This is a genomic window from Candidatus Izemoplasmatales bacterium (assembly GCA_041649275.1).
GTDB lineage: Bacteria > Bacillota_I > Bacilli_A > Izemoplasmatales > Hujiaoplasmataceae > UBA12489.
Genome location: JBAZNL010000009.1, coordinates 1 through 56,103, shown reverse-complemented (window position 1 = coordinate 56,103; position 56,103 = coordinate 1). Strand labels below are relative to the sequence as shown.

The following is a 56,103-nucleotide window of genomic DNA, read 5'->3' as shown; positions in this document are numbered from 1 at the left end:
TTTCCGTCGCCGGATCGCTCCGGTTTTAGCGGGAACATGGTTGTCTTTTCGAATCCGTGAAAATGAAAAACAGCCGATCGCACATTCTCATGGCAACTGGCTGTCTTCTGGGAGACCCTATAGCTTTCCGTCGCCGGATCGCTCCGGGTTAGGCTCATTTCACGATGGATTTTTCATTTCTGCAATCATTTTATCATACCCTTTTTCGGCTGTCAACGATTTTACACGGGGAAACGCAAAAAAAAATAACTGAACGATTGTTCGCCCTTCAAAAACGACCCGGCCGGAACGGGACGACGCTTTTCGAGGCCGGGCGGTTGTCAATTCGCGCGAATGATGATATGATGGTTTTGTGCCCCAGGGGACACGACGGAGGCATCCCATGCGTTATCAGGTCTGTTCTTGGAATGCGCTGCTCGAACGGAAGAAAGTGCGTTTCCAGGCGGGAACGCGTTTCGTTCTGGTCGCCGTCGCCGACGGCCGGCCTTGCGCGATCGCCGACAAGTGCCCCCACATGGGGTTCCCGCTCTCGGGCGGTCGATACGAGGACGGCGTGATCCGCTGCAAGGAGCACGGTCTTGAGATCGACGTCCGCACCGGTCTCGTCGCAAACGGCGTCAAGGCCGATTTTCTCAAGCTCGGACCGCTCGACCGGAGCGTCCGCACATACCCCGCCGTCGTCGAGGACGGCAACGTCTTCATCGAAGTCTGATTCGAAATCAAGCAGCGAAGCATAATGGAAGGAGATCCGGACCCCGGTCCGGAAACATGACATGGACCAGAAGAGAAAGATCCTCGCGGAACGCCTCAAGCCCCAGCATCCCGAACGTCTGAAGATGGTTCTCGGCTTCGACGGTTTCGTCGACGAGATCATCCACCCCGTCGACAAGCGCCTCTCGCCCGATTCGTTCACGCGGATCGAGACGATCGAGCGCTTCGCCGCCCGCATCGCCAAGGCGAGCGGCCTTTCCACCAACATCGAACTCGTGCCCGTCGCCCGCAAAATCGGCGGGAACGGACCGATCATGTGCAACGCGCTCGCGCGCCACGGATCGTCGATCGCGTACGTCGGCGCCCTCGGCGAACCGGTCCCGCACGACGTCTTCCGCATGCCGGAGAACGTCAGGCTCACGACGATCGCGGACGCCGGCCACACCGACGCGCTCGAATTCCTCGACGGCAAGCTCCTCCTCGGGAAGATGAACTCGATGAAGGACGTCACCTACGAGCGCCTCCTCGACGTCGTCGGCGAGGCCGAACTGGTGCGTCTTCTCTCCGAAGTCGACCTCTTCGCCTCGGTCAACTGGTCGATGCTTCCGGCGATGACCGACCTGTGGCGGAAACTCCTTGCGAACATCCTCCCGAAGACCCCCAAGAAGGCGGCGCGGCCGCTCTTCTTCGTCGACATCGCCGATCCCGAGAAGCGCGAGCACGGGGAGATCGTCGAAGCCCTCGACCTCCTGAAGGAATTCCGGATCCGCTTCCGCGTCGCCCTCGGTCTCAACAAGAAGGAAGCCTACGACGTCGCAGGCGTCCTCGGGCTCTTCCCGAAAGACGATCTCGCGAAGATGGGTCCCTCGCTCAGGGACGTCACCGAGGCGCTCTACCGCCGGCTCGGCGTCGACGCCGTCGTCGTCCATCCGGTCGATCGCTCCGCCACCGTCGTCGACGGCGTCTACGCCGAGGCGATGGGGCCGTTCTGCGCCAAGCCGAAACTCACGACCGGCGCCGGCGACAACTTCAACGCCGGCTACGTCCTCGGCCTCCTGCTCGGCCTCGAGCCGGAACAGGCGCTCCTCACCGGCATGGCGACGAGCGGCTTCTACGTCCGCAACGCCAAGAGTCCCGATTTCGCCGAACTCGTCGGTTTCGTCGAGGCCTGGGCGGCGGACGCGGTCTGAACCTTGAAGGTCGCACCGTCCGGGTCTTCTCGTCTCGGATCCGACCTGCCGTACGTCACAATCAGCTTCGCGATGTCCCTCGACGGCAAGATCGCGACCCGGACCGGCGATTCGAAATACATTTCCGGGCCGGAGTCGCTCGCCTTCGTCCATCGCCTGCGCGACGCCCATGACGCCATCCTCGTCGGCATCAACACGATCCTCGCCGACCATCCGCGGCTGACGGCGAGGCTGCCCGAGGGCGGCGGTCGCGATCCGCACCGCGTCATCCTCGACTCCACCCTCCGGATTCCGCTCGACGAGCCCGTCCTGCACGCGGCTTCGCCGGCGAAGACGATCCTCGTCTGCCGCGAAGACGCCGATCCCGTACGCCGCGCCGCGCTCGAACGTCTCGGCGCCGTCGTGGTCGCGGTCCCCGACCCGCACGATCCTGAAGGATTGCGCCGGGCGATCCGCCTTCTGAAGGCGGCGGGCATCGGATCGATCCTCGTCGAGGGCGGCGCCTCGATCCATTTCGCGTTCCTCGGAAACCGGCTGTTCGACCGCGTCTTCGTCACCGTCGCACCCCTCATCATCGGTGGCGCGACCGCCAGGACGGCGGTCGCCGGAAACGGATTCGCGACCCTCGCCGAATCCGTCCGGCTCCGGTTCGTCGACCGCATGGACGCCGGAAACGACATCATCATCGAAGCCCTTCCCGCGGATGCGGGCGAGCGCGCTTGAAAAGGAGACATGACCATGATCCAGCGCATCCAAGTTGAAGAAGCCCTCGCGCTCCTCGAACGGGGCGAGCGCATCGTCCTTACGGACGAGCATGCGCCCGAAGACACCTGCCATTTCGCGGCCATCGCCGCGGCGTCCGACGCGCACGGCTGCGTCGGCGCGTTCTGCCCGTTCAGGACGATGCCGTCGGTCGTGATTGGCTATGACACCTATGGCACCCTCACCGGCGTCCGCAAGAACGCCGCGCTCGAATACGACCAGGACGTCGTGAACCTCTCCGCCCGCGATACCGGCGGACCTTCCGCCGCCGATCGCTTCGGCGCGCTGATCGGATCCCTGCTCGCATCCGGAGCCGGACCCGACCGCTTCTTGACGGGCGGCGAGTTCCAGGTCGTCGCCGCGCGCAACGGCGGCGTCCTCCGCCGGGCAGCGCCCGCCGAGGCGATCGTCGACCTTTGCGTCCTCGCCGGCAAGCCGGCCGTCGGCCTGCTCTACGACATGGTCGATTCCGACGGTCGCCCGCTCACGCTCGCGGAACTCGAGGCGACGCCCGAATCCCACGCGGTCCTCGCGATCGCCGACCTGATCCGCCACCGCCGCCTCTCGACGGTGCTCGTCGAGCGCGTCGCTTCCGCGAAGATGCCGACGAAGTACGGCGAGTTCGAGATGGTCGGATTCGTCAACCGGTTGACCGGCGAGCATCACGTCGCGCTCGTCAAGGGCGATGTCGCCCTTGAAGGCGCCACGCTCGTGCGCGTCCATTCGGAATGCCTCACCGGCGATTCCTTCGGATCGAAGCGCTGCGACTGCGGCGAACAGCTGCACACGGCGATGCGCCGGATCGAGAAGGCCGGTCGCGGCGTCATCCTCTACCTGCGTCAGGAAGGCCGCGGCATCGGGCTCGTGAACAAGATCCGCGCCTACGCCCTGCAGGACGGCGGAATGGACACGGTCGAAGCCAACCTCGCCCTCGGGTTTCCCGACGATCTGCGCGACTACGGCATCGGCGCCGAGATGCTTTCCGCCCTCGGCGTGAAGAAGATCAGGCTGATGACGAACAATCCGCTCAAGATCCGCGGACTCTCCGGGTATGGGATCGAGATCGTCAACCGCGTTCCGATCCAACTCAACCACAACGAGAAGAACGAGTTCTACATGCGCACGAAGCAGGAGAAGATGGGCCACATCCTGCATTTCAAGAACAAGGATCAATGATTCCGCGGAACGGGGATGTCGACCGACATCCCCTTTTCATATCCCGCGGTTGAGATTCCCCTTGGGAATGCTATAATGAAGTCATCGATGCGTCGGAGGTGAACGGTGATGGAGACGAAGCAGCAATCGAAGGAACTCCAAAACGACCTTGTGGCGTTGTTCCAACACCGCCGGTCGATCCGGCTTCCCGTCGCCGCCGGGGAGGGGTCCGCATGAGCATGAAGTGGATCAAGTGGATCGCGATCGTGACGATGACGATCGACCACGTCGGCGCCTTCCTCGTCGTCGATCCCACCGCCTATCTCGTCTGCCGGGCGATCGGCCGGATCGCCTATCCGCTCTTCGCCCTGATGGTCGCCGAAGGATTCCGCCACACGCGGTCGATCAGGAACTACCTGATCCGCTTCCTCCTGTTCACGGCCGTCTCCGAAGCCGCGATGGCCGTCGTCTGGTTCGCCTACGGCGTCGACTTCTTCCTCCAGGCGAACGTCTTCCTGCCGCTCGCGGCCGGGCTTGTGGGACTGATCCTAGCATCGAAAAGGAAATGGTACCTGTGGATTCCGATCCTCGCGATGCTCGTCGCCGCCGAGTGGATTCACACGTCGTACGGCGCCTACGGCATCCTCCTGATCATGCTGTTCGGCCTCGTCGACCGGCTGCCGCTCCGGATCGTCGGCTTCGTCCTGCTTTCGGCGATCTTCATCGACTGGCCGATCCCGGAACTCCTCGGCTTCGCCAACGGCGGCACGATCCACGTCTTCGAACGCTGGTACCAGTGGATCGCCCTCGTCGCCCTCGTGCCGATCGCGTTCTACGACGGCACCCGCGGCCGCTTCAACAAATGGTTCTTCTATCTCTACTATCCGCTTCATCTCGCCGCGATCCTGATCATCTACCTCTTCTAGGACGGGCGAAGGAAGGAGTCTTCCATGGACTGGCTCAAACACAACCGCGACGCGTGGAACCACGAAGTCGAAACCGGAAACAAGTGGACCATCCCGGTCTCGCACGACGAGATCGAGGCGGCGAAGAAAGGGGAGGCGACGCTTCTGCTCACGCCGACGAAGCCGACGCCGCGCGCCTGGCTCGGCGACGTCCGTGGCAAGGACGTCCTCTGTCTCGCCTCCGGCGGCGGCCAGCAGGGACCGCTCTTCGCCGCCCTCGGCGCTCACGTCACCGTCTTCGACAACTCGCCGGCGCAGCTCGCCCGCGACCGCGAGGTCGCCGACCGCGAAGGACTTGCGATCCGCACCGTCCAGGGCGACATGCGCGACCTTTCCGCAATCGCCGACGAGTCGTTCGACCTCGTCTTCCATCCGATCTCGAACGTCTTCTGCGAGAGCATTCGTCCGGTGTGGAAGGAAGCGTTCCGCGTCCTCCGTCCCGGCGGAAGGATGGCCGCAGGCTTCATGAATCCCGCCGCCTACGTCTTCGACTTCGACCTCCTCGACCGGACCGGCCGCTTCGAGGTCCGATACAAGGTCCCCTATTCCGACATCGACCAGCTGCCTCCCGAAGAACTCGCCGCGCGCATCGCGGCGCGGGAGCCGCTCGAATTCGGCCATTCGCTCACCGACCAGATCGGCGGCCAGACTGACGCCGGCTTCCACATCGTCGGGTTCTACGAGGACTTCTCGGGATGGGACGATCCGCTCGACAGGCATCTGTCCGTCTACGACGCCACGCTCGCGAAGAAGCCGATGCATCGGCATCACGGGAACGACTGACATGGACTACGGATCTGTGAAGGATCTCCGTCCGCGGATCGATCCGTCGGCCGTCGCGATGCCGACCGCGGTCGTGACCGGCGACGTGACGATCGGCGCCGACGTAAGCGTCTGGCATCACGCCGTCGTCCGCGGGGACATGGCACCCGTTTCGATCGGTTCCATGACGAACGTCCAGGACGGCGCCGTGATCCACACCAACACCGGCCTTCCGACGACGATCGGGGCGCGCGTCACGATCGGTCATCTCGCGATCGTCCACGCCGCCACCGTCGAGGACGACGCCCTCGTCGGGATGGGTGCGATCCTGCTCGACGGCGCCATCGTCGGCGCCGGCGCGATGGTCGCCGCCGGGACGGTCGTCCCGCCGCGCAAGGTCGTGCCTCCGGGAACGCTCGCGATCGGAAATCCGATGCGGATCGCACGCGACCTGACCGAGGCCGAACGCGCCGCGAACCGGCTGAACGTCGAACACTACGTGGCCCTCGCGAAGGCGAGCGCGCCGGGAGGGACGAGATGATCCACGAACCGAAGAAGGTCCTCATCGCCGGCGGCACCGGGTTCCTCGGCTATCACGCGGCGCGGTTGCTTCTCAGCGAAGGCGTCGCCGTCGACGCCGTCGCCCTGCCGCGCGAGATCGACCTCGGAACCTGGTATCCGGACGCCATCGGAATCCGCTACGGCGACCTCTTCGCGATGACCGAGGACGAGGTCTTCGCCCTCGTCGAAGGGCGCGGCTACGATGCCTTCGTCTATGCCCTCGGTCCCGACGACCGCTTCGTCCCGCCCGCACCCGCGGCCGTGTTCTTCCACGACCGGCTCGTGGTCCAGGCCGCGAAGGTCCTGTCCGCCGTGCGACGCGCGGGCGTTTCGCGCGCCGTCGTCCTCAATTCCTATTTCTCCCATTTCGACCGGATCATGGACGGCGTCCTGTCCGACCACCATCCCTATGTGCGCGCCCGCGTCGAGCAGGAGCGCGACCTTGCGCGGATCGGCGTCGCCGGGAGCTTCGACGTCATGTTCCTCGAACTGCCGTTCATCTTCGGCACGATGCCGGGAAGGCTGCCGCTCTGGAAGGAGTCGTTCCTCGACCATTTCGCCAAGGGGCGGGTCGCGTTCTTCCCGGCCGGCGGAACGACCGCATGCATCGCCGTCGAAGGCGTCGCCGAGGCCGTCTCGGCCGCGATCAGAAACGGCGCCCACGGCCGGGGCTATGCCGTCGGGAAGGAGAATCTGACCTACCGCGAGATCCTCCAGATCATGCTTGCGGAAAGCGGGATGAAGAAACCGGTCGTTTCGGTTTCGCCCTTTATCGCGGCGCTCGGGGCGCGCGGCATCGATCGCCGCCACCGGCGCGCCGGCCGCGAATCGGGTCTCGACCATGCGAAGCTGATGGGCGACATCCTCGCGCGGGACTTCTCGATCGACTTCGAGACGCTTGCGCGCGAGCTCGGCTATGCCGAACTCGGCTATCGCGGCGGACCCGACGTCCGCGAAAGCCTTCGCGCCACGATGGCCCGCTACAAGGAACCCAGATGAAACAAGACGGCACCCGCAACGGGTGCCGTCTTCGCTATTCGGTAACGATGTCGTACGGCCAGTCGATGATGCCGCCCATGTCGTAGATGCGGGCATAGCCGAGTCCGTCGAGGAGGTCGGCCGCCTGGGCGCTGCGGTTGCCGCTGCGGCAGTAGACGATGATCTCCGCGTCCTTGTCCGGAAGCATCGCCGCGGCGTCGTCTTCGAGGTCGGAAAGCGGGATCAGGAGCGCGCCGGGGATGTGGCCCGCGGCGTATTCCTCAGGCGTGCGGACGTCGACCAGGACGACCGCGGCGTCCGCCGCCATCATGTCCCTTCCGGTCTTCGCGGAGATCGTCTTCGGCGATGCGTCCGCGGTGCAGGCGGCGAGGGTCAGGCCGACCGCCAGGAACAACAGCGTGAGGATCTTCTTCATCGGATCATTCCTTTCGCGAGGATTATACCATCCTGCGCGCCGGCGGGCAAGCCATCCGCTCCGTCAGTCGGAATCGATCAGCGGGACGAACCGACAGTCGCAGAGGAAGCGCGTCCCGATCGTGCCGGACAACGTCTTCGTGAAGAGCGTGAGCGCCTGAGCGAACGGACCGCCGACGGGGATCACGAGCCGGCCGCCGGCTTTCAGCTGGGTGAGGAGCGCTTCCGGGACGGTACGCGATGCAGCGCTCACGACGATCGCGTCGTAAGGAGCCTCCTCGGGCCAGCCGCGGGTGCCGTTGCCGAGGCGCAGGCGGACGTTTCCGCATCCGAGCGCGGAAAGCGTCGAGCGCGCCCGGTCGAACAGCGGTTTGAGCCGTTCGACGGAGAAGACCTCCCCCGCGAGCGCGGCCATGAGGGCGGTCTGGTAACCCGATCCGGTCCCGATCTCGAGAACCCGGGCGGCGCCGGCGACGCCCGCGGCGGACAGCGAGAGAGCGACGACGTACGGCTGCGAGATCGTCTGTCCGCAGCCGATCGGCAGCGGATGGTCGCCGTACGCCCAGTCGACGTCGTCGGCTTCGACGAAGACGTGACGCGGGACCCTGGCGAAGGCCGAAAGGACGCGTTCGTCGTCGATTCCGCGGGCGGCCAGTTGCGTATCGACCATCGTTTCGATCTGGTTTCCGATGCGGTCTTCCATGCGGATCGCCTCCTTCCCCTCCATTCTACCAATTCATGCGACAAAACGCGACCGGCCGTGCGGAAAATGATGGAAAACGCTTCCGAATCGTCATATAATGGGAAAGGATGCCGCTCAGGCGACGAGGAGGATACGATCCATGGACAAGCAACGACCCACCCTGCAGGAACGACTCGAATCGCGGCGCATCCGCAAGCCGCCGGCCTTCCTCTACCTGGCGCTCGCGCAGATCTGGAAGTGGTTCATGCTGCCGAAATACCACGTCCATTACGAGTACAGGATCGATCCGCGCAAGTTCAAGGGGCCGTACATCGTCGTGTCGAACCACGCGTCCCGCGTCGACTACCTCTATACCGGCATCGCCTTCCTGCCGCACCGGCTCAACTACGTCGCCGGCTACAACGAGTTTTTCCGGTCGCACCTTCGCGGCGTCTTCCATCTCCTCCAGGTGATCCCGAAGAAGAACTTCACCCCGGAAATCTACGCGATCCGGGAGATCGCGCGCGTTCTCCGCGGCGGCGGCCGGATCATCCTCTTCCCCGAGGGGATGAGTTCGATCAGCGGATCCAACCAGCCGGCCGCGATCGGGACGGGAAAACTCCTCAAGCACTTCAAGGTCCCGGTCCTGATGACCCACATCGAGGGCGGCTACCTGACCAACACGAAGTACTGCCTCGACGACCGTCCCGGACGCGTCGACGTGACCGTGTCGCAGCTGTTCACTCCCGAGGACCTCGAGCGCATGGACGCCGACGAGATCCAGCGCGCCGTCGACCGCGCGATCCATCACGACGACTATGCCTGGAACAAGACCGCCCGGGTCGCCTATGCCGGCAAGGGGTCCTTCGCGAAGAACCTCCACGACCTGCTCTACTGGTGTCCCCGCTGCGGCGCCGAACTCACGATGAAGGGCGAAGGTGACGCGATCCGATGCGAGCGCTGCGGGAACGGCGCGACCTTGAACGAGCACTACGACCTGATCCCGTTCGACGCCTCCTGCGTCATCCCCGAATCGCCCGTCCGCTGGGCCGACCTCGAACGGAAGAACGCCTATCGGGCGATCGCCGCCGATCCCGCCTACGCCCTCGCGGAGAAGGTGAAACTCGGCGTCATGCCCGATTACGAGGTCCTGAAGGATCTGAAGACGTCGCGGATCGCCGGCGAGGGGACCCTCTCGATCAGTCGCGCCGGGCTCCGCTTCGAAGGCACGAAGGACGGCGAACCGTTTTCGCTCTCGATGTCCACGGACATGCTGCCGACCTGGGGGATGTGCACCGACATGAGTTTCTTCACGACCTACGTCGACGGCCGATACTACGAGTTCTATCCCGAGCGCCGCTCGGTGGGGAAATGGCTCCATGTCGCCGAGGAACTGCACCGCATCAACGGCGGGAAGTGGAAGAACTTCCCCGACGCCGACACCTACGCAGAATGAAAAAAGTCCGATGTCGGACTTTTTTCTTTTTCGGAACCGTCACTCGGCCTCGAGATAGAAGGCGTAGAGCCTGAACGACACGTAGGCGCCGTCCGAGAGCATGTCGACGCTTGCGGATTCGACGTGGAAGATGCGGTCGAGGCCTTCGACGGCCTCGAGGTAGGCGAGGATCCGATCGGCGTCGTCGACGGTCATCGAGACCGTGATCCGGACGGCGCGGAGGTCGTCCGACAGGTCGTCCTCGAAGGGCATGACGGCGTCGTCCTCGAACGTCTCGACATAATCCGGCGCGACGATTCCGGCGATGCCGCGCGCAGCGGCGAGGTCGGCGGCAATGCCGAGCTGGTCGTAGGCGTCGGGGAGTTCGTCGACGATGTCGGCGATCTCGTGGTAGGCGATCGATTCGGAGGCGGCGACGACGGCTTCGATCCGGCGCTCCAGGTCCTCCCGTTCGGCCTCCAGGGCGGAGAGACGAGTCTGCAGGATCGCAAGCATCCCGTAACGCGCGCCGATGAGGACAAGGAACAGGACGACGAGGATGATCACGAAGCTGACGCGGTTGAGCTTCTTCCCGAAGACGTTGCGCTCACGCATGGTGGAAGGTCACCTCGATCGTATGGATTCCGATGCTCTCGTAGATCGGGAACCCGTCGATCCAGCGGGCGGGATCCTCGGTTTCGGTCACGCCGTAAGTCTCGTATGCAAGCAGGAGGTATTCCGTCAGCGCGACGTCGGACGGTCCCGTCAGGGTGAGGACGATCGCCTTGTCGGCGGCACGGTAGGCAACCTGCAGGACGTCGACGTCGATCGCGAGCGCAAGCAAGTCGGAGAGCGATCCGGCGGGTGCGGACTTCGCGCCGATCAGTTCGTCGTAGGCGTCGCTGTAGGCGCGCTCGGCTTGGGTAAACGACGGCAGGCGCGAGAACCCGTCCTCGAGGTCGGAGAGTTCCGCGGCGAGCGTGCGGTTCTCGTTCTCGACGAGGAAGATGCGTTCGTACATGGTATGGTAGGGGATGTAGAGGAGACTGACCGCGGAGAAGAGCAAAAAGGCCGTCGCGAGCATCGCCTTGACGAGACGGACGGAGCGGTCGGGGCGGTCGAGTCGAAAGTCGAACCACGGGATCTTCGCGAGGTTGCCGGCCTTCTCGATGCCGGCGGCGTAGGCGACGAGACTCGTGCGGTTCCAGCCTCCGCCCGCGGTCGGCGTCTCCGGAATGCGGAAGACCTCGCACGCAAGGCCGAACGGCCTGGAGGTGAATGCGGCCTCGAAGCGGCTCTCGTTCTCCGACTCGCCCTGCGAGACGAAGACGGCCTTCTCGAGCGTACGGTCACCCCGGGAGATGTTGTACTTGTAGTAGTTCGCCACGCGTTCCACGTAGTCGTCGATCTGCTCGTAGCGGGTGTCGGCCTCGTTCTCGAACTCCTCGACGAGGTTGAAGATCGGAATGTCGTCCTCGAAGATCTTGATCGTGAAGTAGGAGTCGTAGACGGTCACCAGCATCAGGTTCCTGGCGGCGGAGCCGGTGGTCCGCATGTAGAGCGAGTACAGCGCGAACGAAGGCATGTCGAACCGTACGTCGCGCACGCCGAGACGGTCGAAGACGTCGAGGTAGTCGTTCAGGAGTCGGTCGTCGGAGGCGACCGCGAGCACCTTCGCGTTCTGTTCGTCCTGGCTGATCAGATGGGCGGACACGCGCGGCTTCGCAAACGGGAAATGGAGCGTCTTCCCGAGTTCGCCGTCGAGGTGGGCGGCGATGCCCTTCTCGGCGACGTCGCTCCGTTTCACGTCGACGACGCGCATGACGACGTTCTGGCTGTTCAGAACCAGCCGGATCCGCCGGGGGCGGAGGCCGGAAGCCTTGAAGAGCGCCTTGAGGCGCGCGAGGAGCAGCACGGGATCGACGATGAAGCCGTTCTCGAGGATGCCCTTGTCGAGGGGGACGTTGCCGTGGATGTCGGTCCGTCCCCGCCCGTTCCGATGCTCGAAGAATCCGATCGAGGAATCGGAGAAGTAGAGGATCGTTTCGGGGCGTTTCTTGTCGTTCATGGCTTCACCTGCCCAACAGACCTAGATACCATGCGATGAGATCGGCGCCGACCGCCTGGGCGACCAGGACGCCGGCGAAGAGAAACGGGACGAACGGGAGTTCGGCGCCCCTGCGTTTCCGCAGAAGCCCGAAGGTGACGCCGGCGAGGGCGGCGAGGAAGAGCGCGAGGATTCCCTCGTCCCAAGTGAGGACGAAGCCGATGAAGACGAACAGTTTCACGTCTCCGCCGCCGAGCGCTTCCTTCTTCAGAACCTTCGTGCCGATCAAGGCGAAAAGGTAGAGGAGCGTAAACAGGACCGCGGCGGAAAGCAAATGGGCGAGGAAGGATCCGTCGGCGATCCGGACGGCGAGTAGCGGGATCAGGCCGATGAGCCAGACGCGGTCGTGGACCGACTTCGTCGCGAGGTCGGAGAGCGTCGCCGAAAGCAGGACGACGATCGCGATCGCCGCGGCGGCGAGTTCCCAGGTGAAGCCGTAGAAGAGGTAGGCACCGACGAAGAGCGCCCCGCCGATCGTTTCGACGATGGGATGGCGGATCGGGATCGGCGCATGGCAATGCCGGCAGCGTCCTCCCCGGAGCGCGAAGCCGAACAGCGGGAAGACGTCGAACAGCGAAAGGGTCGTCCCGCACGCGGGGCAGCGGCTGCGGCCACCGATCGAGGCGCCGCGATCGAGACGGGCGGCGACGAGTTCCGCGAACGAGGCGAAGAGGGCTCCGGACAGGAAAGCGAAGCACGCGTAGAGGACCGTCATCGCCATCTCCCCTTTCCGCGGACATGTCCGGCATCAATGTCCATTATACCTTGTTTCCGGCCATGTGACAAGACGAACCGCGGAATAGGAAAGAGGATGTCCGGGGGACATCCTCTTTGCCTGGATGGGGTCGGTACCGCGTCAGTCGGCCATGCTGGCGACGCCGGCGGCGGTTACTTCGACGGCACCGTCGAGGGTCGTGAAGACGGTGGCGGGCAAGTCGATGACAAAGGTCACGGTCGTGCCGCTGATGGTGAGCGTGGCGTCCTCGTTGAACGGATTCGACTCGAGGTACTCGGCGGTGACGAGTTCGGAGATCTTGACGGTATTGTCCGACTCCGCCTGGGCGTAGTTGACGGCGACTTCGGCGATGAGGTCGTAGGAGGCTTCGGCGGCGTTCATCTTCTGGCGGTTGATCAGACCGCTGATGGCCGGGACGGCGATGGCGGCGATGATCCCCATGATGACGATGACGGCAAGCAGTTCGACGAGGGTGACACCCTTCTTGTTCTTCAGAATGGCGGTCATTTCACAATTCTCCTTTATCATATGGGATTTCTATTACAATCATATCACTTTTCGCCCCGTTTTCAAGACGAAGATGGGAAATCCATCGGAAATCGGGTCAGATCTGCGATCCGAGCGAGATCATCGGAAGCATGAGCGCGAGGATCATGACGCCGACGAGGGCGTAGACGAAGAGCAGGAGAATCGGCTGGATCGCATTCTTGATCTGCTCCACGCGCAGTTCCGAGACGCCGTTGTAATAGACGGAAAGGTTCTTCATCAGTCCGGGGACGTCGCCGGTCCGTTCGCCGGTGGCGATCATCCGCGACATGATCGGGTCGATGAACTCCGATTCCTCGAAGGCGCGTGAGAACGGGAAACCGTCGTCGACATAGGCGAGCGTCTTCGTCAACAGGTCGCGGTAGACGACGTTTCCGACGACGCTCCGCACGGTCTGCAGAGCGGTCACGGAATTGATCCCGTTCTCCATCATCTGCGAAAGCGAGCCGGCGATCAGGACCTGGTTCGCCATCCGCAGGAGCGGTCCGGCGATCGGCGCCCGGAGAGCGAGGACGACCAGCGCATGGTGAAACGAGGGAATCCGCCTGTCGAGAAGGACGAGGATCGCCGCAGCGAGCGCAAGCCCGCCGAAGATCGGGAGGGCGTTCTGCGCCGCGAAATCGCCGGCGGCGAGGAAGAAGCGGGTGATGCCCGGGAGTTCGGCGTCGCCGAACGAGGCGAACAGGCCGGTGATGTTGGGGAAGACGAACAAAAGCATTCCGGCGGCGATCAACAGCGCCGCGACGAGATAGATGACCGGCATGCGCAGGGCACCCCTGATCTGACCGTTGATCTTCGACTGGCGGTCGTAGTAGGCGGCCATCGCCGCGATCGTGTCGGGAAGCGTTCCCGACATCTCCCCGACCTCGACCATCAGGACGAGCAGCCGCGGGAATTCCTTCGGACGCATCGACAGCGCCTTCGAGAGCGACAGGCCGTTGTACACGTGCTGGTAGAGTTCGAACAGGATCATGCGGATGCGGTGCTTCTCCTGCTGGAGAGAGAGCAGTTCGAGCGCCGCCAGGATGTTCACGCCGGCCTTCAGAAGACTGCCGAGCTGACGGAGGAAGAAGATCAGGTCGTTCGTCCGGAGCGTCTTTCCGATCGTGATCTGGTTCAGGCGGGCGAGCAGGCTCTTGTATTCGACGAGACGCAGCTCGTCGTAGTTGCGGGACTTGAGGAACTTGACGGCGACCTGGCGGTCGATCGCCTCGATGCGGCCGCGGACGATGCGGCCGTCGGCGTTCTTCGCGACGTACTTGAAGTTGCGCAGCAGCACGCTACTCGCCCCCCGTCATTCGTCGGCGACCTTGAGGACTTCCTCGAGCGTGGTCACGCCGAGGGCTACCTTCTCAAGGCCAGCCTCGAGGAGCGATCGCGTCCCGAGGGTCTTCGCCTCGCGTTCGAGTTCGTCGATGTGGGCGCTGCGGGCGATCAGGTTCTGCAGTTCCTTCGAGACCGGCAGGATCTCGAAGACCCCGACGCGGCCGGCGTAGCCCTTGAAGTTGCAGGAGGGGCATCCCTTCGGCCGGCGGATGCGGTCGACCGTAACGCCGTGGCGGGCGAAGAGCGCGCGTTCGCTCTCGTTCGGGGCATCCTCGTACGAGCAGTCGGGACAGAGCTTGCGGACGAGTCGTTGCGAGATCACGCCGGAAAGCGAGGAGGCGATCAGGAACGGTTCGATCTCCATGTCGAGCAGGCGGGTGATCGTGCGGACGGCGTCGTTGGTATGAATCGTCGAGAGCACGAGATGACCGGTGAGCGAGGCGCGGATCGCGATTTCGGCGGTCTCGACGTCGCGGATCTCGCCGACCATGACGATGTTCGGGTCCTGGCGCAGGATCGCGCGGAGCGCCTTGGCGAAGGTGAGGTCGACGTCGGGATGGACCTGGACCTGGTTGACTCCCGCCATCTTGATCTCGACCGGATCCTCGACGGTGACGATGTTGACGCCGGGGTGGTTCAGTTCGGCGAGGCAGGAGTAGAGCGTCGTCGTCTTTCCCGACCCGGTCGGGCCGCTGACGAGGACGATGCCGTTTTGCTTCGCGATCATCGCGCGCACCAGCTGCTCATCGCGCGCGTTCATGTTGAGCGCCTTGATGTTGTTCAGGACCGAGGCGGGATTGAGGATGCGGATCACGACCTTCTCGCCGCGCACCGTCGGCAGCGTCGAGATACGCAGGTCGATGATGCGGCTCTGGATCGGCGTCTGAATCCGCCCGTCCTGCGGGACGCGGGTCTCGGTGATGTCCATGCCGGACATGACCTTGATGCGCGAGACCATCTGCTTGTGGATGTTCAGGGGGAATTCGCGGACGGGATCGAGGATGCCGTCGACGCGGTAGCGGACGACGATCTTGTCGTCCATCGGGTCGATGTGGATGTCGGAGGCGCGCTGGAAGACGGCCGAGGCGAGGATCTGGTTGACGAGCGCGACCATCGGGGTCTCGGTCGGCTCGGCGACCGCATCCGTCTCCTCGCGGGCGACGTTCTGCTTGATACCCATCGCCTCGAGGGTGCGCGTGAAGCCGTAGTACTTCTCGATCTGGGCGACGATCTCGTTCTTCGTCGAGGAATAGGCCTTGGGAGCGTAGCCGGTGAGGACGCGCAGTTCCTCGAAGACGCCGAAGTCGAGCGGGTCGTCGGTCGCGAACCAGAACTTGCGTCCCTCGATCCGAAGCGGGATGATCGTATGGCGGCGGCAGAAGTCCTCGTCGACCATCGACAGGACCTCCTCGTCGATCTTGAAGTTGGCGAGCGAGACGCGGCGGATGCCCGTCGAGGTCTCGAGCGCCTTCAGGATCTGCGCCTCCGAGGTATAGCCGAGGCGGATCAGCGCCTCGCCGAGGCGTTCGTCCTTGGTCTTCTTGAGCAGCGCCGTCTGGAGTTGTTCCTTCGTGACGATCTTTTCCTGCACGAGGATGTCGCCGATGCGTTTCAAGGCCATCTCATTCGCCGCCTTTCGGTACGACGCGCTCGCGGTAGATCGCCGCGACGGCGGGGCGTTCGTCGATCGCGACGCGTTCGACGTACGGGTCTCCCCCGGGGGCGGTCACGGTGCGGTTCAGGAACCAGATCGCGCCGTCGGTGCCGGCGCGGACGAGTACGCGATAGGTCGTCGCCTCGTCGGAATCGAGGATGATCACGCCGGGGGTCGAACCGTCGATCGCATCGTCCTCGACGATCTCTGTCGCGAAGGGTACGACGGCCGTCAGGTCCCACTCCGAGTCAATCGTTTCGACGGAGGGATAGCCGACGAGCGCAACGCTCAGCGAAGTGCCGGTGGGAGCCGAGACGACGAACCGGTACCCGAAGTCCATCGGGTTGTAGAAGGAGAAGTCCAGTCCGACGACCCTTAGGATCCGGACGTTTCGGCCGATCTCCGCCCAGGCGGGCGGCGTCGGCCAAGAACGGTAGAGGAAGGAAGTGAAGCGGACGTCCTCGACGGAGCGCTGCATCGCCGACGCGAGGATCGAAAGCGGTTCGTTGGCGAGTCCGGATTCCTCGGTCGCATCGAGAAGGGAGAAGCGGGCGGAGGGATCGATCGCGTACGTCCCGCCGGCGGCGACGATCGACGCGACGTCGGCTTCGTCGAGGCCGTCGACGACGACGGTCGTCAGGACCGTTTCGGCGGACGCGGCGGAAAGATAATCGTCGAGCCGGTAATTGCGGATGCGGTACAGCCTGGCGACGTCGGAAAGCAGGTCGGAGAAGAACGAGTCCGCGTCGAAGTGGTCAAGGACGCCGTCCGAGAAGACCGCCGCGAGTTCGTCCGTGAGGGCGTCGCGGGACGACACGTCGATCGTGAAGACGGCAGGATTGTCGACCCCGCGGACGATTCCGGAGACGGTCTCCTCGACGTCGAAGGTCAGATCGCCGAGGTCGATGTCGTAGACGTAACCCTGGAATGACAGTCCGTAGGACGCATCCGCCCGCCATTCCGAGATGCGGCGTTCGAGATAGGTCGGGTAGTCGGATGCGGGGCGGTTTCCGAGGTAGACGGATCCGACGCTGGTCTCGTCGATCGCGAGCGCGACCGTCAGCGTGAAGACGGTCCCGGCGGTAAACAGCACCGCGAAGGACAGCGCCGCCAGCGCGACGATGAAATAGACGTTCCGTCTGATGCGTTTGTCGAGTCTGTCCAACGGAATCACCCCTTCGTGTCAATTATAGCAAAAGCAGCCGTAAAAAACCATATGGAACCCAAGATGCGGTCGAATCCGCGCGCATTCCGCGTTTCACGGTGGAAAACCGGACGATCCATAATATAATAGAATCGGAAGAAGAGCCGGAAGACGACGGGATCGAAGGGAGGTCGGATCGATGAAACGATTGAATCATCGCGGGTTCACCCTGATGGAAGCGATCGCGTCGTTCGTCATCGTCGCGATCGTCCTCACGACCGCCACGATCCTGATCGCGAACGGCCATGAACGCTCGGTCGCGACCTCGCGTCAGGTCGACGCCGTCATGATCGGATCGCTCGTCCGCGACGACATCGTCGAGGCGGCCGTCTACGCGGACGTCGACGCATGGCTCGACGGCGCCGGAAAGACGATCTCCGCCGATTCCTGCGACGATCCTGGATCCCCGTTCTCCTGCGGGTTCTTCACCCATGCGGCCGACGGCATCGTCTACGATACCGAAGTCATCGTCGCCTTCGACACCCCCACCGCTTCGTCGATCCTGTACGGCGTGATCCGGTTTTCCGTCGTCGTCACCTACTACGGCGACCGGACCGTCGTCGTCGAGGGAGTGATCTGCGATGATTGAGAACCGCCGCGGGGTCACCCTTCCCGAACTGCTCGGCGCGATCGTGATCCTCGCCATCGTCACGTCCCTCCTGGGCGCGGTCGCCTTCGCGATGGTCCGCGCGATCGATCGGATCGCCGTCAACCAGAGCGCCGAAGCGACCGGACTCTACCTCGTCGATTACCTCGAGGATGCGATGGCGGACCGCGCTCCGAACGCCTATGACGACTCCTGCGCCGGCACCGGCGGCTGCGTCGTCCTGATCCAGGAGTACGCGTATGCCTACGACCCGGTGGACGGATCGATCGACGCGGTCGTGCACGTCCCGCCGCTTGAAACCGAATTCTCGATCCACGACGATGCCGTCTGGATCAACGGGGCATCGGTCGACGCGGGCGACTTCACGATCGGATCCGACGCGTCGCTCTCCGTGAACGACGTCCTCGGATCGGTGACGGTGACGATCGCGTTCTCGCTTGTCGCCGCCGACGGACGGACGTTTCCGTTCTTCGCCGAATATCGTTTCACCGTTTCCGAAATCCCCGCCTAGGGCGGATCGGAGGTGCGGCATGCGCATCCTGAAAAGCAAAAGGGGCATGAGCTTCGCGGCCGTCCTCGGCATCGCGATGTTCGTCGTCGCGACCGTGACGACGGTCTTTGTCGTCGCCCTCAAGCAGGCTCGGCTCGTCGACGTGACGATCGAGAACACCGCCGAATACGAAAACGCCGTGACCGCCGTCCAAACCACCCTCCGGATCATCGCCCGGGACCAGAACCTGGATCCCGGTTATCTGGACGGGCTGTCCGTCTACATGGGCGTTCAGATCGTCGACCTCGGCAACGGCGCCTTTTCGATCACCGGAGCCGTCGATGCGGACCAGTCGGTCACGAGCTACATCATGTACGAGGATGCGGTCGAGACGACCTACGAGACCTTCCTGCAGTACACCGGCTCGGAACCCGGATTCACGCTCGATCCGACGGTCCGCGCCAACACCCTGCTCGGCGCCTACATGACCCAGTTCGTCGATGCGGAGTACGGCCTGACGGCACCGACCTTCACGACCTTCACTTCGGTCCTGACTTATTACGAGGGAACCGTGCGCACGTCGCAGGGATACGCCAGCATGACCGCGACGACGCTCCAGAACATGCCCAGCCCGACGATCTCGGCCGACACCTACGTCACCGGTTCGGTGTCGCTTGCGAACAACAAGGATCTGAGTGTGAACGGCGCCAACCTCTACGTGAACGGCAACCTGACGCTCGGTACCTCCGGCGACATCACGATCTCCGACGGTTCCGTCCTGCTCGTCGAGGGCACCCTCACGATCAAGAACAACGCCCGGATCACCGGCGGCACGGTGATCGTGAACGGCAGCCTCACGATCAACTCCAACGTCAACAACACCTACGAATACATCCGCTCGACGGTGTACGTCAACGTCAATTTCACGTCCGACCGCCACGTCGTCTTCGGCGACGACACCTACGGTCCGACGTTTCTCTTCTGCGGCGGCATCTGCAACCTCGACAGCAACGGCAACAACACCGCGACCGGAACCGTCTACGTCGTCGCGGACAGCTTCCGGGGAAACAACGCCGGCGTCGTCCTGTCGGGGGGCGTCTACACCGTGTCGACGACGAGACAGCTGTCGTCGTCGGGGATCGCCGCGAACCCCGACCTCGACGCCGCGGTCGACCTCTTCGCGATGGGGGTCGCCGACACCCTCGGCGTCTCCACGGGAGGGATCCCCGGCTTCCGCTATACCTTTCCGGCGCTCAGCTGACGAAAAGAAAAAACGCCAATCCTGGCGTTTTTCTATGCCTTCATTCCGCGGAAGACGGGCTTGCTTTATGAGGATTGCGTGATATAATGGTCTCGTCGCACGCCCGAGGAGGCTTTCCCATGACGCAATGGTTCGATACCACCCACATCGTGTACATCGTCGTCTCGCTCGGTCTCACGGGGCTCCTGTTGTTCCTCGCGAAGAAGGCGTTCACGACGGAACGGGCGAAGAACCGTTTCCTGAAGACGTTCGGACTCCTGACGTTCTTCCTGCACACGAGCATCCTCTGGTACGACTTCCTCGCCGACGGCAGCGCCGCCGTACCGGACAACGTCCTCTTTCCGATCTACTTCTGCAACCTCTCGATGTACATGCTCCTTCTGACGGCGTTCGTCGAGAAAAGGGACACGAGGTTCTACCGTTTCGTCTCGATCATGACCGCCTACGGCGGGTTCTTCGGGGCGATGATCTCGCTCATCTATCCCGAATACTACTTCAACCAGTCCTCGATCTTCGTCTGGAGCGTCTTCAAGAGCATGGCCTCGCACAGCACGATGCTCGTCGGCGCGCTCTGGCTGTTCGTCGGCGGTTACGTCCCGATCCGGAGGCGAAACGTCCTCTCCTACGGTTTCGGCCTGCTCGTCTACGGCGCGATCGGCCTCGCCGTGAACGGGATCTTCGACTATTTCGACCTCGGTGATCCGAACGCGATGTATCTTTCCCGTCCGCCGCTTGCGGAAGCGCCGTTCCTTTCCTGCTATACGATCGCCGCCCTCATGGTCGCGGTCGTCTACGGCGTCGGCCTGCTTGCCGAGCGTTCGCGTCGAATGCGCGTCGTTCCACCGTCCGCATCATGAAAACGAGGAGATCCCGACACGGGGTCTCCTCTTGTTTCATTCGACCGGATCGCTCCGGAACGCGTAGGTGCAGCCGAACTGGCCCTGGATGAAGTCGCCGATCTCGCGCCACGCCTTCTTCGCTTCCGGAATCAGGTCGAAGGCGAGCTGGAAGACGTGGAACATCCCGCGGTAGATCGAGACCGAGACGTCGACCCCGGCGGCGGCCGCCTTGCGGGCGACGCCGAGGGTGTCGCTTTCGAGCATCTCGAAGCCGCCGACGTGCATCATCAGCGGCGGAAACCCGGTGAAGTCGCCGTAGGCGGGGCTGACGAGCGGATCCTTGAGGGACCGTCCGGCGGCGTAGGCGTCGACATCGAGCGGCTTCGTTCCCGCCCCGAGGAGCGGATCGAGGGTGAAGTTGCGCAGATAGGATTCCCCTTCCGCGGCGAGGTCGGTCCAGGCAGACATCGTCACCACCGCCTTCGGCAGCGGCCTGCCCCCGTCGCGGAGGCGCATGCAGAGGGAAAGCGAGAGGCCGCCGCCGGCGGAATCGCCGACGACGATGATGCGTTCGGGCGCGTATCCGTCCGCCAGCAGCCGGTCGTACGCCTCGACGGCGTCGTCGAGGGCCGCGGGGAACGGATGCGTCGGAGCGAGCCGGTAGTCGAGCGAAACTACGTCCGTCCCGCACGAGATCCGGTGGTAGCGGATCGCCGAGCGCCGGTACATGTCGCTGTAGCCGGAGACGAAGGCACCGCCGTGAAGCTGCAGGATCGCGTTCGGGCTCAGTCCCCGTTTCGAGGACACGCGTTCCATGCGGGCGTGCGAAAGTCCGATCCACTCCGCCTTCAGGTCCTTCGGCCAGCGGAAGTCCTCCGACACTTCGGTCGTGAAGAGTTTCCCGAGGTTCAGGGGACCGTGGTCGGCGAAGTTCGGAAGCAGTCTACCGAGCTTGAGGAGCTGCTTGGCGAGGCTCCCGCGGATCGTCTTCTTGTTCACGTTCAGATAGAGCATCGTGATCCCCTCCAGGCAACAGTATACCATGAAGCGGAGGATTGCGTCGACGGCCTCGAAGAAATTGTGAAAAATGCGTGCAGCGCCCGCGAATCGTTATATAATATTCATGATATGCCTTCCCCCGCAGCCCAGTCTCCGCCCTGAAAGGATGATCCGGTCTTGAACAAGAAAATGATCCTCCCGCTCCTCTTCATGTTCCTGCCGATGCTGTTCGCGGCCATCGGCGGCGCCGACATCTCGTTCTCCCGGATCGTTGTCGATTCCTACGACGCCGTCGTCACGATCGACGAGAACGGCGACATGTCCGTCGTCGAGACCTGGAACATCGACTATCCGTCCGCCGACTACTGGGTCCGCTTCCGCGACATCGCCTACGACAAGTACGCGGACGGATACCCCCTCTACGAATCGGCCCATAACGTCGCCGACTTCGACGAGACCGCGGCGTCGGTGCGCGTTCTCAAGGACGGCGTCGACATCACCGATTCGGTCCGCGCCGGCTACTCCTGGGAGTACGACATGGACGAGCAGGGATTCTTCGTGGACTGCTACCCGACGCGTACCTACTGCGAGTCGATCTTTACCGAGATGGACGACCACTCGCAGTCTCTCGGGAACGTGACCTTCGTCTACGAATACAAGATCCTCGGCGCGATCACCGAGTATTCCGACATCTCCGAACTCAACTGGCGGCTTTTCGAGTACGCCGAGGGCAAGGTCAAGGACGTCACGATCGAGGTCAACCTGCCTGCCAACCTCCACTCCGCCGACGACATCTACGTCTGGGGCCACAGCCCCGCCTCCGGCACGATCTCGATCGAATCGTCGTCGCGCATCGCGATGACGCTCCAGAACGTCGGGAAGGACGAGTTCGTCGAGTTCCGCATCCTCGCCCCGACCGACCTGTTCCCGAACGTCGACGGAGCCAACATCGTGATCAACCCGACGATGAACCTCGCGTCCCTCACGGCCTACGAGCAGGATCTCGCCGCGGAATACAACCTCCGCGTCACGGTCGCCCAGATCGTCCTCTACGCCGCGATCGCATCCGCGATGGCGATGGTCCTGATCACGATCTACGTCTACCGCAAGTACGACAAGGAATATGAGCCGAGATTCCAGCACGAGTTCTACCGCGAGCTTCCGGGAGACGAGTCGCCGGCGGAGGTCAGCTATCTCTACTACATGCGGAAGATCAACGACGAGGACGTCACCGCGACGCTCCTCGACCTGATCCGCCGCAAGTTCGTCACGATCGACTATGCCGGTCAGGACATGACCGACGACGACGCGGACTTCCGTCTCTCGCGCGTCGACAGCGCGAACCGTTCGAGCCTCCTGCCGCACGAGCAGCAGGTGCTCCACTGGTTCTTCGACGTGATCGGCGGCGGCAGTTCCGTCACCACCAAGCAGATCGAGAACTTCGGCAAGCAGATCAAGAACGCCGAGCGCTTCCAGACCGAGGCGAAGACGTTCATGCGGCTCGCCAAGCAGGCGGGTGAGAAGCGCGACTACTTCGAGAAGAGCCTCGCCGCCGACAAAGGCAAGGCCTACGCCTTCGCCCTCATCCCCGGCGTCGTCCTCGTCGGCGCCTTCCTCACCGGCGCGGCGCTCACGCTCGACAACACGATCGCCATGGTCGTCTCCGGCCTCGCCGCCGTCGCCTATCTCGTCTACGTCGCGACGATCAAGAAACGCTCCGTGAACGGCAACGAATCCTTCGCGATGTGGAAGGCGTTCCGCAACTTCCTCGTCGGTTTCGGGAACATGAAGGACTATCCGATCCCGGGCGTCACCGTCTGGGAGCACTACCTCGTCTACGCGACCTCGCTCAAATGCGCCGACAAGGTCATGGATCAGCTCCGCGTCAAGCTCCCGCTCGACGAGGCGACGGCATCGCAGTCGACCTACATGGGTCTCGGCTACGGGCGCCGCGGGTTCTATTACGGCTACGCGTTCGGGCGCTTCCAGCGCTCCTACCAGACCGCCCGCACCAATGTCCAGCAGACCATCGTCGCCTACAACGCGCAGAAGGCCGGCGGCTCCGGCCACGGCGGCGGCTTCGGCGGCGGCAGTTCGTTCGGCGGCGGCGGAGGCGGCGGCAGAAGCCGCTAGTCCCCGCTTTCCATCCAGGGTTTTCCGCATTAAAAAAATAGAGATTCCACAGGAGGTCAACAACCATGTTATTCGCATCCATCGAAGGCACGATCACGCTCATCGTCATCCTGGCCGTCGTCGCCCTCATCGTCTTCTGGGTCATCGGCGTCTACAACACGCTCGTCTCCCTCCGCAACAAGGTCAGAAACGGCTGGAGCCAGATCGACGTCCAGCTGAAGCGCCGCTTCGACCTGATCCCCAACCTGGTCGAGACCGTCAAGGGCTACGCCACCCACGAGAAGGACATCTGGGAGCAGTTCGGGAAGGCCCGCGGGCTCTACCAGCAGGCCGCCCAGACGGGCGACGTCGCCAAGGCGGCGGAGGCCGAGAAGGGCCTCGCCGGCGCGCTGTCGCGCCTGATGGTCGTCTCCGAGGCGTACCCGGAACTGAAGGCCAACGAGAACTTCAAGGAAATGATGGTCCAGCTGAAGGACACCGAGGACAAGATCATGTTCAACCGCCAGTTCTACAACGACACGGCGATGGGCTACAACAACAAGATCGAAATGTTCCCCGGCAACATCGTCGCGAAGCTGTTCAAGTTCGAAATCGCGAAATTCTTCGAGATCACCGCGGAAGCGGAACGCGAGGCCGTCAAGGTCAAGTTCTGAAGAATCCGGAATCCGGCGGCGAAGGCATGGACGGAGCCGCCTTGCGGTTCCCGCCCATGCCTTTTCGCTATCCGCGTCCAGAGAGAAGGGAGACCCGATGTTTCTGTTCGACGAACGCTACGCCACCTTCGAGATGTTCTCGCTCTCGCACCTTGTCCCCGTCGTGATGACGATCGCGGCGGTCGTCCTGATCGCCGTCTTCCGGCGCCGTCTTTCGGCGATGCCCCGCTTCGACCGGAACTTCCGGATCGTCCTCGCGGTCACGACGGTCACTCTCGAACTCGTCTTCAACTTCTGGGCGATCGTCCGCGGCGGCGGGTGGAGCGTCTTCCTGCCGTTCGGCCTCTGCACCCTGTCGATGTACCTGACCGCGATCGCACTCCTTTCGCGTTCCGACCGGCTCGCGAAGGTGATTTATCCCTGGGCCGTCAGCGGCGCGTTGCTGTCGCTGCTCGTCGCCGACGTCGCCTACGACTTCCCGCACTTCCGGTATTTCCATTATTTCGGGAATCATGCGATGTTTCTCGTCGCCAACGTCTACATGCAGGCGACGGCGAAGACGCGCTTCTCCTACCGCGACCTTCTGCGTTCGTCGGGGATCCTGCTGATGATCGCCGTGCCGATGTATTTCCTGAACCGGGCGTGGGGCACGAACCACATGTTCCTCGCCGAACTGCCGCACGAGGTCGACTTCCTGTTTTACTGGATCGGTTCGCCCGGATGGGTGTTTCTCTTCGGCTTTGCGATCTTCATCCTCTTCCATCTCGTCAGCCTTCCCTTCCTGATCCGTGGGAAGGGTCGCGTTCCGGCATAGGAAGGCCCATGAAAAATCCCGTCAAGCCCCGATTCGGGGGTTGACGGGATTTTCACATGATCCGGCGCTATTCGATCCGGTCGCCCGCGACGAGGGCGTCTCTGATCGCGAGCAGGATGACCTTCGAGGAGTAGGTGGCGCCGGCGATCGCGTCCACGGCGAGCGAGTTTTCGGCGATGACGGCGTCGACGACGGCTTCTCCGTCGGCGCCCTGACCGTTCACGTGTTCGACGATCTCGACGGTCGCGATCGCATGGTCGACGACCGTCACCCGCACGGTGGCGGAGACGGGAAGACGCGTGTAGGAACCTTCGTAGACGCCGTCCTCGACGGCGGCGAGGTCGACATCCTCGATTTCCGTGGCCACGAGGTCGGAGAGTCCCCGTTCCATCCATCGGAAGACGAGCGCGCCGGCGATGAAGAGGACGGCGAGGGTTCCAAGCGAGATGAGAATCCGCTTCAGGAGACGATGCATGTCAGCGGGTCGCCTCCTCGATCTTGGTGAGCGCACGCATCGCCGCATTGACCTGTTCGTCCCGGCGGCGGCTCCGGACATGGACGATCGCGGTGCCGAAGACGTCCGGATGGAAGCGCGACAGCGCGGCGACGGCCTGGTTCACGGTCCGGGTCCCGCCGAGCCAGTCCGCCTTGAAGAACTGGGTCGCGAGGACGCCGAGACGGACGCCTTCCTTGAACTGCGCGCGCGCAAGGTACTGTTGGACGGGAATGGGGAGGGAGAATCCGTGGACGGGCGTGCCGAGGATCACGAGGTCGTAATCCTGCGCCGGCGGAAGGCCGCGGAGCGATCTGGCATTTCCGACGACGTCGGCCTTCAGGCGGATGAAAGCGACGTCGAGACCGTCGCCGGCGAGGATGTCGCGGGCGCGTTCGCAGACGCCGAGGGTGTTGCCCGTTTCGGAATAGAAAATGATGCCGATCTTCATGGGAACCTCCGGAAGGCATGACGCCGACCAACTTCATTATACCACCTGGCATCGCCGCGGGATCCCCTGCAAATGCAATAAGAACCGACCGTTCACGGATGCGGGCGACCGCCGTCGGCAGCTCGCCGCAACGCCCGTTCAAAGAGCGAAAAAACAGTATTGTGTTTTACACAGTACTATGATATGATGGAAGACAGGACGCCCGTCGCATGCGAACGGGCGACGGAAGCGGAAGAAGGACGGAGTCCCCCATGAAGGAACTGTTGCTGTCGCGGAAAGCAAGATTCGTCAAATACGTCGTCGCGTGCCTGATGTTCATCGTCGGGGACGTCCTTCAGGCGCTCATCATGGCGATGATCTTCCAGACGATCGAAGTCGGAACGATGGAATACTTCTGGATCACCGTCGCCGCCGCGATCGGGTACGTCGTCGTTTCCGCCGGCTTCTTCCTCGGCTCGAGGATGATGCGGATCGCCTTCATGAGGGACACCCTGATCGACATCCGCGTCCGCGCCTTCGACCGGATCCTGAACATGAACTACAAGGGCTTCAACAGGCAGTCGCGCGAAGTCTACGTCTCGAACCTCTCGAACGACATCAACACGATCGAGAACAGCTTCTTCCTGTCGCTCCTGAACTTCATCCTCACGTGCGGATCGTACGTCGTCATGCTGACGATCCTGTTCTTCGTCGACTGGCGCATCGGTCTCATGGTCTTCGCCGTCTCGCTCGTCGTGCTTGGCATCGCGAAGGCGTTCGAACGGCGGACGATCGCGCTGGAAAAAGAGAAGTCCACCGAGAACGAGCGCTTCACGGTCGCCGTCGCGAACACCTTCAGCGGTCTCGAGATCCTGAAGTTGAACAACATCGAGAGGAAGTTCCTCTCCCGCGCCAAGGAACAGGTGGCGCGGCTTGAGGGGAGCAAGCGGAAATACAGCCTCTACACCGCGGTCCAGCGCCATCTGAACGAGGCGATCGGGTCGATCGTCATGTTCGGCCTGCTCATCTACCTGATGTACAGCCCCGGCGAACCGATCGGATTCGGGAAGGTGGTGCTCGTCATCCAGCTTGCGAGTTCGTGCGTCTTCCCGCTGATGCGGATGCTTCCGCTCCTGAACGTCATCAAGGGGTCCGACGCGATCTATCGGAAGATCACGACCGCATCGCCGGACGATGCGGAATCGGACGCCAGAGTCGTCCCCTATCGCTTCGAAAGGGACATCGCCGTCCGGGCACTGCAGTTCGAGTACGAGCAGAAACCGGTCTTCCGATACCTCGACTTCCGGATCGAGAAGGGGAAGAAGTATCTGATCAAGGGACCGAGTGGGTCCGGCAAAACCACCCTTCTGAAACTGCTGTCGATGGCCTACGACGACTATCGGGGCACCATCGCGATCGACGGCGTCGACTTGAGGACGATCCGGACGAAGGCGTACAGCGAGAACGTGTCGTTCATCTACCAGGACGTCTTCCTCTTCGAGGCGTCCGTCAGAGACAACATCGCGCTCTTCAAGGATACCCCCGCAGAGCATGTCCTCGAAGTCGCTGAAAAGGCCGGACTCGGGGATTTCATCCGATCGCAACCGCATGGGATCGACGAGCCGATCGCGGAAAACGGCAAGAACCTTTCGGGCGGCGAGCGCCAGCGCATCTCGATCGCGCGCGCCCTGTGCAAGAATGCCGAGATCCTCTTTTCCGACGAGGCGACGGCATCGCTGAACGACGAACTCGGACGCGCCGTCGAGGAGACGATCCTCTCGCTCTCGGCGACCGTGATCGCGATCAGCCACAAGTACTTCCCCGGCGTCAGCGAACGCTACGACCGCGTTCTGGAACTGAAGGACGGCTATGTGAACGAGTATTCCGCCGTCGACTATTTCGCGGAGGTGACCGTCGATGAAACGGCGAATTAGGTATTTCGACCGGTTTCCGCTGGTCATGATTCCGATCGTCGCGAACGCCGTCCTGGCGTTCTGCATGTCGTTTGCGATGAAGGCGACGATCGACGCCGCGCTGATCCAGGACTGGACGCTCTTCTGGGACGAAGCCGTCCGGATGATCGTCTTCGTGGCGCTCCTGCTGCCGGTGAACCTTCTGACCGCCTACGCCAAGGCGTCGTTCTACCGTTACGTCGCGTTGAGGATGAAGACCGACTATGTCGAAGCCGTCTTCGGGAAGAGCATCGACGAGTTCCAGAAGGAGAACAACGCCGCGTACGTGTCGGCGCTCACGAACGACTTCGCGATCATCGAGACCGATTTCGTCGAGCAGATCGTCGCGATCGCGGAAGGTGTCGTCAACTTCGCCACCGCGATCGTCATCTTTTCGCTCATCAGCCCGCTCGTCCTCCTCGTCGGCGCCGCCATGATGGTCATGAACGCGCTCATCTCGTCGCTCATCGAGCGCCCCGTGAAGAAGCACAACGACGAGCGGAGCAAGCTCTTCGCCGGCTACAACGGCTTCGTGAAGGAAGTCCTCTCCGCCTTCGGCATCGTCAAGAACAACGGCCTCGAGGAACGCGTCCGGACCCAGTTCCGCGACAAAAGCCGTTCCGTCCAGGAGAAACGCTTCGTCATCGACCGCCTCATGAGCTACGTCTACGTCGGCCAGACCGCGACCACCAATCTCGTCATCATCGGTCTGCTTCTGATGATGGCGCGGCTGTCGATGGCGGGATCGCTCGCCTTTTCCGGCGTCGTGGTCGTCGTGAACAACATCGGCCTCCTGATCGGACCGATCTTCACCGTGTCCGAGGCGTTCCCCCGCATCCGCTCCGTGAAGGCGATCTTCCAGAGGATCGACGAATCGCTCCGTTCGCGGGACCGGCATCCGGAAACGCTTCGGCTCACCCACTTCGAACGCTCGATCCGATTCCGGGACGTCGCGATCGCATACGACGACAACCTCGTCCTCAAGGACATCGACCTGACCTTCGAGAAAGGCCGCAAGTATCTCGTGGTCGGTCCGTCGGGCGGAGGCAAGTCGACCTTCCTGCGCCTGCTCCGGAAGTACTTCGATCCGACCGAGGGGACGATCGAGATCGACGGCCTGCCGCTCAGCGACGTGCGCAAGGAGGATTATTACGCGCGCATCGCCAACATCGAGCAGACGGTCTTTCTCTTTGAGGACACGCTCAAAAACAACCTCACCCTCTTCAAGGAACATACGGAAGCCGAGATCGCCGAAGCGGTCGCGAAGGCCGGTCTCACGGAGTTCGTCGGAAGCAATCCCGAGGGACTCGACTACATGATCTACGACAACGGCAAGAACGTCTCCGGCGGCGAGAAGAGCCGGATCGCGATCGCGCGCGGCCTTCTGAACCATGCCGACGTGATCATGCTCGACGAGGCCTTCGCATCGCTCGACCGCGATCGCGCCAGGGAGATCGAATCCACGCTCCTCGCCCTCGACGGGGTCACCGTGATCAACGTCAGCCATGTCGTCATCGAAGAGAACAGGAAACGCTACGACGGCGTCGTGGTGGTCAAGAATCATGGCGCCCGCTTCGCCGCATGACGGGACCCGACCCCGACCCGACGGCATCGTGAAAGGAGCCATTCCCATGGATCATCCGTCCCCCGCATGGACTCAGCGGCTTCTCGCCTGGTACCGTGAGGCGAAGCGTCCGCTCCCCTGGCGCGACGCCCCTGATCCCTATCGCGTCTGGATCTCCGAAATCATGGGCCAGCAGACCCGCATGGAGGTCCTGATCCCGTACTTCGAACGGTTCGTCGACCGCCTGCCGACGCTATCCGATCTGGCTGCCGTCCCGGACGACGAACTCCTCAAACTCTGGGAGGGACTCGGGTACTATCGCCGCGCTGCGCTTCTAAAGAAAGCGGCGATCGCGGTGATGGAACACCATGGCGGCGTCATCCCCAACAACCGGGAGGACCTGCTCGCCCTGCCGGGAGTCGGCGCCTACACCGCCGGCGCGATCCTCTCGATCGCGTTCGGCGTCTTCGAGCCGGCCGTCGACGGCAACGTCCGCCGCGTCCTGTCGCGCGCCTTCGGAATCGATGCGGACCCCGGTTCCGCGGACGGGAAGGCGAGCTTCGACCGTCTCGTCCGCGAACTCGCCCCCGCCGGACATCCCGGCGACTACGTCCAGGCGCTGATGGAACTGGGTGCGCTCGTGTGCCTGCCGAACGGCGCGCCGAAATGCGAAACCTGTCCGGTGAAGGACGAATGCGTCGCCCGCCGCGAAAACCTCATCGACGCGCTGCCGCGACGCGCGGCGAAGAAGGAACGCCGGATCGAGGAGTGGACCGTCGTCGTCCTCCGCACCGGGGACGGATCCGTCGTCCTCCGCAGGCGTCCCGCCGGCGGACTGCTCGGCGGGATGTGGGGATTGCCGAGCTACCCCGGCACGCTCACCCCCGCGGCGACGACCGCGATCCTTCTTTCGGAGGGCGTCCGGGTCGACGACGTCGAACCGCTGGCAGCGCGCACCCACGTCTTCACCCATGTCGAATGGCGGATGACGGGGTATCGCGCGACAGCGTCGCAGCCCGTTCCGGAAACGTTCGGAAACGCACGATCGACCGCCGTGATCGCCGCCGAGGATGCGATCCCGTCGGCCTACAGGGGATGGATCGAGGAACTCGACGGCGCTTCGTCGAAATCGAACATCATGTCAAAACGGAAGAGGAACTGACATGGAAAGACTGAAATCGACGCTTTCGCGTTTTCCGAAGGCGCGCATCCTCGACGTCGGTACCGGCGTCGGAAACTTCATCCCGCTTCTGGCAGAGACCGCTGGCGACTTTACGTCCATTCTCGGCATCGATCAGAGCGAGAACGCCGTCGCCGCCGCCCGCAGGAATTTTCCGGACGATCCGCGGATCCGCTTCGAGCGGATGGAAGCCGCGGCGATGACGTTTCCGGACGCCGCCTTCGACGTCGTCGCCCTGTCCAATACGCTCCACCACCTCCAAGATCCGGTCCCCGTCTTCCGCGCGATGGAGCGTGTCCTCGCGCCGCAAGGAATCCTCCTGATCAACGAGATGGTCTCCGACGGCCTCGACGACCGGCAGGTCAGCCATCGCGAACTGCATCACTTCGCCGCCGCCGTCGACACCGTCCTCGGGATCCATCATGAGGAAACTTACACGCGCGTGCGAATCGCCGAGGTTCTCGCGCGGATATCCACCCTCGCCGTCGTCGACGCCTGGGACGGCGTCTTTCCCGAGGGGCCGGAACCATCCGCGGAGGAGGTCGAGCAGACGGCCGCCACCGTCGACCGCCTGCTCGCCAGGATCAAGGACGAAAACGTCCGGGAATCGCTCAGGGAACGGGGCGAAACCGTCAAGGCCTACGTGCGGGCGCATGGGTTCGCCGGGGTGACGCAGCGCTTCACGGTCCTGTCAAGACGCCCCTGACCCATCCGCATACGAAAAAAGGACGTTCCGTGAGGAGCGTCCTTGTCGCATTCCGGAGATTCAGGCTTTCTTCCGCGCGATCCTGGTGATCAGTTCGGCGATACCGAGGGTGACCGCGGAGCCGCCGACGGCGACCGCCGACAGGATCAGCAAATACAGCCAGTAGCGGTCGGCGATGAGGTAGTTGAAGGGGTTTCCCCAGCCGTGTTCCAGGGTCATGAAGTCGGTCGCGCCCTGTAGCAGCTTGTTCATCGCGACGGCGAACGCCGCGGTCGCGAACAGCACCGCGGCCGCCTTTCCGATATCGCGGAGGCGCGGACGGTAGAAGCCCGACAGGACCATGTAGAGCGGCACGAAGAGCAGCGTTCCGTGATAGCAGAAGGATTGGAAGGGCATGATGTTGTCGGGAACGAAACGCCAGTCCGGCAGATTCCCGAGAATCCCGGCGAAGTCCGGGACGACGAGGAGGATCGAGGTCACGAGAAGCGTGACCGCGAACGCGAACGGCTTGACGAATTCGGCGAGCTTCTTGTGTCGCGAGACGATCGCCGGATAGGCGTAGAGCGCCATCGAACAGATGTGAAACGGCAGCATGTAGGCCGAGTAGGCGCCGAAGGCGGTATAGTCGGGGCTGTTGAAGATGTAGATCGTCTTCACCGCTTCCCAGACCCAGATGAAGATCGAGGCCGCGAGGATGACCTTGCGGTCGAACGACTCGCCGTAGCCCTTCTTCTTGCGGAGGACGAGCAGGATGACGAGCAGGACGGCGATCGACGGCAACAGCCAGGCGAGCCCGAGAAGGTGTTTCGAACCGAAGTTTCCCATGATGGATCCCCTTTCGCTTGCATGAATCCATCATACCACCATCACGAAAAATGTCAAGCCCAAGCTTGTGCGGGACTTAGTCCCGAAGCCTTGAAGGCGGTCTTCGTCTCTGCTATAATAAGGCTGGCGGGAAAGACGTCCCGTCTTCCCTCCGGAAAGGATCGCCATGAAACAGCCGCTCCGTCGCGTCCTGCTCTCGGTCGTCCTGCTCGCCGTCCTGCTGGCGAGCGCCATCGTCCCGGTCTACATCCTGCTCGGCATCTCCAACCGCTGGTTTCTGTTCATACCCTACGCGCTTGGCGCCGTCGCGCTCGTGATCCTGCTTGCGCGTACGGACCGTTCCATCGTCCCGACGACGGACACCCGTTCCGCGGCGGGATTCGTCACGTCCCATCTCGTGCTGTTCGGCTGCGGTACGCTCCATGTCTTCCTGCTCGCGGCGAAATGGCTCGGAACCGCGGGCGGCGACGCACGGCCGGAAGCGGCCGCCCTCGGCTTTGCCGCGATCGCCCTCGGCAAGTACTTCTCGATGCGCCATCCGGTCCTCGCGCGCCGGCCGCTCTGGTTCGAGGCGACCGTGGACGCGATAGCGATCGCGACGCTGTTCCTCGCGGCGTTCTTCGTCCTGATCGCCTGAATCGCGGGTTCGGGGTTTCCATTCCCCCGCCGCAGTGATATAATGATTCTGAAATTCGTCCGCCGACTCCGGCGGGCAGCCTTCTTTGCACGGAGGGATCCGCATGAACAGCTACTTCCGCATCGACGTGAACCTGCTTTCGGCAGTGATGCTGATCGCCATCCTCTTCATCGCCTACGGCCGGCTCGATCGCAAGGACCGCCTCAACCGCGCGTTCCTCTACACGTCCCTGATCGTCATCATGCAGCTCGTGACCGAGGCGATGACCTGCGTCCTGAACGGCATGGCCGGCGACTGGGTGCGCCCCGCCGCGCTCTTTCTGCATGCGGTCCTCTTCCTCGCCGCCCCACTTCTGACGGCCTCGTGGTTCCGTCTGTCCCGACTTGTGAGCGGGATACCCGTGCATGCCGGGAAGGCGGTCATCGTCCTCTTCCTGATGCCGCTTCTCATCTCCGTCACGCTGTCCGTCGCCTCCGTCTTCACCGGCGTCTACTTCGACATCGGCGAGGGCAACGTCTATGTCCGCGGTCCGCTGTTCTTCCTGTCGGCGATGATGACCTATTTCTACCTCATCGCCACTCTCGTCCGGATCCTTGCCGAACGCCGCCACTACATCCGCGAGGATTTTTCGCTCATGATCGCGGCGACGGTCATTCCGATGCTCGGCGGCGTCCTCCAGTCCGTCTTCTACGGCGTCCTGCTCATGTGGAGCAGCGTCGCCTTTTCCCTGATCGTCGTCTTCATCTTCCTCGAACAGCGCTTCATCCGCGTCGACCGGCTGACCGGCGCGCGGACGCGCGATTCGTTCGACTACCACATCCGCCGCCGCGTGATCCGTCCCGAACCGTTCGGTCTCGTCTACCTCGACCTCGACGGCCTCAAGACGATCAACGACAACTTCGGACATGCGGAGGGCGATGCCGCCCTCCGGACGGTCGCGAACACGATTCAGGATGCGATCGGAAAGGACGACTACCTCGTCCGCCTGGGGGGCGACGAATTCCTCGGTTTCGTCGACAACGTCGACATGGCGGGCCTGATCACCCTCGTCGAACAGGGAAAGAAGGCGCTCGAACGGTACAACGCCACCTCCGGCAAGCCGTATCGGATCGACGTGAGCGTCGGCTGCGCCCTCTATGACGATCCCCGCGTCAACATCGAGGACTTCATCCGCCGCGTCGACCACCTCATGTATCTTGACAAGCAGAAGAAACAGGCGGCGGAACCGGCTCCGCGCCGGAACGGAGACTAGCCATGGCGATCACGATCCGCCCCCTGACCCCCGCCGACGGAGAAATGTTCTGCGCCCTCTTCGACGACATGGATTTCGCGCATGCCCGCGAATGGAAGACTTGTTACTGCCGCTTCTATCAGACGTCCTGCGACATGGGCGCCTGGATCGCGCGTTCGGGCGAAACGAATCGCGCCGACGCCCTCGCGGCGATCGCCGCGGGAACGATGCACGGTTATCTCGCCGTCGAGGACGGGCGCTGCGTCGGCTGGGTGAATGCCGGCGATGCGCTCTCCTACCCCCGTCTTTCCGGCTATCTTTCGCCTTACGTCGGCACGCGGCGGATCGGACTGACGATCTGCTTCGTGATCGCGCCGACGCACCGCAACCGGGGACTCGCCCGCGCCCTTCTGCAGGCGGCGCTCGCGGGATTCGCGGATGCCGGCTGCGACGCCGCGATCGCGCTTCCCGTCGACGTCCCGATGGCGGACGAACGCCGCTATCGCGGGACCATGAACATGTATCGCGAAGCCGGATACGTCGAGGACGAGCGCCACGACAACGTCGTCGTGATGCGGAAGGACCTGCGATGAGCATCGGATCGAACCACCGCGGCGGTTCCGCGCGGAAGGCTTCGTTTGCGATCCTCACCGTCCTTTACGTCGCGTCCTTCGGCACCGGAGCCGCCGTCTTCTTCCTCGTTCCCGGCGATCCGATCGTCCGCGCGCTATGGGCCGACGTCGCGATGACGGTGCTCGTCTATCTCGCCTCGATCCCGCTCGCGAACGCCTCCGTCTACGATCCCTACTGGAGCGTCGTGCCTCCCTATCTGCTCATCCTCGCCGCGATCGACGCCGGCTCGGTCGGGCCGGAAATCGCGATGCTGTTCTTCGCGCTTGCGGCGTGGTCGATCCGGCTCACCTGGAACTGGGCGTCGCTCTGGACCGACTTCTCCGAACAGGACTGGCGCTACGACATGCTCAGGCGACGGACGAAGAAGTTCTGGCCGCTCGTCAGTTTCCTCGGCGTCATGCTCTTCCCGACCCTGATCGTCTTCGCGCAGCTCGTCGGCGCGATCCGTCTCGCCTATGCGGACGGAAGCCCGGCCCTCGCGTACGGAGGCGCCTCGATCGTGCTCCTCGGCGCGTTCCTGCAATGGCTCGCCGACCGCCAGATGGCGTCCTTCAGAAAGAAGAATGCCGGGCGGAGGGAATGCATCGAGGAGGGCCTCTGGCGCTATTCCCGCCATCCGAACTATTTCGGCGAGGTACTCGTCTGGTGGGGCGTCTTCCTCGCCTCCTCCGGAACCGTCGTCCCCTATTCCCTGCATCTGGCGGCTCCCGTCGCGATGACCTGCATGTTCCTGTTCCTGAGCATTCCGATGATGGAGCGGAAGATCCTGGCGACGCGTCCGGCATACGCCGTGTACAAGCGCCGCGTGTCGACCCTCGTTCCGTTCTTCCGAAGACCGGAACCGGAGCCCGAGGCGGAACGAACCGAATGATCCATGCCGGCCGTGCGCGGCCGGCTTTTTTCCGCTTGCGTTTCCTCCCAGCCGGTGATATGATGGGGGAGACGATTTGAACATCAAACCAACACCCCGGAGGCTCCCATGAGAAGATTCAGCGGCGTCGTCGTCCTCGCCGTCACCGTCCTGTCGTTCATCCTGTCCACCTTCGTCCTGTTCACGCCGGCCCCGTCGGCCGACGCCGCGGGCTTCTCCGCCGTCCAGGCCGCCGCCCACATCGCCGAAATCTCGCGCGAACCGCATTCGGTCTTCGATCCCGAGGCGCACGAGACCGTCCGGCAGTATCTCAAGGACGCGTTCTCCGAATATGTCGGCGCCGCGAACGTGACGGAGATGGACTACGCCGCTGCCGTCGTCGATCCCGACATCGACTACGACATCCGGAACCTGCTCGCGGTGATCCCGGGCGCCTCGCCCAAGGGGATCCTGATCGTCGCCCACTACGACTCCCGCGGCCACATCGGCCGGACAGGCGAACTCGGCCGTTCCTACGGGGCAGCCGACGACGGCTACGGACTCGCCGTCCTGCTCGAGATCGCGCGCCTCTACGGCGAGCGTTCGCTTGAGAACACGATCTATCTGCTCGCCACCGACGGCGAGGAGACCGGCCTCTACGGCGCCCACATGGCGGCGCAGGAGGCCTTCATGGACGACGTCAACTTCGTCGTCAACGTCGAAGCCCGCGGTGTCGACGGCGCCGCCTACATGTTCGAGACGAGCGGCGACAACGCCGCCCTGATCGACTTCTACCGAGCCGCCGAACTGCCGGTGACCTATTCGATCGCGACCGCGGTCTACTCGGTGATGCCGAACTACACCGACTTCACCGAATTCCTCGCGATCGACAAGACCGGGATCAACTTCGCCGTTCTCAAGGGACTGACCTATTACCATACCCCGCACGACGAGTACATCAACATCGACCTGTCATCGATCCAGCACTACGGCAGCCAGATCGTGCCCGTCGTCGAAGCCTTCGTGACCGATGCCCGCTACGCCGACCCCGACGCGCTCGCCTCCGACCAGAACGCCGTCTTCTTCACGATCCTGCCGGGCTGGCTCGTCAGCTATACGGAGACCGCCGGCCTCGTGATGACGATCGTCGGCTTCCTTCTCTTCGCGCTGCTCGTCTTCGTCTTCGCGCGCAAGCAGGCCGCAAGGCCGATCGTCGTCCTCAGGCATGCCGGATACACGCTCGCGCTGGTCGTGATCGCCGGCATCGTCGGACTCCTCCTCGGCAAGGTCATCGCCTTCTTCGGGAAGGTCCCGTACTCGCTCACCTATACGCGCATGGAGGGAACCGAACTCCCGACCGCGATCATCATGGCCGGATGCCTCGCCGACCTCTACCTCCTGCTCCGTCGCTTCGTGAAGAACGAAGATCACGTCGCCGCGATGCTCGGCGGGATCCTCGTGAACCTGGTGCTCGCGCTCGCCACCGGCCTGACCCTCTCCGGCGCGTCCTTCCTGTTCTTCGTCCCCGCTGCGATCGGCCTCCTTTCGCTGTTGGTCCACGCGTTCGTGAAGAACCCGATCGTCCGTCACGTCGCCCTCGGGCAGAACATCCTCTGGAACATGCTTCTGATCGTTCCGCTGCTCTATTCGCTGTTCCTCGCCCTGACCGTCGGGGGACTGCCCGCCCTACTCGTCATCCTCGTCATCGACGCATCCGTCTGGCTGCCGTCGACGCGGATCCTCGTCACCGCGTAATCATTCTGAATCAATGGAAAAGGAGCCCGCTTCCGATCTCTCGGAAACGGGCTCCTTTGTTTTCATCGATGTTTTTCGATGAACCGGGCGACGGCGCCGTCCAGCCGTTTCTGGGTGGTGGCGATCGCCGCCGTGAGGGAAACCTCGGAACCGGACAAAGCGATCGCCTCGACGAGTCCCGGGGGATACTCGCAGGGCAGCAGTCCGGTGATCCGCCCGGCGAACGCGATGCACGGTACGCCGCAAGCGAGGGCACGCCGCGCGACCCCCTCCACCGCCTTGCCGGCAAGACTCTGGCGGTCGAGTCGGCCTTCACCGGTAAAGACGAAGGCCGCCCCCCGGACCGCCTCGTCGAAGTCGAGCATGTCGAGGACGGTGTCGATCCCGCGTTCGATCTCGGCGTCGAGGAACAGTCGGAGCGCGACCGTCGCGCCGCCCGCGGCACCCGCCCCGGGGAATCCGCAATCGAAGTCGAAACGTTCCGCGAGGAACGTCGAATAGGCGGACAGTTCGGAATCAAGAAGGGCGATCATGGCGTCGTCCGCGCCCTTCTGCCGGGCGTAGACGCAAGCTGCGCCGGCGGGACCCGAGAGCGGGTTCGTGACGTCGCAGGCGATCCGGACGGGGATCCCCCTGAGCTTTTCGGGGATGCCGGAGCGGTCGATCTCCGCGATCGCGGAAAGCGTCCGTCCGACGGGGACGAAGGCGTTACCCTCGCGATCGAGGAAACGGACGCCGAGGGCCGAGGCGAGGCCGCAGCCGGCGTCGTTGGTGGAACTTCCGCCGAGTCCGACGACGATCTGGCGCACGCCGCGTTCGACGGCGGCACGGATCAGCGTGCCGACGCCTTGCGTGGTCGCGGTCGAGGGATCGGGACGTTCTCCCGCCAGATGCAGGCCGGCGGCCGCGGCGAGTTCGACCACGGCGGTGCCGTCAGGCAGAAGCGCGTAATACGAGGGGAAGGAAACGCCATGCGGATTCTCGGCTTCGACGACGACCTTGACGCCGCCGTAGCGCGACAGAAAGCAGTCCGCGAAGCCTTCGCCGCCGTCGGAGACCGGCATCGTCACGACGTCGGCGGCAGGGGCGGCGGAAAGGATCGAGCGCATCATCATCGTCGCGACCTCGGCCGCGGGATAGCTGCCCTTGAAGGAGGCGGGAGCGACGACGATTTTCATCGTCCCTGCATCCGTTCGCGGAGCGTCGGCGCGGAAGCGTTGTGGCCGAGCATGATCGTCTTCCGGACCCAGAGCGGGGGAAGGCCGACGGGATTCTCGGCGATCGTCTCGATCGCCTCGCGATGGCGTTCGACGAACGCCGCCTCGCGTTCCGAACAGGCCTTCTGGAAGGCCCTGAGTTCGGCCGCGGACGCCTTCTTGGCGCACAGCCGTTCGTCGCCTTCGATGAAGGACGCCTGGATCCCGCGGAGTTCGTCGAGATACTCGGCGACGTCGATCCTGCCGGCGTAGATCGCCCGCACGAGGTATTCGCGGTCGAGCCAGTAGCCGAGCGATTCCTCGGGGGATGCGAAGACCGGCGGGATCGCGTTCATCCCGTAGGTCGGCTTGAAGAGCGAAAGGCAGGGTGTCGAGCAGCCGGTGATCCAGGTCGTCGCGAAGGATCCGCGGACGGCGTGGACGAAGCTGCCGGTGGTATGGTCGCCGAGCGGACTCTTGTGCATGCAGAGGCTCCCGACGCTGCCGCGCTCATAGAGCGTCCCGGAATCGGCGGGCAGGTGGGTGCGGAGCGCCTCCATCATGTCGGATGCCGTGAAGGGTGTCTTCCCAAGGTGCGAAGACGCCTGGCAGGCGCGTTTTCGCGCCTTTGCGAAGAAGGTGTAGACCGGTTCGCGCCGCCGCTTCGCGAATGCGCCGAGGTCCGGACGCGAAGAAGCGACGAAGGGACCGTCGTGCGCAAGCATGTTGGAGATGTTCCCCTTCTCGCCGAGTTCCGTGAGCGCCCAGTCGGAGCCGCAGGTCTCGAGGACGAAGGCGCCGTCGGATCCCGCGATCAAAAAGGAGTTGTCGTAGTAGAAGGGCTTGTCGAAACCGCAGTTTCCGCCCTGGCCGTAGCCGGTGAGAAGGCCGGCGATCGCGTCCGCCGCATCGCGCGCGGTCGCGGAACGCTCGAGCGCGAGCCGAAGGAGGTCCATGCCCGTGAGACGTTCGACCTTCTTGCCCTTCGAGTGCGTGAAGACGGCCTCGTTCCCGATCGTCACGCCGGCGTCGTTTGTGCCCATCTCGGCGCCCCACATCCAGGCGGGACGGACGATCTTGACGGCGCGGCGGGAGGTGGCGGGGATCGTGAGGTAGGTGACCTTCAGTTCCTTCGCGGCCGCGGGGGCGGCCGGATGGATCTCGGTCAGGTTCGGCTCGTTCGGGCTGCGGTCGCTGTTCTTGCCGAACACGTAGCCGTCCGCGGTCTTCCGGTAGAGGGTATCGCACACGGGTATCATCTCCTCGTTGACTTTTAGTATACCACGGAATCCCCGGCGGCGCGACGGTACCGCCGGAAATTCGATGAAAAAAAACGCCGCCAGGAGGCGGCGTCGGGAGCTTCAGGCGTTCTTGAGGATGGCCGTGATCGGGATCAGGAGGAAGGCGATCCAGGCATAGGCGAAGGCGCCAGGGACGAAGAAGCCGAGAAGGAAGAAGGCGATCGTGGCGAGGAAGGGCGAGAGCGCGACCAGCCGGTTCTTCCTTCCCGCCTTCATGACGATCGCGTACATCGGGATCGCGAGGAAGGTGAGCCAGGCGACGTGCCAGAGCGAGTACAGGACGCCGAGGAGGACGAACGCGGCGATCGCGAGGATCACGACCAGGAGCATCGAAAGCGCGAAGCGGCGTTCCGAGACGGGGAGCTTCTTCCAGCCGCGGACGTCGCAGACGAAGTCGATCGCGCCCGTGGCCGCGCCGAAGAGGATCGGCAGGCCGAAGCAGAAGGCGCCGTACCCCCAGGCGTCGAGGGCGTAGCCGCAGTAGAGGTATCCGCCGGCCGCGAGCGCGAGGGTGAGGGCGAACACCTTGCCCTTCCACGAGCGGTCGGAAAGCGCTCCGACCATCGGGATCAGGAGGAACACGAGCCATGCCGGATGCCAGAAGCCGAATTCGCCGAGGACGATGAAGGCGACGACGGCGATGAACGGCGAGAGCGCGGTGAGTTTCCGGAGGATGCCGCGTTCGGAACCGTCGAGCAGGATCGCGACGACCGGGATGGCGAGGAAGACGAGCCAGCCGGGATGCCAGGCGCCACCGACGAAGCCGATCAGGAAGTACGCGATCACGGCCAGGAAGGGGGTGATGGCGATCAGCTTGCCGTTCTTCGAACCCTTGCCGGGCTTCCGCTCGTACGAGTCGCCGAGTTCGCGGACGACCTTTTCGGGCTTGCCGAGGAACGCGACGACCTGTTCGTCGTTCATGCCGCGGGCAAGACCGTCCTCGTACATGCGGTCGTAGTCGCCGATGATGTCTTCCATCTCGGCGGCGGTGATCACGTACCGGCCGAGCAGCGTGCGGATTTCGTCCAGATACTGCTGTTTCATGCTTCGTTTCCTCCCAATAGTCTGAATACACCCGTCAGGAACTTCGACCATTCGTCCGCGTATTCGCGGGTCTTGTTCCTGCCGAGATCGGTGATGCGGTAGTACTTGCGCGGCGCGCCGATGCCCGTGGGTTCCATGTAGGTGTCGAAGACGCCCTGCGCCGTCAGGCGGCGAAGGATCGGATAGATCGTGTTCTCGTTCACGTCGATCTCCTTCGCGATCTCCTCGATGACGGCGAAACCGTACATGTCCTTGCGGGAGACGACCGCCATGACGCACATTTCGATGATGCCTTTCTTGAACTGCGAGTTCACGGGTCCACCTCCATGGTGTGCGTCGCACGGTTTTGGTTCTGTGCATCGCACACTAATAGGATAACATCTTACTGTGCGAAACACAATACCTTTTTTCGGATTTTTCGAAAAAAAATGACGACCGCAATGCGGTCGCCGTGGATCATTCGGTACGGAGCGCCTCGACCGGATCCTTGCGGGCGGCGATGCCGGCCGGGACGAGTCCGGAGATGAGGGTGAGCACGATCGAGACGAGGATCAGCGAGACGATCGCCGCGATCGAGAAGCTGGCGATGTTCGACATCTCCTCGAGGAGGTTGCCGAGGATGGCGTTGATCGGGAAGGTGAGCACCCAGGTGATCGCGGTGCCCATCAGACCGGCGGTGAGGCCGATCAGGAAGGTCTCGGCGTTGAAGACGCGCGCGATGTCCACCTTGCGGGCGCCGAGGGCGCGCAGGATGCCGATCTCCTTGGTGCGTTCGAGGACCGAGACGTAGGTGATGATCCCGATCATGATCGAGGAGACCACGAGGCTGATCGCCGAGAAGGCGACGAGGACGTAGGTGATCGTGTCGACGAACGTGCCGACGGTGTCGGTGATCGTCTCGGCGAGGTCGGTGTAGATGATCTGGTCCGCTTCCTCCTTGCCGTCGTTATAGCCGTCGAGATAGTCCTTGACGGCGTTCTTGGCGTCGAAGTCGACGGGATAGATCTGGATCGAGACAGGGGTCGCGTCGGCGCCGAGCAGCTTGAGCATCGCGTCCTTCGTGTCCGCCGTGAGCGGCTGACCCGTGAGCACGTTCGTGTCGCGGTCGACCTGCGCGAGCGCGACCGCCGAGGTCGAAGCCGAAGCGAGGACGATGTCGGTGAGTCCCTTGGTGTAGAGGATGCCTTCGCCGAGGACGGTCGAGGCGGCGTCTTCCGCGGCGCGGGCGATGCCGACGATCGTGAGCGGGACCGAGTCGGAATCGGCATAGAGGGAATCGAAGTCGAGCGACGGGAAGTAGAGGGTGGTGAAGTCGGAGTAGGTGTAGAAGTCGTCGTTCATCACCAGCCTGAATTCCTTCCCGACGATGTCTTCGAAGGAAAGCAGTTTCGTCTCGTTCTCCTCCGGGAGCGCGTCGACGTCGTAGCCGATCGCGATGAGGAGATCGAGCGGGATGTTGTTGTAGGTGTCGACGACGAGCAAAAGCTCGTTCACGGACGTCGGATAGGCGCCGGCGAGGATGTCGTAGTTGTCCTCGATGAAGATCGAATTGCCCGGAATCTCGGACCAGCCGACGTCGCCGGTGTCGACCGGCATGACGGCGCCGCCGTCTTCGGCGGTGGTGAACAGGTTCATCGCCACGGCGCGGCCGTAGGTGATTTCGTTATACAGCGCCGGGTCGAGACCGTCGAGGAAGTCGAGGTAGTTCTGGTCGATGGTGTTCTGGTGGAACACCGTGCTCGCCTGCTCGTCGAGCACGTAGAGGAGGCTTCCGGTCGGGAACTCGCCCTCCTGATCCTGGTTGAACTGCCCCATCCGTTCGGCGGGCGTACGCATGATGAAGGCGTTCGGGCTGATGAAGAGCGGAAAGTCGGAGAGGGTGCCGGTCTCGAGGTCGGCGATCTCCTTGTTGAGACCGTTGGAAAGCGAAAGGACGAGGCCGACGCCGATGATGCCGATCGAGCCGGCGAAGGCGGTGATCAGGGCGCGGCCGAGTTTGGTCTTGAGGTTGTTGAAGGAGAGCGAGAGCGCCTGGCGGAAGGACATCGCCGTCTTCTTCAGGGTGAACCGATCCTTGTCCTCGCCTTCCGGCTCGTACGGGTCGGAGTCGTCGACGATCTTGCCGTCGCGCATGTGGATGACGCGGGTGGCGTAGCGTTTCGCGATCTCGGTGTTGTGGGTGACGAGGATCACGAGCTTGTCCTTGGCGATCTCGCGGATCAGTTCCATGATCTGGATCGAGGTCGTCGAGTCGAGCGCTCCTGTCGGCTCGTCCGCCATGATGATGTCGGGGTCGTTGGCGAGGGCGCGGGCGATCGCGACGCGCTGCATCTGGCCGCCGGACAGTTGGTTCGGGCGCTTGTGCATGTGCTCCGACAGCCCGACGCGGTCGAGGACCTCGGCCGCCCGGGCGCGGCGCGCCTTCACCGGGAGACCGGAAAGCGTCATTCCCATCTCGACGTTGTCGAGGACGGAGATGTGGCCGATCAGGTTGTAGTTCTGGAAGACGAAGCCGATCGAGCCGTTGCGGTAGGAGTCCCATTCGGAGTCCTTGAAATCCTTCGTGGACTTGCCGTTGATGATGATGTCGCCCGAATCGTAACGGTCGAGGCCGCCGATGATGTTGAGCGTGGTCGTCTTGCCGGATCCCGAGGGGCCGACGATGGCGACGAATTCGTTTTTGCGGAAAGACACCGAGACGCCGTCGAGGGCGTGCTGTTCGAAGTCGCCGACGACATAGGTCTTGCGGATGTCGATGAGTCTGAGCATGGTTCCACTTCCTTCATGTCTGGATAATTCATTATAACAAAAAGCGTGTGAGAAGGTGTTGAAAGCGCACCTTTTTCACATGCTTTCCCGTTCTTTTCACGAGTTTTCCGGAAAAGGAGCTTCCTCTTCCATCGGTGCGGAAACGACCTCGACGAGCCGGTCCTTCGCGAAGACGCAATGGTAACGGAGACGGATGCCGCCGAGTAGCGTCGGCAGGAAGTGGCGGATGTTGGTCGCGACACCCTGGTTGCGGCGGTCGACGGTCCATCGGATCGGTTTCCAGTCGAGAATACCCTCGGGGGTGTCTGTGGGGGTCGGATAGGAGAACGCCGGGTCGACCTCGGCGAAATAAAGGTAGAGTCCGTTCGACGCTGCCTTGAAATCGTCGTTCCAAGTGAGCGTGCCGCCGAAGCGGATCGACGCCGGATCGAGGTCGATCCCGGTCTCCTCGCGGATCTCGCGGCGGATGCATGCGTCCGGGCTTTCGCCGCGTTCGCGCTTGCCGCCGACGCCATTCCACATCCCGAACCAAGGAGCCTTGATGCGATTGATGAGCAGAACCTCGTCGCCGCGCCGAATGAAGGCGAGCGTATACAGGAATCCTTGATCCATGTCGATCCTCCGCGGCTCGATCCGAAACCGCACACGAACCATCATATCACATCAGCCCGCGACCTGCAAGCGGCGACGGATGATCGTGCCGTTTTCGAGGAAGCGCGTGACAAAGGACGGTCTCTGCGCTTATAATGAATATATAGGACGCATGCGCGCCTCGTGCGAACGGAAGGAACGTGTCGAGATGGCGAAAGAAGACAATCGACGGATCGAAGACAATCGCGATCGGATCCTGAACCCGACCGTGTCCAGCCTTAAGATCGTCGGCATCTACGCGGCAATCGGCGCCATCTGGATCATCGCGTCCGACTGGGCGGCGGAGGCGATCTTCGGCGACTCCGCCTTTTACGACCACGTCCAGACGGTCAAGGGTTGGTTCTATGTTGCCGTCACCGCCGTCATCTTCTACTTCATCATCCGTCGCGCGATGGGGCTCTACGCGGAGTCAATCGGCCGGCTCGAGCAGGTGAACGCCGAACTCGATCGCGCCGCCTTCACGGACGCCCTGACCGGCCTGCCCAACCGCAACAGCCTCGAGTACCGGTTCCGGGAAGCCTGCGGTGGCCGGCCGGCGGCGTTCATCCTGATCGACATCGACGACTTCAAGAATGTCAACGACATGAAGGGTCACGCCGCCGGCGACGACCTTCTCAAGGGGATCGCGGCCATCCTGACGGACGGATTCGGCTTTCCGGCGTCCGTCGCCAGACTCGGCGGCGACGAATTCGCGATCGTCGTCCCCGGCATCGCCGAGGTCCACGGCCCCGACTGCGACGTCGCCGGAGCTCTGTCCCGGATCCGGCGTCCATGGATCCTCGGCGGCTCCGAATTCTTCGTCACCTACAGCGCGGGCGTCGCCTTCTGCCCGCGCGACGGCGGCGATTTCGCGACCCTGCTCCGTTGCGCGGATACCGCCCTCGCGGCGGCCAAGGAACGCGGGAAGAACCGCTGCGTGCCCTACGATCCGGCGATGGCCGAGAAACGTCTGGACGCGATCCGCCTGACCGGCGAACTGCGTCACGCCGTCGAACGCCGCGACTTCACCGTCCATTACCAGCCGGCCGTCGACCTTTCCGACGGCAGGATGCATGGCGCCGAAGCACTGATCCGCTGGCGCCATGCCGAACGCGGATTCATCCCGCCGATGGACTTCATCCCACTCGCCGAGAAGACCGGACTGATCCGCGACATCGACCTGTACGTCTTCGAAGAGGTGCTTGCGCGATCCATCGCCTGGAACGACGGCATGAGTGGTGCGATCGCCCTCTCCGTGAACCTCTCGGCCAAGTCGCTCGTCGATCCGGCGTTCTTCGACGGTCTCCGCGCCCTGGTCGGGCGCTTCCGGGCCGACTGCACGCGCATCTACGTCGAGATCACCGAGACCGCGTTCGTCGAAAACTTCGACGTCGCGGTCCGACGTCTGAATGAGATCCGCGCCATGGGATTCGTGGTCTCCCTCGATGACTTCGGAATCGGCTATTCGTCGCTCACGTATCTCTCGAAACTGCCGATCGACGCCCTCAAGATCGACCGCGAGTTCGTCCGTAAGGCGTCCGAAGGCGACGCCGAGGGGGCGATCCTCAAGTTCATCGTCGAGATGGCGCATCATCTCGGGATGAAGGTCATCGTCGAAGGCATCGAGACGGCACGGCAGGAAGCCATCATCCGCGCGTTCGGCGGCGATTACGCGCAAGGGTATCTGTTCGCCCGGCCGATGCCGGCGGACGATGCCCTGGAATTGATCCGTTCCTACGGCAGGGAAGGGGGGGAGAAATCGTGATCGAACGCATCCTCGAATTCGACATCAACATCTTCGCGTGCGTGATGCTGTTCACGCTCCTCATCATCATCCGCATCAAGGGCGACCGCCACAGCTATTCCTCGATGCTGTTTAGGACGATCATCTACCTCACGATTCTGGCGATGGTGGTCGAATCTGTCTCCTGGATCGCCGATTCCTATGTCGGCGGATTCGCATTCTTCATGAACTATGTCTCGAACTTCCTCCTCGTCCTGGTCACGCCGCTGCTCGCGGGCTTCTGGATTTCCTACGTGGATTACAAGATCCTCCAGGACCGCCGCCGCATCCGCAAGCGAATCCATTATCAATACGGCAGCATCCTCCTCCTCGCCTCGCTCGTCGTGAACGCCTTCGTCCCGGTCCACTTCGCGATCACGGGCGACAACGACTATGTCGTCGGACCGCTCTCATGGGTCACGAACGTGGTGATGTACGTCCACCTCGTCTACGCCGCCTGGCTCACCTTCAGGTACCGCGGGAAGACCAACATCGGCGTGATCCGGGGCGTGATGGCGTTCTTCCTGCTTCCGATCCTCGGCACGATCGCGCAGACGTTCTACCTCAGGGCGTTCTTCACCTGGCCGATGCTCGCGCTCGCGGTGGTCGTCACCTACATGTTCCTCGAGACCACCTCGGGGACCCTCGACCGCCTCACCAACCTCTATTCGCGCGCCAAGTTCGACGAGTACCTCCGCTTCATCAAGGAACGGGGCGAACTCTTCGGGCTCCTGATGATCGACCTCGACGACTTCAAGGCGGTGAACGACACCTACGGCCATCAGGCCGGAGACGTCGTCCTTTCGGAGTTCGCGACGGTCCTGAAGCGGGTGTTCCGCGCCGAGCGGATGGTCGCCCGCATCGGTGGCGACGAGTTCATGGTGGTCACCTCGCATGACGCGGCCGCGGCCGGAAGAAGCATCGCGTCCGTTCGCGAGGAGATTCTTCGTGCGAAGAAGGTCGTCGCGCTCCGCGGTCTCCGCTTCAGCTTCGGCTTCATCCAGAACGAACCCGAGCTGTCGACCGACGCCCTGCTCTCGAAGGTCGATCACCGGATGTACGACGACAAGGCTAAAAACAAAGAGAAGGCGGCCTGAGCCGCCTTCCGTCGAAACCAGTCAGGCGCGCGCCTCGCGGAGGCGTGCGCCTGTATTTTTATTCGTCGGGCTTGCCCTGATGCACGACGACCTGCGGGAACGGGATCCCGATCTTGTGTTCGTCGAACAGAAGCTTCATCGCGCGATTCAGATCGCGCGTGACCTGATATTTTTTCGTCTCTGCCGTCTTGGCGTAGATGCGGAGGACGACGCTCGAGTCCGCCAGCGACTGGACGCCCCTGTAGAACGGGCCTTCGACGATGTCGGGAATCCTCTCGCGGATCTTCGGAAGCGACTCGCGGATGACCTTTTCGACCTTCTCGAGGTCTTCGCCGTAGTTGATCGAGATGTCGCAGATCGAGGGCGAGAGGTTGGCCGAGGTATTAAGAGCGCCGCGGATGTCGGAGTTGTTCATGATCTTGACGTCGCCGTTGTAGTCCTCGATCTGGGTGGTGCGGATCCCGATCGAGTTGACGGTGCCGCGGAAACCGTCGACCTCGATGATGTCGCCGACGGCGAACTGCTTCTCGAAGATGATGAAGAAGCCGGCGATGATGTCCTCGATCAGGCTCTGCGCCCCGAAGCTGACGGCGAGGCCGATGATGCCGGCGCCGGCGAGCAGCGTGCCGGTGGAGACGCCCCAGGCGCCGAGGACCATGAAGACGGCGACGAGCGCGGACGCGTATTTCAGGATCGAGGTGAGCAGGTCGGCGATCGTGGCGCCGCGGGCGTTCTTCCGCGAGAGCAGCCGGACGATGGTCGTCAGGACCTTTTCGATCACCCACATGAAGAAGACGATCGCGGCGCTTTCGAGCAGGGTGACGTAGTTGTTCGCGAAGAAGTCGGCGATGTTGAAGAAACGGCCGACGCTGCTGTCGACGATGTTCGCAAAGGTCGTTCCGGGGAATAGGACCGGAGCGAGCGCGGAAAGCAGGATGAGCACGACGACGACGGCGGCGACGACGATGACGGGAATCAGTTCTTCCTTCTTCATTTCCTTCCATTGATTCATGTTTTCTTCCTTCCTCCCGGACTCATGCGGGGTTGCGGACGATGTCCGCGAGGCTGCTGGAATAGGCGATCTCTGCGATCGGCGTTTTCGTGAGACTGACGAGAATGCGATAACGGTCGCCCGGGACCGGGACGGTGAAGGCAGCCGTCCGGCGGTCGCCGTCGACCGTCAACTGGACTTCGCCGCCGGAATGGTATTGATAGATCCCGTCCACCCATCGATAGACATGGTAGTAGATCGGTCCGAGAACCCCGGACGGATCGACGTAATCGGCATGGAAGTCGAATTCCTGATCGGTTTCGGTCCAGCCGAACGAACCCGAATACGGCGGCATCGTCCAGGCGTGACCGGACGCAATCGTTTCCGTAACCGAAAAACCCGTCGTGGGATCGACATAGGTCGCATCCAGCGAAAGATGGTACTCGGTCGCGCGAAGAAGTCCGTCCACGCGCGTGACACCCGTATCCGAACTTTCGGGAAGTTCCTGTTCTTCCGACTCCGAGGGTTCGACACGGAATCGCGCCACGGTCTCTCCCTGCGGGCATGTCACGAGGATCTCGAAGACGGCTTCGACGCGCGGATTCGCTTCGACGTGCGCGGAAACGTCGAGCCAATCGACGCCGGCGTCATACGCGCCGAGGTAGGCGAAGAAGACGGGGGAGGTATCGAACGTCCGCTGGTCGAGGATGACCGTTTCGGCGGTTACGGTGGTGGCCTGGAGGATCCAGAAGAAACGGTAATCGGTTTTCCAGAGCGGCGGCAACTGAACGATTTGGTCGGGGGACGTCACCGCGACCGTCGTCCAGCCGAACGGATCCGGCTCGCTGAGCTGCGACAACGGAAGGTACTGATATCGGAACCCGACCTCCGCGAATACTCCTTCGGGATCGGCAACATGAATGGAGACGGCGTAGTTCTGGAAGGTTTCCCATTGATATCCGCCGGTCTCCTCGACCGAATAGCCGACGATCGCGCCCCCGGGTCCGGGGTCGGTCGACACGTCCGTGCGGGCGAGAGTCCGCCAGCCGAAACCGGAATCGATCTCGATCAGAAGGCGGTATTCGGTATCCGCCTTCAGACCGGTGAAAACGCCCGAGGACCTGCCGGCGAAGACGGTCTGTTCGCGGTCGCCGAACTGGTCGCGGGCGACGACGCGGATCGCGGCGTCCCCCGATTCGTCGAGCGAAGCGTCGACGTACGCCTCGTAGGCGATGTCGGTGCCGGCGGCGGTGACGGAGAGGAACGTCGCTTCGGCCGCAGCCGCGGGAACGAATGCGGCGACGACGGTCGCGGCGATCGTGACCGTGAAGCCGGCGATCCATTTCAGGAGCATCTGCCGTTTCAGGAGTGCCGAGCGCGCGGCGCGCCGGGTCCGGTAGTCCTGCAAGACGATCTCCTCCTTCCGCCGATGGCGTCATTTTGTTTCATCATATCATTGAATCGCGCGTTTTTCCATAGAAATCCCCGGAATTTTTCCGCATCAGGTTCGGGATTCCATCATTCTCGGAGGATGGAGGGGCTTGACGTCCTCGGGACGTTCTGATAAAATACAAATAGATGAATGTCTATATGAGGTGGCTTCCATGAATTACACCGAGTCCGCACGCCTGTTCAGGGCCCTCTCCGATCCGATCCGGGTCGAAGTGATGACGCTCCTCACGACCGAGAAACGCTGCGCCTGCCAGCTGCTCGAACGCTTCCCGATTTCGCAACCGACGCTGTCGCATCACATGAACGTGCTCGTCGAAAGCGGACTGGTGGTCTCCGAGCGGCGCGGCAAGTGGATCTTCTACGGAATCGATCCGGACGCCGTCGCGCGGATCATGGAATACGTCGACGCGATCGGAACGGTGGCGCCGGAATGCACCGCGTGCGGAGCGTGAGATGGACTTCCTGAAGGCGGTCGGCGACTTCGTCTCGACCCAGATCCTCGGCATGAAGTGGCTTCACGACCTGTTTTCGCTCTTGCTCGACGCCGTCGGCGGTTCCGGCTTCTCCTTGTCGCGCGTCGGCGGGATCCTCCTGTTCTTCCTCTACGACTTCGTCAAGATCGGGATTCTCCTCTGTCTCCTCATCTTCGTCATCTCCTACATCCAGAGCTTCTTTCCGCCGGAGCGCACGAAGCGCCTGCTCGCGAAGAAGAAGGGGATCGGCGCCAATGCCTTCGGCGCCCTGCTGGGGACGGTGACGCCGTTCTGCAGCTGCTCGTCGATCCCGATCTTCATCGGCTTCACCCGCGCCGGCCTGTCGCCGGGCGTGACGTTCTCCTTCCTGATCTCCAGCCCGCTCGTCGATCTCGGCGCGTTCGTGCTCCTGACGGGAGCCTTCGGTCTTCCGGTCGCGCTCGCTTACGTGGCCGTCGGCCTCGTGCTCGCCGTCCTCGGCGGGACGATCATCGACAAGACCGGTCTCGGCCGTCAGATCGAACCGTTCGTCACCGCCGGAGCGGCGGTCGACGCCGAGGTCGAAGCGATGACGACGAAGGACCGGGTCGTCTATGCGAAGGACCAGATGCTCTCCACCTACAGGAAGGTCGTCCTCTACATCGCGATCGGCGTCGCGATCGGGGCCGTCATCCACAACCTCATCCCGTCCGCCTGGATCGAATCCGTCCTCGGCGGCGACAACCCCTTCTCGGTCCTGATCGCCACCCTCGTCGGCGTGCCGATGTACGCCGACATCTTCGGGACGATTCCCGTCGCCGAGGCGCTCTTCGCCAAAGGCGCCGGGCTCGGCACGATCCTCGCCTTCATGATGGCGGTGACGGCGCTTTCGCTCCCTTCGATGGTGATGCTCAAGCGCGTCGTCAAGTGGAAACTGCTCCTCTGGTTCATCGCGATCGTGGTCGCCGGCATCGTCCTGATCGGATACGGCTTCAATGCCCTTCAGTTTCTGTTCTAAAGAAGACAAAATCATACGGAGGAACCACACATGATCATCCAAGCCTTGGGCGGCTGCTGCAAGAAATCCCAGTTGAACTACGAGAACGCGGTCAAGGCCGCGGCTGCGGCGGGACTCTTCGTCACCGTCGAGCACGTCACCGATCCGGAACGGATCATGGAACTCGGGGTGCTGTCGACCCCCGGCATCGTCATCGACGGCAAGGTCATGTCGTCGGGTCGTCTCGCGACCGTCGCGCAGATCCTCGAGATGATCGAGAAGCGCCGTCCGGCCGCGGCCGAAACGAAGGCCGGCTGCTGCGAGGACGGCAAGTGCGACTGCGAATGCGTCGACGGCAAGTGCGACTGCGAGAACGAGACGTGCGAATGCGTCGACGGCAAGTGCGAATGCACGCCGGCTCCCGAACGGCCGAAGCAGGACTGCCGCCACGAATCCTCCGAGCCGTGCTGCGGCCATGGAAAGAAATAGCCTCGGCTTCTTCGCGAAATACCTGACGGTCTGGGTCCTCCTCTGCATGGCCGCCGGCGTCGGGATCGGGATCGCGTTCCCGGCCGTGCCGGCATTCTTCGGGGCCTTCGAAGTCGCCGACGTCAACGTCGTCATCGCCGTCCTGATCTGGCTCATGATCTACCCGATGATGCTCAAGATCGACTTCGCGAGCATCCGGAACGTCGGCAGGAATCCGAAGGGGCTTGTCCTCACGTGGATCGCGAACTGGGTCGTGAAGCCCTTCACGATGTTCGCGATCGCGAGCCTCTTCTTCCTCGTCCTCTACAAGGGCGTGATGCCCGAGATCGGTGCCGACTACCTCGCCGGCGCCGTCCTGCTCGGCGCCGCCCCCTGCACGGCGATGGTCTTCGTCTGGAGTTCGCTCACGAAGGGAAATGCGGCCCACACCCTCGTGCAGGTCGCGACGAACGACATCATCATCCTCGTCCTCTACGCCCCGATCGTCGCGCTCCAGCTCGGCATCGGCGGTTTCACGGTCCCGCTCGACACGCTCTTCGTGTCGATCGCGCTCTTCGTCGTCGTTCCGCTCGCGCTCGGCGCGCTGACGCGGCGGCTCGTGATCCGGAAACGCGGAACCGGCTATCTGAACGACGTCGTCATCCGCCGATTCGAACCGGTCACGACGATCGGCCTGCTTCTCACGCTCGTGATCATCTTCAGCCTGCAGGCGCAGACGATCCTCGACCATCCCCTTCACATCCTCCTGATCGCGATCCCGCTCGTGCTGCAGACGTTTCTGATCTTCTTCCTCACGTATCTTTCCGCCAAGGCGCTCAAGCTGCCCCACGACATCGCCTCCCCGGCGGCGATGGTGGGGGCCTCGAACTTCTTCGAACTTGCTGTCGCCGTCGCGATCGCGCTCTTCCCGCTCTCCCCCGCCGTCGCGCTCGCGACGATCGTCGGGGTCCTCGTCGAGGTCCCGACGATGCTGGTGCTGGTCCGCTTCGCCAATCGCACGAAGGGATGGTTTCCCGCCCGTGAATAGGATGAAGGTGGCGTTCGTCTGCACGCACAATTCGTGCAGGAGCCAGATCGCCGAAGCGCTGGCGCGCAAATTCGCAGGCGACGCGATCGAGCCGTATTCCGCAGGGACGCACGTCGCGCCGCGGATCAATCCCGATGCCGTCCGTGTCGTGAAGGATCTCCACGGCATCGACATGACCGTCCTGCAACGTCCGAAGACCCTCGGCGGGATTCCCGCGATCGACGTCCTCGTGACGATGGGGTGCGGCGTGGTCTGCCCGTTCGTCCCGAACCTCCATGAGGAGGATTGGGGTTTGGATGATCCGTCCGGAAAGGGAGACGAGGAGATGGAGAAGACGATCCGGCTGATCGAGGGGAAGGTCGACGACCTCGCGAAGAGAATCCGCTCCGGCATCGTTCCCAAGAAATGAGAAAAGTCCTTTCGAACCGGCAGTGCCGTTTCGAAAGGACTTTTCGTTTCGGATGGATCAGATGAACAGGTTGTGGTTCGCTTCGGTCGTGTCGCCGAGGTAAGTGGCGAAGCCGGCGATCTCGGGGACCGGTCGCGTCGACGGCAGAAGCCGACGGACGCGTCAAAGGAGGATCTTGTTCGAAAGTTCGTAGATGAAGGATGCGAGCCGCTTCGGCGGGGTGCGGAAGTCGTCCTTGATCCAGAGCTGGACGATGGACAGAGATCCTTGGACGATGTAGACTTACTTGATGCCCGCTTCCGTCACCGCGGGTTCCCTGGAAATGGCAGCGTACCGGTAGATCGTGTCGATCAGTTTCCGATGGAAATTCATGTTGTACTGGCCGCTCATCAGGACTGGACTAAGTGGAATTTAATCAGTGGTTTTGCGTTTTTGCATCTTGGTTACTTTGTTCCGTTTTGAATTTATTTCTTTTTATCTATAATAACACTTAAATCCCACAAAATAAAGGCGCATTATTAAATCTGTATCCAATCGGCGTTTGATAATTGAGCGTCGAGTGAATCCGCTTTCGATTGTAGAAGAGTTCGATAGAGTCGAACAAGTCGGCGTCGACTTCACTAAGGTCACGATACTTTCGTCGATAGATCCTTTCCTTCTTCAGTTGAGCGAAGAAGCTTTCGACACAGGAATTGTCGTAGGGACATCCGCCGCGAGACATGCTGCCGCGCATCTTGTTGGCCGTCAAGGTATTCTGATAGCCCGCACTGGCGTACTGACATCCGCGGTCGCTGTGGAAGATCGTTCCTTCCGTCTCCGGATACCTTCCGATGGCTTCTCCCAAGGCGCGTTTCACAAGCTCGGTATCGATTCTTTGACTCGTCGCACAACCAATCACTTCGCGGTTGTAGAGATCCATGACACCCGCCAAATAGACCCAGCCGATCCTGGTCTTGATGTAGGTGACATCTCCCGCCCATACGATATTGGGACCGTCCGGGCGGAACTGCTGCTTCACGAGATCTTGCTTGTAGGGATTGTTTTCTTGATGATGGCGGAAGGGCCGATACTTCTTCTGCGTGACTGAATAGAGGCCATGTTCCCGCATGATCCGCCGCACTTTCCATTCGCTGACCGCGATTCCTTCGTTTCTGAGCTCTCGTGTGATCTTCCGACACCCATAGGCATCATCACTTGAATGAAAGCCGTTCTCGACTCGTTGGACCAGCTCTCGCTCTTCCAATCGCCGACCGTTGCGATGCTCTTCCTGGATTCGCCATTGATAGTACTGCTTCTCGCTGACACGAGCACCTTGCACATCCTCCGCACGCTGTATCGGGAGTCCAGGCGTTTCATCGCCTCGCATTTTCTTCGCGTGCTCGCATCAAGATGTGCAGGGATTTTTTGAGGATCTCGACGTTCTCCCGCTCTTCCGCCAGTTCCTTCTCTTTTTGTCTGAGTCGGGTTTCCAGCTCGCGGAATTTCCGTTTCGCGTCATTCGGATCCGCCGTCCTCGCGGTGTGTTCACGGGCCTTGGCTTCCGTAGCGCTGGGCAGATTGTTCTTCCGGCGATATTCTCTGACCCATTTGCACACGGTGTTCGTGTCGATTCCGAGTTCTTCCGCCACGGACGTTGCGGACTTTCCCGAATTCAAAATATGGAGAACGGTCCGTTCTCTCATTTCTTCTGTATATTTCGAGTTATTGCTTGGCATGGCACTTCATCCCCTCAGTTTGTACCCATATGATACCATAGCGTACCCACTGATTAAAAACCATACTAGACCAGTAAAACCACTGAAATAATTACGCTATATCCAACAACTTATTTCCACAACATTAATACGATTAGTTCGACCATCTGTCCAAATTTACGAACTTCATGTGGTTTTTTCCCGGAACGTTTTTCAAGTTCATTAATCATTTCGTCAAAAACAGCCTTGTCTTTGTTGCTAAAATTCGACAGAAATAGAGATGAATTAAATCCAAAACGAAACAGGATGATATTTTTCGTTCTTCCAAAAACGCTATTTTCGTTGATAATTATTATTCGAGAAATTTCACTATAACGAACTAAATTCTCTCTATGTTTTGATAGTCCATAAATCAACGAAAAACCAGTATCGCCAATATGAGCTCTATATTTTCGAGATAGTGCATATCGATATAAGCATCGAGCAAATGCTATAGGACATACTATTGTCATAAAAAATATCCCTAAAGTTGAGTAATTCATAATACTAAGCAACGAACCAGAAACAAGCGAAGATATGAAAACGAAAGCGAAAAATGCTGTAAGCAGAACAAACACAAAGGAAATAGCAACAATACCAGATTGTGAATCTTTGTCATTGTTGAATGTATATTCGCTCATTTCTATAACCTACTTTGAACTTGTGATATAATTCCATACATCTGTAATTACTTCCTCAAAATCAGGAAGATTGGTTACCGAATCGATCCCGGCAGTAATCACATTCGGAACGCTGCCAATCGCTATCATGGACATAACCTTATCACCGAACCCGCCCGAAAAAAATTTAAACAAAGACTGAGGTTTTATCCAACTCGCGACTTGTTTGCTCGAATAACCAACAACACTGTTTGCAAATGATGATCCAAAGCCGGCAAACATTCCCGATACGATTCCGTCAGCGACGATTTCTGCGACGCTCACTTTCGATATATCGCATTGCCAATTTGCACAAGCATCATCGATTTGATTTCCAATTCCGGTTGCGAGGCCAACGCTAAAACCTACTATGACCGACGGAACCCCCATAGCGGTTAGTGCACCACCCACCGCGCCACCAAGTATTGCACCTCCTAAATCATTATACCATTTGTCTCCAGATATACAGTTTGATAGTATTTGTATTGTAGCTCCAACGGCTGCACCGATTAACGCCCCTCCGATTATATGCCAGAAAAACCCTTGCTCGTCAATTAGTTGTACAGGATTATTCCTTGCATAAATGAACATATTCGTTGACATCGGATCTGCAGTTTGACCGAGCATTCCGTCCCCGTTGAGGAACCTGCCGATTTGAGGGTTGTAGTACCGGCTGTTCAGATAATACATGCCAATTTCGGAGTCGTAGCGATATCCTCGATACGTATAAGGATTGTAGAAGGATACTATGCCTCCTGATGTGTCTGAAACAACAGTCGTATTGCCATAGGCGTCATAACGGTATTTCACGAT

The 56,103-nt window shown here is 62.2% G+C and carries 58 protein-coding genes and 2 riboswitches (1 of these 60 only partly in view); of the genes, 33 read left to right on the top strand and 25 right to left on the bottom strand.

The genetic code is table 11. The features are described from left to right. Nucleotides 1-40: riboswitch (cyclic di-GMP riboswitch) on the bottom strand; it reaches 36 nt to the left of the window's first position. Nucleotides 41-88: 48 nt separating this feature from the next. Further along, a riboswitch (cyclic di-GMP riboswitch) is annotated at nt 89-164 on the bottom strand. Between the two features lie 218 nt (nt 165-382). The 8 genes from WC509_06245 to WC509_06210 all read left to right on the top strand — a co-directional run bounded on the left by WC509_06245 (nt 383) and on the right by WC509_06210 (nt 7,105). Next, nucleotides 383-712 carry a Rieske 2Fe-2S domain-containing protein gene (locus WC509_06245; GenBank protein MFA5007047.1) on the top strand — a complete coding sequence of 110 codons (330 nt, stop codon included), beginning with the start codon at nt 383-385 and terminating at the stop codon, nt 710-712. 61 nt (nt 713-773) lie between these two features. After that, nucleotides 774-1,901: a PfkB family carbohydrate kinase gene (locus tag WC509_06240; GenBank protein ID MFA5007046.1), complete on the top strand. Its 1,128-nt coding sequence runs from the start codon at nt 774-776 to the stop codon at nt 1,899-1,901. 3 nt (nt 1,902-1,904) lie between these two features. Beyond that, nucleotides 1,905-2,624 carry a RibD family protein gene (locus WC509_06235; protein ID MFA5007045.1) on the top strand — a complete coding sequence of 240 codons (720 nt, stop codon included), beginning with the start codon at nt 1,905-1,907 and terminating at the stop codon, nt 2,622-2,624. 15 nt (nt 2,625-2,639) lie between these two features. After that, a complete protein-coding gene (ribA, locus tag WC509_06230; protein ID MFA5007044.1) occupies nt 2,640-3,839 on the top strand; it encodes a GTP cyclohydrolase II in 1,200 nt (399 codons plus the stop codon). A 212-nt stretch (nt 3,840-4,051) separates the two neighbouring features. Beyond that, nucleotides 4,052-4,744, top strand: coding sequence for a TraX family protein (locus WC509_06225; GenBank protein MFA5007043.1), 693 nt, complete (start codon nt 4,052-4,054; stop codon nt 4,742-4,744). A 24-nt stretch (nt 4,745-4,768) separates the two neighbouring features. Next, the gene (locus tag WC509_06220) at nt 4,769-5,566 is read left to right on the top strand and encodes a class I SAM-dependent methyltransferase (GenBank protein MFA5007042.1); all 798 of its coding nucleotides are present in this window, start codon (nt 4,769-4,771) and stop codon (nt 5,564-5,566) included. A 1-nt stretch (nt 5,567) separates the two neighbouring features. Then, the gene (locus tag WC509_06215; GenBank protein ID MFA5007041.1) at nt 5,568-6,086 is read left to right on the top strand and encodes a gamma carbonic anhydrase family protein; all 519 of its coding nucleotides are present in this window, start codon (nt 5,568-5,570) and stop codon (nt 6,084-6,086) included. Then, complete coding sequence (locus tag WC509_06210; protein MFA5007040.1) at nt 6,083-7,105, top strand: NAD-dependent epimerase/dehydratase family protein; 1,023 nt, start codon at nt 6,083-6,085, stop codon at nt 7,103-7,105. Before WC509_06215 ends, WC509_06210 begins: the two co-directional genes overlap by 4 nt. A gap of 34 nt (nt 7,106-7,139) precedes the next feature. Here WC509_06210 and WC509_06205 read toward each other — a convergent pair whose 3' ends face one another. Then, nucleotides 7,140-7,520 carry a rhodanese-like domain-containing protein gene (locus WC509_06205; protein ID MFA5007039.1) on the bottom strand — a complete coding sequence of 127 codons (381 nt, stop codon included), beginning with the start codon at nt 7,518-7,520 and terminating at the stop codon, nt 7,140-7,142. 63 nt (nt 7,521-7,583) lie between these two features. Next, nucleotides 7,584-8,222: a protein-L-isoaspartate(D-aspartate) O-methyltransferase gene (locus WC509_06200; GenBank protein ID MFA5007038.1), complete on the bottom strand. Its 639-nt coding sequence runs from the start codon at nt 8,220-8,222 to the stop codon at nt 7,584-7,586. A gap of 139 nt (nt 8,223-8,361) precedes the next feature. Here WC509_06200 and WC509_06195 point away from each other — a divergent pair, with 139 nt between their 5' ends. Beyond that, a complete protein-coding gene (locus tag WC509_06195) occupies nt 8,362-9,657 on the top strand; it encodes a 1-acyl-sn-glycerol-3-phosphate acyltransferase (protein MFA5007037.1) in 1,296 nt (431 codons plus the stop codon). A 39-nt stretch (nt 9,658-9,696) separates the two neighbouring features. Here the strand turns inward: WC509_06195 and WC509_06190 are convergent, their stop codons facing one another. From WC509_06190 to WC509_06160, 7 genes are all read right to left on the bottom strand, one after another. Next, nucleotides 9,697-10,251, bottom strand: coding sequence for a hypothetical protein (locus WC509_06190; protein MFA5007036.1), 555 nt, complete (start codon nt 10,249-10,251; stop codon nt 9,697-9,699). Then, on the bottom strand, nt 10,244-11,704 hold the full coding sequence (locus WC509_06185; GenBank protein ID MFA5007035.1) for a hypothetical protein: 1,461 nt from the start codon (nt 11,702-11,704) through the stop codon (nt 10,244-10,246). The genes WC509_06190 and WC509_06185 overlap by 8 nt, the downstream gene beginning before the upstream one ends. A gap of 4 nt (nt 11,705-11,708) precedes the next feature. Continuing rightward, on the bottom strand, nt 11,709-12,458 hold the full coding sequence (locus WC509_06180) for a prepilin peptidase (protein ID MFA5007034.1): 750 nt from the start codon (nt 12,456-12,458) through the stop codon (nt 11,709-11,711). Nucleotides 12,459-12,599: 141 nt separating this feature from the next. Continuing rightward, nucleotides 12,600-12,986: a prepilin-type N-terminal cleavage/methylation domain-containing protein gene (locus WC509_06175; protein ID MFA5007033.1), complete on the bottom strand. Its 387-nt coding sequence runs from the start codon at nt 12,984-12,986 to the stop codon at nt 12,600-12,602. A gap of 97 nt (nt 12,987-13,083) precedes the next feature. Further along, entirely contained in the window at nt 13,084-14,304 is a 1,221-nt protein-coding gene (locus tag WC509_06170; GenBank protein ID MFA5007032.1) for a type II secretion system F family protein, read from the bottom strand. A gap of 15 nt (nt 14,305-14,319) precedes the next feature. After that, nucleotides 14,320-15,972, bottom strand: coding sequence for an ATPase, T2SS/T4P/T4SS family (locus WC509_06165; GenBank protein MFA5007031.1), 1,653 nt, complete (start codon nt 15,970-15,972; stop codon nt 14,320-14,322). Nucleotide 15,973: 1 nt separating this feature from the next. Further along, a complete protein-coding gene (locus tag WC509_06160; GenBank protein ID MFA5007030.1) occupies nt 15,974-17,170 on the bottom strand; it encodes a hypothetical protein in 1,197 nt (398 codons plus the stop codon). Nucleotides 17,171-17,348: 178 nt separating this feature from the next. Between WC509_06160 and WC509_06155 the strand changes: the two genes are divergently transcribed. The 4 genes from WC509_06155 to WC509_06140 all read left to right on the top strand — a co-directional run bounded on the left by WC509_06155 (nt 17,349) and on the right by WC509_06140 (nt 20,424). Next, on the top strand, nt 17,349-17,798 hold the full coding sequence (locus WC509_06155; GenBank protein MFA5007029.1) for a prepilin-type N-terminal cleavage/methylation domain-containing protein: 450 nt from the start codon (nt 17,349-17,351) through the stop codon (nt 17,796-17,798). Continuing rightward, a complete protein-coding gene (locus WC509_06150) occupies nt 17,791-18,327 on the top strand; it encodes a type II secretion system protein (GenBank protein MFA5007028.1) in 537 nt (178 codons plus the stop codon). The genes WC509_06155 and WC509_06150 overlap by 8 nt, the downstream gene beginning before the upstream one ends. Before the next feature lie 19 nt (nt 18,328-18,346). Continuing rightward, nucleotides 18,347-19,567 (top strand): hypothetical protein, encoded by a 1,221-nt coding sequence (locus tag WC509_06145; GenBank protein MFA5007027.1) that lies wholly within the window; start codon nt 18,347-18,349, stop codon nt 19,565-19,567. A 119-nt stretch (nt 19,568-19,686) separates the two neighbouring features. Continuing rightward, complete coding sequence (locus tag WC509_06140; protein ID MFA5007026.1) at nt 19,687-20,424, top strand: hypothetical protein; 738 nt, start codon at nt 19,687-19,689, stop codon at nt 20,422-20,424. 36 nt (nt 20,425-20,460) lie between these two features. Here the strand turns inward: WC509_06140 and WC509_06135 are convergent, their stop codons facing one another. Next, a complete protein-coding gene (locus tag WC509_06135) occupies nt 20,461-21,420 on the bottom strand; it encodes an alpha/beta hydrolase (GenBank protein MFA5007025.1) in 960 nt (319 codons plus the stop codon). 162 nt (nt 21,421-21,582) lie between these two features. Between WC509_06135 and WC509_06130 the strand changes: the two genes are divergently transcribed. The 3 genes from WC509_06130 (at nt 21,583) to WC509_06120 (ending at nt 25,005) form a co-directional block, all read left to right on the top strand. Next, on the top strand, nt 21,583-23,538 hold the full coding sequence (locus WC509_06130) for a DUF2207 domain-containing protein (GenBank protein MFA5007024.1): 1,956 nt from the start codon (nt 21,583-21,585) through the stop codon (nt 23,536-23,538). Between the two features lie 65 nt (nt 23,539-23,603). Beyond that, a complete protein-coding gene (locus WC509_06125; protein ID MFA5007023.1) occupies nt 23,604-24,191 on the top strand; it encodes a LemA family protein in 588 nt (195 codons plus the stop codon). A 97-nt stretch (nt 24,192-24,288) separates the two neighbouring features. Further along, entirely contained in the window at nt 24,289-25,005 is a 717-nt protein-coding gene (locus WC509_06120; protein ID MFA5007022.1) for a TIGR02206 family membrane protein, read from the top strand. Nucleotides 25,006-25,072: 67 nt separating this feature from the next. On the opposite strand, the gene WC509_06115 is transcribed toward WC509_06120, so the two are convergent. Both WC509_06115 and WC509_06110 read right to left on the bottom strand, forming a co-directional pair. After that, nucleotides 25,073-25,480: an FMN-binding protein gene (locus WC509_06115; protein ID MFA5007021.1), complete on the bottom strand. Its 408-nt coding sequence runs from the start codon at nt 25,478-25,480 to the stop codon at nt 25,073-25,075. Between the two features lies 1 nt (nt 25,481). Beyond that, nucleotides 25,482-25,949 (bottom strand): hypothetical protein, encoded by a 468-nt coding sequence (locus WC509_06110; GenBank protein ID MFA5007020.1) that lies wholly within the window; start codon nt 25,947-25,949, stop codon nt 25,482-25,484. A 251-nt stretch (nt 25,950-26,200) separates the two neighbouring features. Between WC509_06110 and WC509_06105 the strand changes: the two genes are divergently transcribed. Genes WC509_06105 through WC509_06090 form a run of 4 tightly spaced genes read left to right on the top strand, consistent with a single transcriptional unit; the run spans nt 26,201 to nt 31,330 of the window. Beyond that, on the top strand, nt 26,201-27,862 hold the full coding sequence (locus tag WC509_06105) for an ABC transporter ATP-binding protein (GenBank protein MFA5007019.1): 1,662 nt from the start codon (nt 26,201-26,203) through the stop codon (nt 27,860-27,862). Then, a complete protein-coding gene (locus tag WC509_06100) occupies nt 27,846-29,465 on the top strand; it encodes an ABC transporter ATP-binding protein (protein ID MFA5007018.1) in 1,620 nt (539 codons plus the stop codon). The genes WC509_06105 and WC509_06100 overlap by 17 nt, the downstream gene beginning before the upstream one ends. A gap of 46 nt (nt 29,466-29,511) precedes the next feature. Then, nucleotides 29,512-30,606 (top strand): A/G-specific adenine glycosylase, encoded by a 1,095-nt coding sequence (gene mutY / locus WC509_06095; GenBank protein ID MFA5007017.1) that lies wholly within the window; start codon nt 29,512-29,514, stop codon nt 30,604-30,606. A 1-nt stretch (nt 30,607) separates the two neighbouring features. Next, the gene (locus WC509_06090; protein MFA5007016.1) at nt 30,608-31,330 is read left to right on the top strand and encodes a class I SAM-dependent methyltransferase; all 723 of its coding nucleotides are present in this window, start codon (nt 30,608-30,610) and stop codon (nt 31,328-31,330) included. A gap of 60 nt (nt 31,331-31,390) precedes the next feature. Here the strand turns inward: WC509_06090 and WC509_06085 are convergent, their stop codons facing one another. Further along, entirely contained in the window at nt 31,391-32,155 is a 765-nt protein-coding gene (locus WC509_06085; GenBank protein ID MFA5007015.1) for a hypothetical protein, read from the bottom strand. Between the two features lie 166 nt (nt 32,156-32,321). Between WC509_06085 and WC509_06080 the strand changes: the two genes are divergently transcribed. The 5 genes from WC509_06080 (at nt 32,322) to WC509_06060 (ending at nt 37,261) form a co-directional block, all read left to right on the top strand. Then, a complete protein-coding gene (locus WC509_06080; GenBank protein ID MFA5007014.1) occupies nt 32,322-32,792 on the top strand; it encodes a hypothetical protein in 471 nt (156 codons plus the stop codon). Nucleotides 32,793-32,895: 103 nt separating this feature from the next. Further along, nucleotides 32,896-34,044, top strand: coding sequence for a diguanylate cyclase (locus tag WC509_06075; protein MFA5007013.1), 1,149 nt, complete (start codon nt 32,896-32,898; stop codon nt 34,042-34,044). 2 nt (nt 34,045-34,046) lie between these two features. Further along, nucleotides 34,047-34,616, top strand: coding sequence for a GNAT family N-acetyltransferase (locus WC509_06070; protein ID MFA5007012.1), 570 nt, complete (start codon nt 34,047-34,049; stop codon nt 34,614-34,616). Then, entirely contained in the window at nt 34,613-35,527 is a 915-nt protein-coding gene (locus WC509_06065) for a DUF1295 domain-containing protein (GenBank protein ID MFA5007011.1), read from the top strand. The genes WC509_06070 and WC509_06065 overlap by 4 nt, the downstream gene beginning before the upstream one ends. Before the next feature lie 108 nt (nt 35,528-35,635). Beyond that, complete coding sequence (locus WC509_06060; GenBank protein MFA5007010.1) at nt 35,636-37,261, top strand: M28 family peptidase; 1,626 nt, start codon at nt 35,636-35,638, stop codon at nt 37,259-37,261. A 62-nt stretch (nt 37,262-37,323) separates the two neighbouring features. Here WC509_06060 and WC509_06055 read toward each other — a convergent pair whose 3' ends face one another. The 6 genes from WC509_06055 to WC509_06030 all read right to left on the bottom strand — a co-directional run bounded on the left by WC509_06055 (nt 37,324) and on the right by WC509_06030 (nt 44,183). After that, complete coding sequence (locus WC509_06055; protein ID MFA5007009.1) at nt 37,324-38,439, bottom strand: glycerate kinase; 1,116 nt, start codon at nt 38,437-38,439, stop codon at nt 37,324-37,326. After that, nucleotides 38,436-39,707: a hypothetical protein gene (locus WC509_06050; protein ID MFA5007008.1), complete on the bottom strand. Its 1,272-nt coding sequence runs from the start codon at nt 39,705-39,707 to the stop codon at nt 38,436-38,438. Before WC509_06050 ends, WC509_06055 begins: the two co-directional genes overlap by 4 nt. A gap of 111 nt (nt 39,708-39,818) precedes the next feature. Beyond that, the gene (locus WC509_06045) at nt 39,819-40,802 is read right to left on the bottom strand and encodes a DUF1700 domain-containing protein (protein ID MFA5007007.1); all 984 of its coding nucleotides are present in this window, start codon (nt 40,800-40,802) and stop codon (nt 39,819-39,821) included. Further along, nucleotides 40,799-41,116, bottom strand: coding sequence for a PadR family transcriptional regulator (locus tag WC509_06040; protein MFA5007006.1), 318 nt, complete (start codon nt 41,114-41,116; stop codon nt 40,799-40,801). The genes WC509_06045 and WC509_06040 overlap by 4 nt, the downstream gene beginning before the upstream one ends. Before the next feature lie 142 nt (nt 41,117-41,258). Then, nucleotides 41,259-43,571: an ATP-binding cassette domain-containing protein gene (locus WC509_06035; protein MFA5007005.1), complete on the bottom strand. Its 2,313-nt coding sequence runs from the start codon at nt 43,569-43,571 to the stop codon at nt 41,259-41,261. Between the two features lie 96 nt (nt 43,572-43,667). Next, nucleotides 43,668-44,183, bottom strand: a complete 516-nt coding sequence (locus tag WC509_06030; GenBank protein MFA5007004.1) for an 8-oxo-dGTP diphosphatase — start codon at nt 44,181-44,183, stop codon at nt 43,668-43,670. Between the two features lie 187 nt (nt 44,184-44,370). On the opposite strand from WC509_06030, the gene WC509_06025 reads away from it, so the two are divergent. After that, nucleotides 44,371-45,966, top strand: coding sequence for an EAL domain-containing protein (locus WC509_06025; GenBank protein ID MFA5007003.1), 1,596 nt, complete (start codon nt 44,371-44,373; stop codon nt 45,964-45,966). Then, nucleotides 45,963-47,081, top strand: a complete 1,119-nt coding sequence (locus WC509_06020; protein ID MFA5007002.1) for a GGDEF domain-containing protein — start codon at nt 45,963-45,965, stop codon at nt 47,079-47,081. Before WC509_06025 ends, WC509_06020 begins: the two co-directional genes overlap by 4 nt. Before the next feature lie 58 nt (nt 47,082-47,139). On the opposite strand, the gene WC509_06015 is transcribed toward WC509_06020, so the two are convergent. Both WC509_06015 and WC509_06010 read right to left on the bottom strand, forming a co-directional pair. Beyond that, nucleotides 47,140-48,093 (bottom strand): mechanosensitive ion channel family protein, encoded by a 954-nt coding sequence (locus WC509_06015; GenBank protein ID MFA5007001.1) that lies wholly within the window; start codon nt 48,091-48,093, stop codon nt 47,140-47,142. Nucleotides 48,094-48,115: 22 nt separating this feature from the next. Then, nucleotides 48,116-49,480, bottom strand: coding sequence for a hypothetical protein (locus tag WC509_06010; GenBank protein ID MFA5007000.1), 1,365 nt, complete (start codon nt 49,478-49,480; stop codon nt 48,116-48,118). 196 nt (nt 49,481-49,676) lie between these two features. Here WC509_06010 and WC509_06005 point away from each other — a divergent pair, with 196 nt between their 5' ends. From WC509_06005 to WC509_05980, 6 genes are all read left to right on the top strand, one after another. Next, on the top strand, nt 49,677-49,976 hold the full coding sequence (locus WC509_06005; protein MFA5006999.1) for a metalloregulator ArsR/SmtB family transcription factor: 300 nt from the start codon (nt 49,677-49,679) through the stop codon (nt 49,974-49,976). 1 nt (nt 49,977) lies between these two features. Then, the gene (locus WC509_06000; protein MFA5006998.1) at nt 49,978-50,994 is read left to right on the top strand and encodes a permease; all 1,017 of its coding nucleotides are present in this window, start codon (nt 49,978-49,980) and stop codon (nt 50,992-50,994) included. Between the two features lie 30 nt (nt 50,995-51,024). Beyond that, a complete protein-coding gene (locus WC509_05995; protein ID MFA5006997.1) occupies nt 51,025-51,462 on the top strand; it encodes a thioredoxin family protein in 438 nt (145 codons plus the stop codon). Next, a complete protein-coding gene (gene arsB / locus WC509_05990) occupies nt 51,449-52,489 on the top strand; it encodes an ACR3 family arsenite efflux transporter (protein ID MFA5006996.1) in 1,041 nt (346 codons plus the stop codon). Before WC509_05995 ends, arsB begins: the two co-directional genes overlap by 14 nt. A 1-nt stretch (nt 52,490) precedes the next feature. Next, a complete protein-coding gene (locus tag WC509_05985) occupies nt 52,491-52,898 on the top strand; it encodes an arsenate reductase ArsC (protein MFA5006995.1) in 408 nt (135 codons plus the stop codon). Between the two features lie 267 nt (nt 52,899-53,165). Continuing rightward, nucleotides 53,166-53,360, top strand: a complete 195-nt coding sequence (locus WC509_05980) for a hypothetical protein (GenBank protein MFA5006994.1) — start codon at nt 53,166-53,168, stop codon at nt 53,358-53,360. A gap of 28 nt (nt 53,361-53,388) precedes the next feature. On the opposite strand, the gene WC509_05975 is transcribed toward WC509_05980, so the two are convergent. The 4 genes from WC509_05975 to WC509_05960 form a co-directional block, all read right to left on the bottom strand. Then, a complete protein-coding gene (locus tag WC509_05975) occupies nt 53,389-54,264 on the bottom strand; it encodes an IS3 family transposase (protein MFA5006993.1) in 876 nt (291 codons plus the stop codon). Continuing rightward, the gene (locus tag WC509_05970) at nt 54,251-54,613 is read right to left on the bottom strand and encodes a transposase (GenBank protein MFA5006992.1); all 363 of its coding nucleotides are present in this window, start codon (nt 54,611-54,613) and stop codon (nt 54,251-54,253) included. Before WC509_05970 ends, WC509_05975 begins: the two co-directional genes overlap by 14 nt. 110 nt (nt 54,614-54,723) lie before the next feature. Next, nucleotides 54,724-55,272, bottom strand: coding sequence for a hypothetical protein (locus WC509_05965; protein ID MFA5006991.1), 549 nt, complete (start codon nt 55,270-55,272; stop codon nt 54,724-54,726). Nucleotides 55,273-55,281: 9 nt separating this feature from the next. Then, nucleotides 55,282-56,103 (bottom strand): RHS repeat-associated core domain-containing protein (locus WC509_05960; protein ID MFA5006990.1); only part of this gene is annotated, 822 nt, incomplete at its 5' end.

Excerpts from the sequence above, each read along its gene's own strand:
- WC509_06245 (MFA5007047.1), top strand. The coding sequence starts at position 383 with ATGCGTTATCAGGTCTGTTCTTGGAATGCGCTGCTCGAACGGAAGAAA.
- WC509_06240 (MFA5007046.1), top strand. The coding sequence starts at position 774 with ATGGACCAGAAGAGAAAGATCCTCGCGGAACGCCTCAAGCCCCAGCAT.
- ribA (MFA5007044.1), top strand. The coding sequence starts at position 2,640 with ATGATCCAGCGCATCCAAGTTGAAGAAGCCCTCGCGCTCCTCGAACGG.
- WC509_06225 (MFA5007043.1), top strand. The coding sequence starts at position 4,052 with ATGAGCATGAAGTGGATCAAGTGGATCGCGATCGTGACGATGACGATC.
- WC509_06220 (MFA5007042.1), top strand. The coding sequence starts at position 4,769 with ATGGACTGGCTCAAACACAACCGCGACGCGTGGAACCACGAAGTCGAA.
- WC509_06215 (MFA5007041.1), top strand. The coding sequence starts at position 5,568 with ATGGACTACGGATCTGTGAAGGATCTCCGTCCGCGGATCGATCCGTCG.
- WC509_06210 (MFA5007040.1), top strand. The coding sequence starts at position 6,083 with ATGATCCACGAACCGAAGAAGGTCCTCATCGCCGGCGGCACCGGGTTC.
- WC509_06205 (MFA5007039.1), bottom strand. The coding sequence starts at position 7,520 with ATGAAGAAGATCCTCACGCTGTTGTTCCTGGCGGTCGGCCTGACCCTC.
- WC509_06200 (MFA5007038.1), bottom strand. The coding sequence starts at position 8,222 with ATGGAAGACCGCATCGGAAACCAGATCGAAACGATGGTCGATACGCAA.
- WC509_06195 (MFA5007037.1), top strand. The coding sequence starts at position 8,362 with ATGGACAAGCAACGACCCACCCTGCAGGAACGACTCGAATCGCGGCGC.
- WC509_06190 (MFA5007036.1), bottom strand. The coding sequence starts at position 10,251 with ATGCGTGAGCGCAACGTCTTCGGGAAGAAGCTCAACCGCGTCAGCTTC.
- WC509_06185 (MFA5007035.1), bottom strand. The coding sequence starts at position 11,704 with ATGAACGACAAGAAACGCCCCGAAACGATCCTCTACTTCTCCGATTCC.
- WC509_06180 (MFA5007034.1), bottom strand. The coding sequence starts at position 12,458 with ATGACGGTCCTCTACGCGTGCTTCGCTTTCCTGTCCGGAGCCCTCTTC.
- WC509_06175 (MFA5007033.1), bottom strand. The coding sequence starts at position 12,986 with ATGACCGCCATTCTGAAGAACAAGAAGGGTGTCACCCTCGTCGAACTG.
- WC509_06165 (MFA5007031.1), bottom strand. The coding sequence starts at position 15,972 with ATGGCCTTGAAACGCATCGGCGACATCCTCGTGCAGGAAAAGATCGTC.
- WC509_06155 (MFA5007029.1), top strand. The coding sequence starts at position 17,349 with ATGAAACGATTGAATCATCGCGGGTTCACCCTGATGGAAGCGATCGCG.
- WC509_06150 (MFA5007028.1), top strand. The coding sequence starts at position 17,791 with ATGATTGAGAACCGCCGCGGGGTCACCCTTCCCGAACTGCTCGGCGCG.
- WC509_06145 (MFA5007027.1), top strand. The coding sequence starts at position 18,347 with ATGCGCATCCTGAAAAGCAAAAGGGGCATGAGCTTCGCGGCCGTCCTC.
- WC509_06140 (MFA5007026.1), top strand. The coding sequence starts at position 19,687 with ATGACGCAATGGTTCGATACCACCCACATCGTGTACATCGTCGTCTCG.
- WC509_06135 (MFA5007025.1), bottom strand. The coding sequence starts at position 21,420 with ATGCTCTATCTGAACGTGAACAAGAAGACGATCCGCGGGAGCCTCGCC.
- WC509_06125 (MFA5007023.1), top strand. The coding sequence starts at position 23,604 with ATGTTATTCGCATCCATCGAAGGCACGATCACGCTCATCGTCATCCTG.
- WC509_06120 (MFA5007022.1), top strand. The coding sequence starts at position 24,289 with ATGTTTCTGTTCGACGAACGCTACGCCACCTTCGAGATGTTCTCGCTC.
- WC509_06115 (MFA5007021.1), bottom strand. The coding sequence starts at position 25,480 with ATGCATCGTCTCCTGAAGCGGATTCTCATCTCGCTTGGAACCCTCGCC.
- WC509_06110 (MFA5007020.1), bottom strand. The coding sequence starts at position 25,949 with ATGAAGATCGGCATCATTTTCTATTCCGAAACGGGCAACACCCTCGGC.
- WC509_06105 (MFA5007019.1), top strand. The coding sequence starts at position 26,201 with ATGAAGGAACTGTTGCTGTCGCGGAAAGCAAGATTCGTCAAATACGTC.
- WC509_06100 (MFA5007018.1), top strand. The coding sequence starts at position 27,846 with ATGAAACGGCGAATTAGGTATTTCGACCGGTTTCCGCTGGTCATGATT.
- mutY (MFA5007017.1), top strand. The coding sequence starts at position 29,512 with ATGGATCATCCGTCCCCCGCATGGACTCAGCGGCTTCTCGCCTGGTAC.
- WC509_06090 (MFA5007016.1), top strand. The coding sequence starts at position 30,608 with ATGGAAAGACTGAAATCGACGCTTTCGCGTTTTCCGAAGGCGCGCATC.
- WC509_06085 (MFA5007015.1), bottom strand. The coding sequence starts at position 32,155 with ATGGGAAACTTCGGTTCGAAACACCTTCTCGGGCTCGCCTGGCTGTTG.
- WC509_06080 (MFA5007014.1), top strand. The coding sequence starts at position 32,322 with ATGAAACAGCCGCTCCGTCGCGTCCTGCTCTCGGTCGTCCTGCTCGCC.
- WC509_06075 (MFA5007013.1), top strand. The coding sequence starts at position 32,896 with ATGAACAGCTACTTCCGCATCGACGTGAACCTGCTTTCGGCAGTGATG.
- WC509_06070 (MFA5007012.1), top strand. The coding sequence starts at position 34,047 with ATGGCGATCACGATCCGCCCCCTGACCCCCGCCGACGGAGAAATGTTC.
- WC509_06065 (MFA5007011.1), top strand. The coding sequence starts at position 34,613 with ATGAGCATCGGATCGAACCACCGCGGCGGTTCCGCGCGGAAGGCTTCG.
- WC509_06060 (MFA5007010.1), top strand. The coding sequence starts at position 35,636 with ATGAGAAGATTCAGCGGCGTCGTCGTCCTCGCCGTCACCGTCCTGTCG.
- WC509_06055 (MFA5007009.1), bottom strand. The coding sequence starts at position 38,439 with ATGAAAATCGTCGTCGCTCCCGCCTCCTTCAAGGGCAGCTATCCCGCG.
- WC509_06045 (MFA5007007.1), bottom strand. The coding sequence starts at position 40,802 with ATGAAACAGCAGTATCTGGACGAAATCCGCACGCTGCTCGGCCGGTAC.
- WC509_06035 (MFA5007005.1), bottom strand. The coding sequence starts at position 43,571 with ATGCTCAGACTCATCGACATCCGCAAGACCTATGTCGTCGGCGACTTC.
- WC509_06030 (MFA5007004.1), bottom strand. The coding sequence starts at position 44,183 with ATGGATCAAGGATTCCTGTATACGCTCGCCTTCATTCGGCGCGGCGAC.
- WC509_06025 (MFA5007003.1), top strand. The coding sequence starts at position 44,371 with ATGGCGAAAGAAGACAATCGACGGATCGAAGACAATCGCGATCGGATC.
- WC509_06015 (MFA5007001.1), bottom strand. The coding sequence starts at position 48,093 with ATGAATCAATGGAAGGAAATGAAGAAGGAAGAACTGATTCCCGTCATC.
- WC509_06005 (MFA5006999.1), top strand. The coding sequence starts at position 49,677 with ATGAATTACACCGAGTCCGCACGCCTGTTCAGGGCCCTCTCCGATCCG.
- WC509_06000 (MFA5006998.1), top strand. The coding sequence starts at position 49,978 with ATGGACTTCCTGAAGGCGGTCGGCGACTTCGTCTCGACCCAGATCCTC.
- WC509_05995 (MFA5006997.1), top strand. The coding sequence starts at position 51,025 with ATGATCATCCAAGCCTTGGGCGGCTGCTGCAAGAAATCCCAGTTGAAC.
- arsB (MFA5006996.1), top strand. The coding sequence starts at position 51,449 with ATGGAAAGAAATAGCCTCGGCTTCTTCGCGAAATACCTGACGGTCTGG.
- WC509_05985 (MFA5006995.1), top strand. The coding sequence starts at position 52,491 with ATGAAGGTGGCGTTCGTCTGCACGCACAATTCGTGCAGGAGCCAGATC.
- WC509_05975 (MFA5006993.1), bottom strand. The coding sequence starts at position 54,264 with ATGCGAGGCGATGAAACGCCTGGACTCCCGATACAGCGTGCGGAGGAT.
- WC509_05970 (MFA5006992.1), bottom strand. The coding sequence starts at position 54,613 with ATGCCAAGCAATAACTCGAAATATACAGAAGAAATGAGAGAACGGACC.
- WC509_05965 (MFA5006991.1), bottom strand. The coding sequence starts at position 55,272 with ATGAGCGAATATACATTCAACAATGACAAAGATTCACAATCTGGTATT.